General features: G+C 66.0%; 61 protein-coding genes and 1 tRNA gene (2 of these 62 running past the window's edge). 27 read left to right on the forward strand and 35 right to left on the reverse strand.

What is annotated here, in order from left to right; translation table 11 throughout:
- The 6 genes from CI41S_RS20060 to CI41S_RS20085 all read right to left on the reverse strand — a co-directional run.
- Positions 1-351, reverse strand: partial view of a DUF47 domain-containing protein gene (locus tag CI41S_RS20060; protein WP_139483014.1) — the 5' portion only. Its footprint begins 294 nt before the window's first position; only the first 351 of its 645 coding nucleotides appear in the window; the start codon lies at positions 349-351; its stop codon lies off the left edge, out of view.
- Between the two features lie 145 nt (positions 352-496).
- Complete coding sequence (locus CI41S_RS20065; protein WP_139483015.1) at positions 497-1,465, reverse strand: branched-chain amino acid ABC transporter permease; 969 nt, start codon at positions 1,463-1,465, stop codon at positions 497-499.
- A gap of 1 nt (position 1,466) precedes the next feature.
- On the reverse strand, positions 1,467-2,330 hold the full coding sequence (locus CI41S_RS20070) for a branched-chain amino acid ABC transporter permease (RefSeq protein WP_139483016.1): 864 nt from the start codon (positions 2,328-2,330) through the stop codon (positions 1,467-1,469).
- Positions 2,331-2,396: 66 nt separating this feature from the next.
- Entirely contained in the window at positions 2,397-3,617 is a 1,221-nt protein-coding gene (locus tag CI41S_RS20075) for an ABC transporter substrate-binding protein (protein ID WP_139861250.1), read from the reverse strand.
- Positions 3,618-3,660: 43 nt separating this feature from the next.
- A complete protein-coding gene (locus CI41S_RS20080; RefSeq protein WP_139861251.1) occupies positions 3,661-4,404 on the reverse strand; it encodes an ABC transporter ATP-binding protein in 744 nt (247 codons plus the stop codon).
- Positions 4,397-5,152 (reverse strand): ABC transporter ATP-binding protein, encoded by a 756-nt coding sequence (locus tag CI41S_RS20085; protein ID WP_139861252.1) that lies wholly within the window; start codon positions 5,150-5,152, stop codon positions 4,397-4,399. Before CI41S_RS20085 ends, CI41S_RS20080 begins: the two co-directional genes overlap by 8 nt.
- Positions 5,153-5,488: 336 nt before the next feature.
- Between CI41S_RS20085 and CI41S_RS20090 the strand changes: the two genes are divergently transcribed.
- Together CI41S_RS20090 and CI41S_RS20095 are read left to right on the forward strand one after the other, a co-directional pair.
- Positions 5,489-6,097 carry a PAS domain-containing protein gene (locus CI41S_RS20090; protein WP_172628113.1) on the forward strand — a complete coding sequence of 203 codons (609 nt, stop codon included), beginning with the start codon at positions 5,489-5,491 and terminating at the stop codon, positions 6,095-6,097.
- 6 nt (positions 6,098-6,103) lie between these two features.
- Positions 6,104-6,718, forward strand: coding sequence for a hypothetical protein (locus CI41S_RS20095; RefSeq protein ID WP_244626608.1), 615 nt, complete (start codon positions 6,104-6,106; stop codon positions 6,716-6,718).
- Between the two features lie 20 nt (positions 6,719-6,738).
- On the opposite strand, the gene CI41S_RS20100 is transcribed toward CI41S_RS20095, so the two are convergent.
- The 4 genes from CI41S_RS20100 to CI41S_RS20115 form a co-directional block, all read right to left on the reverse strand.
- Positions 6,739-7,587, reverse strand: coding sequence for an SDR family NAD(P)-dependent oxidoreductase (locus CI41S_RS20100; RefSeq protein ID WP_139861254.1), 849 nt, complete (start codon positions 7,585-7,587; stop codon positions 6,739-6,741).
- Positions 7,588-7,738: 151 nt separating this feature from the next.
- Positions 7,739-8,107, reverse strand: a complete 369-nt coding sequence (locus CI41S_RS20105; RefSeq protein ID WP_139861255.1) for an ArsC family reductase — start codon at positions 8,105-8,107, stop codon at positions 7,739-7,741.
- A gap of 101 nt (positions 8,108-8,208) precedes the next feature.
- Positions 8,209-8,718, reverse strand: a complete 510-nt coding sequence (locus CI41S_RS20110) for a cytochrome P460 family protein (protein ID WP_139861256.1) — start codon at positions 8,716-8,718, stop codon at positions 8,209-8,211.
- Between the two features lie 21 nt (positions 8,719-8,739).
- Positions 8,740-9,780, reverse strand: a complete 1,041-nt coding sequence (locus tag CI41S_RS20115) for an alpha/beta fold hydrolase (RefSeq protein ID WP_139861257.1) — start codon at positions 9,778-9,780, stop codon at positions 8,740-8,742.
- A 164-nt stretch (positions 9,781-9,944) separates the two neighbouring features.
- Here CI41S_RS20115 and CI41S_RS20120 point away from each other — a divergent pair, with 164 nt between their 5' ends.
- The gene (locus tag CI41S_RS20120; protein WP_139861258.1) at positions 9,945-11,489 is read left to right on the forward strand and encodes a winged helix-turn-helix domain-containing tetratricopeptide repeat protein; all 1,545 of its coding nucleotides are present in this window, start codon (positions 9,945-9,947) and stop codon (positions 11,487-11,489) included.
- Positions 11,490-11,495: 6 nt separating this feature from the next.
- On the opposite strand, the gene CI41S_RS20125 is transcribed toward CI41S_RS20120, so the two are convergent.
- Positions 11,496-12,824, reverse strand: coding sequence for a dicarboxylate/amino acid:cation symporter (locus CI41S_RS20125; RefSeq protein WP_139861259.1), 1,329 nt, complete (start codon positions 12,822-12,824; stop codon positions 11,496-11,498).
- 197 nt (positions 12,825-13,021) lie between these two features.
- On the opposite strand from CI41S_RS20125, the gene CI41S_RS43590 reads away from it, so the two are divergent.
- The gene (locus CI41S_RS43590; protein WP_172628114.1) at positions 13,022-13,180 is read left to right on the forward strand and encodes a DUF5993 family protein; all 159 of its coding nucleotides are present in this window, start codon (positions 13,022-13,024) and stop codon (positions 13,178-13,180) included.
- Positions 13,181-13,189: 9 nt separating this feature from the next.
- Positions 13,190-13,744: a disulfide bond formation protein B gene (locus CI41S_RS20130; RefSeq protein WP_139861260.1), complete on the forward strand. Its 555-nt coding sequence runs from the start codon at positions 13,190-13,192 to the stop codon at positions 13,742-13,744.
- Here CI41S_RS20130 and CI41S_RS20135 read toward each other — a convergent pair.
- The gene (locus CI41S_RS20135) at positions 13,728-14,435 is read right to left on the reverse strand and encodes a glutathione S-transferase family protein (protein WP_139861261.1); all 708 of its coding nucleotides are present in this window, start codon (positions 14,433-14,435) and stop codon (positions 13,728-13,730) included. The genes CI41S_RS20130 and CI41S_RS20135 overlap by 17 nt on opposite strands.
- Before the next feature lie 71 nt (positions 14,436-14,506).
- Here CI41S_RS20135 and CI41S_RS20140 point away from each other — a divergent pair, with 71 nt between their 5' ends.
- A complete protein-coding gene (locus CI41S_RS20140) occupies positions 14,507-15,370 on the forward strand; it encodes an SDR family oxidoreductase (protein ID WP_139861262.1) in 864 nt (287 codons plus the stop codon).
- A gap of 156 nt (positions 15,371-15,526) precedes the next feature.
- Here CI41S_RS20140 and CI41S_RS20145 read toward each other — a convergent pair whose 3' ends face one another.
- The 3 genes from CI41S_RS20145 to CI41S_RS45020 form a co-directional block, all read right to left on the reverse strand.
- On the reverse strand, positions 15,527-15,871 hold the full coding sequence (locus CI41S_RS20145) for a Lin0512 family protein (RefSeq protein WP_139861263.1): 345 nt from the start codon (positions 15,869-15,871) through the stop codon (positions 15,527-15,529).
- 63 nt (positions 15,872-15,934) lie between these two features.
- On the reverse strand, positions 15,935-17,158 hold the full coding sequence (locus CI41S_RS20150; RefSeq protein WP_139861264.1) for an MFS transporter: 1,224 nt from the start codon (positions 17,156-17,158) through the stop codon (positions 15,935-15,937).
- On the reverse strand, positions 17,155-17,280 hold the full coding sequence (locus CI41S_RS45020; protein ID WP_283813127.1) for a hypothetical protein: 126 nt from the start codon (positions 17,278-17,280) through the stop codon (positions 17,155-17,157). Before CI41S_RS45020 ends, CI41S_RS20150 begins: the two co-directional genes overlap by 4 nt.
- Here CI41S_RS45020 and CI41S_RS20155 point away from each other — a divergent pair.
- Positions 17,279-18,211, forward strand: coding sequence for a LysR family transcriptional regulator (locus tag CI41S_RS20155; RefSeq protein ID WP_139861265.1), 933 nt, complete (start codon positions 17,279-17,281; stop codon positions 18,209-18,211). The two genes, CI41S_RS45020 and CI41S_RS20155, sit on opposite strands and share 2 nt — an antisense overlap.
- 217 nt (positions 18,212-18,428) lie before the next feature.
- Here the strand turns inward: CI41S_RS20155 and CI41S_RS20160 are convergent, their stop codons facing one another.
- Positions 18,429-19,124: a GNAT family N-acetyltransferase gene (locus tag CI41S_RS20160; RefSeq protein ID WP_139861266.1), complete on the reverse strand. Its 696-nt coding sequence runs from the start codon at positions 19,122-19,124 to the stop codon at positions 18,429-18,431.
- 180 nt (positions 19,125-19,304) lie between these two features.
- Here CI41S_RS20160 and CI41S_RS20165 point away from each other — a divergent pair, with 180 nt between their 5' ends.
- The gene (locus tag CI41S_RS20165; RefSeq protein WP_139861267.1) at positions 19,305-19,667 is read left to right on the forward strand and encodes an MmcQ/YjbR family DNA-binding protein; all 363 of its coding nucleotides are present in this window, start codon (positions 19,305-19,307) and stop codon (positions 19,665-19,667) included.
- Positions 19,668-19,738: 71 nt separating this feature from the next.
- Here the strand turns inward: CI41S_RS20165 and CI41S_RS20170 are convergent, their stop codons facing one another.
- Together CI41S_RS20170 and CI41S_RS20175 are read right to left on the reverse strand one after the other, a co-directional pair.
- The gene (locus tag CI41S_RS20170; protein WP_139861268.1) at positions 19,739-20,293 is read right to left on the reverse strand and encodes a carboxymuconolactone decarboxylase family protein; all 555 of its coding nucleotides are present in this window, start codon (positions 20,291-20,293) and stop codon (positions 19,739-19,741) included.
- Positions 20,294-20,301: 8 nt separating this feature from the next.
- Complete coding sequence (locus CI41S_RS20175) at positions 20,302-20,859, reverse strand: carboxymuconolactone decarboxylase family protein (protein WP_139861269.1); 558 nt, start codon at positions 20,857-20,859, stop codon at positions 20,302-20,304.
- Positions 20,860-20,912: 53 nt separating this feature from the next.
- Here CI41S_RS20175 and CI41S_RS20180 point away from each other — a divergent pair, with 53 nt between their 5' ends.
- Positions 20,913-21,863 carry a LysR family transcriptional regulator gene (locus CI41S_RS20180; protein WP_244626609.1) on the forward strand — a complete coding sequence of 317 codons (951 nt, stop codon included), beginning with the start codon at positions 20,913-20,915 and terminating at the stop codon, positions 21,861-21,863.
- A 205-nt stretch (positions 21,864-22,068) separates the two neighbouring features.
- Here CI41S_RS20180 and CI41S_RS20185 read toward each other — a convergent pair whose 3' ends face one another.
- The 3 genes from CI41S_RS20185 to CI41S_RS20195 form a co-directional block, all read right to left on the reverse strand.
- Positions 22,069-22,308 (reverse strand): DUF1127 domain-containing protein, encoded by a 240-nt coding sequence (locus CI41S_RS20185; protein ID WP_139861270.1) that lies wholly within the window; start codon positions 22,306-22,308, stop codon positions 22,069-22,071.
- 144 nt (positions 22,309-22,452) lie between these two features.
- Positions 22,453-23,019, reverse strand: coding sequence for a histidine phosphatase family protein (locus tag CI41S_RS20190; protein WP_139861271.1), 567 nt, complete (start codon positions 23,017-23,019; stop codon positions 22,453-22,455).
- 90 nt (positions 23,020-23,109) lie between these two features.
- Complete coding sequence (locus CI41S_RS20195; RefSeq protein ID WP_139861272.1) at positions 23,110-24,075, reverse strand: GlxA family transcriptional regulator; 966 nt, start codon at positions 24,073-24,075, stop codon at positions 23,110-23,112.
- A 209-nt stretch (positions 24,076-24,284) separates the two neighbouring features.
- Between CI41S_RS20195 and CI41S_RS20200 the strand changes: the two genes are divergently transcribed.
- On the forward strand, positions 24,285-24,926 hold the full coding sequence (locus tag CI41S_RS20200) for an HD domain-containing protein (RefSeq protein ID WP_139861273.1): 642 nt from the start codon (positions 24,285-24,287) through the stop codon (positions 24,924-24,926).
- Between the two features lie 24 nt (positions 24,927-24,950).
- On the opposite strand, the gene CI41S_RS20205 is transcribed toward CI41S_RS20200, so the two are convergent.
- A complete protein-coding gene (locus tag CI41S_RS20205) occupies positions 24,951-25,406 on the reverse strand; it encodes an SRPBCC family protein (RefSeq protein WP_139483037.1) in 456 nt (151 codons plus the stop codon).
- Positions 25,407-25,483: 77 nt separating this feature from the next.
- Between CI41S_RS20205 and CI41S_RS20210 the strand changes: the two genes are divergently transcribed.
- Positions 25,484-26,572 (forward strand): adenylate/guanylate cyclase domain-containing protein, encoded by a 1,089-nt coding sequence (locus CI41S_RS20210; protein WP_139861274.1) that lies wholly within the window; start codon positions 25,484-25,486, stop codon positions 26,570-26,572.
- Positions 26,573-26,577: 5 nt separating this feature from the next.
- Here CI41S_RS20210 and CI41S_RS20215 read toward each other — a convergent pair whose 3' ends face one another.
- Positions 26,578-26,832, reverse strand: a complete 255-nt coding sequence (locus CI41S_RS20215; RefSeq protein ID WP_139483039.1) for a hypothetical protein — start codon at positions 26,830-26,832, stop codon at positions 26,578-26,580.
- A gap of 88 nt (positions 26,833-26,920) precedes the next feature.
- Here CI41S_RS20215 and CI41S_RS20220 point away from each other — a divergent pair, with 88 nt between their 5' ends.
- Both CI41S_RS20220 and CI41S_RS20225 read left to right on the forward strand, forming a co-directional pair.
- On the forward strand, positions 26,921-28,141 hold the full coding sequence (locus CI41S_RS20220; RefSeq protein WP_139861275.1) for a helix-turn-helix domain-containing protein: 1,221 nt from the start codon (positions 26,921-26,923) through the stop codon (positions 28,139-28,141).
- Between the two features lie 88 nt (positions 28,142-28,229).
- A complete protein-coding gene (locus CI41S_RS20225; RefSeq protein ID WP_139861276.1) occupies positions 28,230-28,880 on the forward strand; it encodes a Vgb family protein in 651 nt (216 codons plus the stop codon).
- A gap of 19 nt (positions 28,881-28,899) precedes the next feature.
- Here the strand turns inward: CI41S_RS20225 and CI41S_RS20230 are convergent, their stop codons facing one another.
- The 4 genes from CI41S_RS20230 to CI41S_RS20245 all read right to left on the reverse strand — a co-directional run bounded on the left by CI41S_RS20230 (position 28,900) and on the right by CI41S_RS20245 (position 33,227).
- Positions 28,900-30,117 (reverse strand): MFS transporter, encoded by a 1,218-nt coding sequence (locus CI41S_RS20230; protein ID WP_139861277.1) that lies wholly within the window; start codon positions 30,115-30,117, stop codon positions 28,900-28,902.
- A gap of 269 nt (positions 30,118-30,386) precedes the next feature.
- Complete coding sequence (locus CI41S_RS20235; RefSeq protein ID WP_172628115.1) at positions 30,387-31,526, reverse strand: ABC transporter substrate-binding protein; 1,140 nt, start codon at positions 31,524-31,526, stop codon at positions 30,387-30,389.
- 49 nt (positions 31,527-31,575) lie between these two features.
- Positions 31,576-32,301, reverse strand: coding sequence for a site-2 protease family protein (locus tag CI41S_RS20240; protein ID WP_139861279.1), 726 nt, complete (start codon positions 32,299-32,301; stop codon positions 31,576-31,578).
- On the reverse strand, positions 32,298-33,227 hold the full coding sequence (locus tag CI41S_RS20245) for a DUF2167 domain-containing protein (protein ID WP_139861280.1): 930 nt from the start codon (positions 33,225-33,227) through the stop codon (positions 32,298-32,300). Before CI41S_RS20245 ends, CI41S_RS20240 begins: the two co-directional genes overlap by 4 nt.
- 554 nt (positions 33,228-33,781) lie before the next feature.
- Between CI41S_RS20245 and CI41S_RS20250 the strand changes: the two genes are divergently transcribed.
- The 3 genes from CI41S_RS20250 to CI41S_RS20260 all read left to right on the forward strand — a co-directional run bounded on the left by CI41S_RS20250 (position 33,782) and on the right by CI41S_RS20260 (position 35,900).
- Positions 33,782-35,122, forward strand: coding sequence for an RtcB family protein (locus tag CI41S_RS20250; RefSeq protein WP_139483046.1), 1,341 nt, complete (start codon positions 33,782-33,784; stop codon positions 35,120-35,122).
- Between the two features lie 101 nt (positions 35,123-35,223).
- Positions 35,224-35,298, forward strand: a tRNA-Cys gene (locus CI41S_RS20255).
- Between the two features lie 50 nt (positions 35,299-35,348).
- Positions 35,349-35,900 (forward strand): AAA family ATPase, encoded by a 552-nt coding sequence (locus tag CI41S_RS20260; RefSeq protein ID WP_139483047.1) that lies wholly within the window; start codon positions 35,349-35,351, stop codon positions 35,898-35,900.
- A gap of 8 nt (positions 35,901-35,908) precedes the next feature.
- Here the strand turns inward: CI41S_RS20260 and CI41S_RS20265 are convergent, their stop codons facing one another.
- Both CI41S_RS20265 and CI41S_RS20270 read right to left on the reverse strand, forming a co-directional pair.
- Positions 35,909-36,460, reverse strand: a complete 552-nt coding sequence (locus tag CI41S_RS20265) for a carboxymuconolactone decarboxylase family protein (protein ID WP_139483048.1) — start codon at positions 36,458-36,460, stop codon at positions 35,909-35,911.
- Between the two features lie 75 nt (positions 36,461-36,535).
- Positions 36,536-36,997 (reverse strand): MarR family winged helix-turn-helix transcriptional regulator, encoded by a 462-nt coding sequence (locus CI41S_RS20270; protein WP_244622280.1) that lies wholly within the window; start codon positions 36,995-36,997, stop codon positions 36,536-36,538.
- 147 nt (positions 36,998-37,144) lie between these two features.
- On the opposite strand from CI41S_RS20270, the gene CI41S_RS20275 reads away from it, so the two are divergent.
- Both CI41S_RS20275 and CI41S_RS20280 read left to right on the forward strand, forming a co-directional pair.
- On the forward strand, positions 37,145-37,546 hold the full coding sequence (locus CI41S_RS20275; RefSeq protein WP_139861282.1) for an Ohr family peroxiredoxin: 402 nt from the start codon (positions 37,145-37,147) through the stop codon (positions 37,544-37,546).
- A 104-nt stretch (positions 37,547-37,650) separates the two neighbouring features.
- The gene (locus CI41S_RS20280; RefSeq protein WP_210242703.1) at positions 37,651-38,055 is read left to right on the forward strand and encodes a cupin domain-containing protein; all 405 of its coding nucleotides are present in this window, start codon (positions 37,651-37,653) and stop codon (positions 38,053-38,055) included.
- A 12-nt stretch (positions 38,056-38,067) separates the two neighbouring features.
- On the opposite strand, the gene CI41S_RS20285 is transcribed toward CI41S_RS20280, so the two are convergent.
- Positions 38,068-39,585: an MFS transporter gene (locus tag CI41S_RS20285; protein ID WP_139861284.1), complete on the reverse strand. Its 1,518-nt coding sequence runs from the start codon at positions 39,583-39,585 to the stop codon at positions 38,068-38,070.
- Between the two features lie 226 nt (positions 39,586-39,811).
- Here CI41S_RS20285 and CI41S_RS20290 point away from each other — a divergent pair, with 226 nt between their 5' ends.
- On the forward strand, positions 39,812-40,708 hold the full coding sequence (locus CI41S_RS20290; RefSeq protein WP_139861285.1) for a LysR family transcriptional regulator: 897 nt from the start codon (positions 39,812-39,814) through the stop codon (positions 40,706-40,708).
- A 204-nt stretch (positions 40,709-40,912) separates the two neighbouring features.
- On the opposite strand, the gene CI41S_RS20295 is transcribed toward CI41S_RS20290, so the two are convergent.
- Positions 40,913-41,818 (reverse strand): LysR family transcriptional regulator, encoded by a 906-nt coding sequence (locus CI41S_RS20295; RefSeq protein WP_139861286.1) that lies wholly within the window; start codon positions 41,816-41,818, stop codon positions 40,913-40,915.
- Positions 41,819-41,904: 86 nt separating this feature from the next.
- Between CI41S_RS20295 and CI41S_RS20300 the strand changes: the two genes are divergently transcribed.
- Positions 41,905-43,344: an MFS transporter gene (locus tag CI41S_RS20300; protein WP_139861287.1), complete on the forward strand. Its 1,440-nt coding sequence runs from the start codon at positions 41,905-41,907 to the stop codon at positions 43,342-43,344.
- A 1-nt stretch (position 43,345) separates the two neighbouring features.
- Here the strand turns inward: CI41S_RS20300 and CI41S_RS20305 are convergent, their stop codons facing one another.
- Both CI41S_RS20305 and CI41S_RS20310 read right to left on the reverse strand, forming a co-directional pair.
- Positions 43,346-44,539, reverse strand: coding sequence for an MFS transporter (locus CI41S_RS20305; RefSeq protein WP_139861288.1), 1,194 nt, complete (start codon positions 44,537-44,539; stop codon positions 43,346-43,348).
- Positions 44,536-45,093 carry a GNAT family N-acetyltransferase gene (locus tag CI41S_RS20310; protein ID WP_139861289.1) on the reverse strand — a complete coding sequence of 186 codons (558 nt, stop codon included), beginning with the start codon at positions 45,091-45,093 and terminating at the stop codon, positions 44,536-44,538. Before CI41S_RS20310 ends, CI41S_RS20305 begins: the two co-directional genes overlap by 4 nt.
- A gap of 125 nt (positions 45,094-45,218) precedes the next feature.
- Here CI41S_RS20310 and CI41S_RS20315 point away from each other — a divergent pair, with 125 nt between their 5' ends.
- The gene (locus CI41S_RS20315) at positions 45,219-46,109 is read left to right on the forward strand and encodes a LysR family transcriptional regulator (RefSeq protein WP_139861290.1); all 891 of its coding nucleotides are present in this window, start codon (positions 45,219-45,221) and stop codon (positions 46,107-46,109) included.
- Positions 46,110-46,158: 49 nt separating this feature from the next.
- Here the strand turns inward: CI41S_RS20315 and CI41S_RS20320 are convergent, their stop codons facing one another.
- Positions 46,159-46,947: a DUF899 domain-containing protein gene (locus tag CI41S_RS20320; protein WP_139861291.1), complete on the reverse strand. Its 789-nt coding sequence runs from the start codon at positions 46,945-46,947 to the stop codon at positions 46,159-46,161.
- A 274-nt stretch (positions 46,948-47,221) separates the two neighbouring features.
- On the opposite strand from CI41S_RS20320, the gene CI41S_RS20325 reads away from it, so the two are divergent.
- Together CI41S_RS20325 and CI41S_RS20330 are read left to right on the forward strand one after the other, a co-directional pair.
- Entirely contained in the window at positions 47,222-47,728 is a 507-nt protein-coding gene (locus CI41S_RS20325) for a MarR family winged helix-turn-helix transcriptional regulator (protein WP_139861292.1), read from the forward strand.
- Entirely contained in the window at positions 47,725-48,585 is an 861-nt protein-coding gene (locus CI41S_RS20330; RefSeq protein ID WP_139861293.1) for a DMT family transporter, read from the forward strand. Before CI41S_RS20325 ends, CI41S_RS20330 begins: the two co-directional genes overlap by 4 nt.
- 235 nt (positions 48,586-48,820) lie before the next feature.
- On the opposite strand, the gene CI41S_RS20335 is transcribed toward CI41S_RS20330, so the two are convergent.
- The gene (locus tag CI41S_RS20335) at positions 48,821-49,567 is read right to left on the reverse strand and encodes a GrpB family protein (RefSeq protein ID WP_244626610.1); all 747 of its coding nucleotides are present in this window, start codon (positions 49,565-49,567) and stop codon (positions 48,821-48,823) included.
- Between CI41S_RS20335 and CI41S_RS20340 the strand changes: the two genes are divergently transcribed.
- The 4 genes from CI41S_RS20340 to CI41S_RS20355 form a co-directional block, all read left to right on the forward strand.
- On the forward strand, positions 49,541-50,446 hold the full coding sequence (locus tag CI41S_RS20340; RefSeq protein ID WP_139861294.1) for a LysR family transcriptional regulator: 906 nt from the start codon (positions 49,541-49,543) through the stop codon (positions 50,444-50,446). The genes CI41S_RS20335 and CI41S_RS20340 overlap by 27 nt on opposite strands.
- A 123-nt stretch (positions 50,447-50,569) precedes the next feature.
- A complete protein-coding gene (locus tag CI41S_RS20345) occupies positions 50,570-51,634 on the forward strand; it encodes an alpha/beta fold hydrolase (protein ID WP_139861295.1) in 1,065 nt (354 codons plus the stop codon).
- Positions 51,635-51,752: 118 nt separating this feature from the next.
- Entirely contained in the window at positions 51,753-52,223 is a 471-nt protein-coding gene (locus CI41S_RS20350) for a carboxymuconolactone decarboxylase family protein (RefSeq protein WP_139861296.1), read from the forward strand.
- Between the two features lie 44 nt (positions 52,224-52,267).
- Positions 52,268-52,838 carry the 5' portion of a bifunctional helix-turn-helix transcriptional regulator/GNAT family N-acetyltransferase gene (locus tag CI41S_RS20355; protein WP_139861297.1) on the forward strand. Its footprint extends 302 nt past the window's final position, so only the first 571 of its 873 coding nucleotides appear in the window; the start codon lies at positions 52,268-52,270; its stop codon lies off the right edge, out of view.

A 52,838-nucleotide genomic window follows, 5' to 3' on the forward strand; every position in this document is an offset into this window, starting at 1 on the left:
GATCTCGCGCATCGGCGGCTCGAACGCGCGGACCTCGAACAGCACGACGGCCTTGGCGGTCTGCTGCATCTGGTCGACCGCGTCGTCCATCGAGGTGATCAGACTCTTGATGTCGCCGCGGTCGAACGGCGTGATGAAGGTGCGGCGGACGGCGGTGAGCACCTCGCGCGTGACGTTGTCAGCGTCGTTCTCGAATTGATTGACGCGCTGGCAGAAGACCAGGGTCTCCTCGCCGCCCTTCAGCATGTCCTGTAACGCCAGCGCGCACTGCACGGAGGTTTGGGCGTGCCGGGCGAACAGGTCGAAAAACCGCTCTTCCTTGGGCAGAAAGGCGCGAAACCAGCGCAACATGGGTCTATTCCATCGTTCCGGGACAGCCGGCAGCGACTGTCACAAAACTGTCATAGAACACATTGCGCAGAAAAAGCCACTGCTGACGGCCCCCCGAATGGGCGGCCGTCCACCGTTAAGTCAGCGAAAAATCCGGGTCCCTGCCCTACAGCGAACGCCGCAGCAGATGGGCGAGCTCGCCGACCAGGCCGCGGCGGAACAGCAGCACGCAGGAGACGAAGATCACACCCTGGATCACCGTCACCCACTGGCCGAAGCCGGCGAGATATTGCTGCATGGCGATGATCACGAAGGCGCCGACCACCGGTCCGAAAATGGTGCCGAGGCCGCCGACCAGCGTCATCAGCACGATTTCGCCGGACATCGACCAATGCACGTCGGTGAGCGAAGCGTTTTGGGCCACGAACACCTTCAGCGAGCCGGCGAAGCCCGCCAGCGTGCCCGACAGGATGTAGGCGAGCAGCTTGTACTGGTCGGTCTTGTAACCGAGCGAGATCGCACGCGGCTCGTTCTCGCGGATCGACTTCAGCACCTCGCCGAACGGCGAGTTGATGGTGCGGTAGATCAAGAGGAAGCCGGCGAGGAAACCGGCCAGCACGACGTAATAGAGCACGGTCGGCTTGGACAGATCGAGGATGCCGAGCAGATGACCCTGCGGAATGCCCTGGATGCCGTCCTCGCCATGGGTGAACGGCGCCTGCAGGTAGATGAAATACAGCAGCTGCGACAGCGCCAGCGTGATCATCGAGAAGTAGATGCCCTGCCGCTTGATCGAGACGTAGCCGGTTGCGAGGCCAAGCAGGGCCGCGGCCGCGGTGCCGATCAGGATGCCGAGTTCGGGCGGCAGCGCCCACACCTTCAACGCATGCGCGGTCACGTAGCCGGCGGTGCCGAGGAACATGGCGTGGCCGAACGACAGCAGGCCGCCATAGCCGATCAACAGGTTGAAGGCGCAGGCGAGCAGCGCGAAGCACAGCGCCTGCATGACGAAGAACGGATAGATCCCCGTAAACGGCACGATCGCCAGCAGCACCGCCAAGATGGCGAACACGATCATCTCGTCGCGCATCGCGCGCGGCGTCATCGGAAGTGTATCGTCGGTCAATGCTGACATATCAGGCCGCCCGTCCCGTCAATCCCGTCGGCTTCACCAGCAGCACCAGCACCATCAGAACAAACACCACGGTGTTGGAGGCCTCGGGATAATAATACTTGGTAAATCCTTCGATCACGCCGAGCGCGAAGCCGGTGATGATCGATCCCATGATCGAACCCATGCCGCCGATCACGACCACCGCGAACACCACGATGATGAGATCGGCGCCCATCAGCGGCCGAACCTGGTTGATCGGCGCCGACAGCACGCCGGCGAGCGCGGCAAGGCCGACGCCGAGCCCGTAGGTCAGCGTGATCATGCGCGGCACGTTGATGCCGAAGGCCCGCACCAGCGTCGGGTTTTCGGTAGCGGCGCGCAGGTAGGCGCCGAGCTGCGTCTTCTCGATCAGGAACCAGGTGGCGAGACACACCACGAGCGAGAAGATCACGACCCAGCCGCGATAGATCGGCAGGAACATGAAGCCGAGATTGACGCCGCCCTTGAGCTGATCGGGAATAGCGTAAGGCAGACCCGAGGAGCCGAAATAGTTCTGGAACACGCCCTGCACGATCAGCGCGATGCCGAAGGTCAAAAGCAGCCCGTAGAGGTGATCGAGCCCGGTCAGCCATTGCAGCATGGTGCGCTCGAGGATCATGCCGAAGATGCCGACCAGGATCGGCGCGATCAGCAGCGCCCACCAGTAGCTGATGCCGCCCAGATTGAGCAGGAAATACGCCACGAAGGCGCCCATCATGTAGAGCGCGCCATGCGCGAAATTGATGATGTTGAGCATGCCGAAGATCACGGCGAGCCCCAGACTGAGCAGCGCGTAGAACGAGCCGTTGATCAGTCCCACCAGTAGCTGTGCGTAGAGAGCCTGCATCGATCGAGCTTTCGCTTAACTGGATGACGCCCGCCGGTCACGCCTGCGCGCCGGCGGGCACGATCGTCACTTCTTCAACAGCGCGCAGCTGCTCTTGTCGAGCGGCGTGAAGGCCTGGTCGCCGGGCACCGTGCCGACCAGCTTGTAGAGGTCCCACGGGCTTTTCGACTCCGACGGCTTCTTCACCTCGAACAGATAGGCGTTGTGGATGACACGGCCGTTGGCCTGGACCTCGCCCTTGCCGAACAGCGGATCGTCGGCCGGGATCTCCTTCATCTTGGCGACGATCTTGGCCCCGTCATGCGGATTGCCGCCGAGCGCGTCCAGCGCCTTGAAGTAATGCATCAGGCCCGCATAGACGCCGGCCTGCACCATGGTCGGCGGCGCGCTGTTCTTCATCCGCTCCGAGAACCGCTTGGAGAAGGCCCGCGTCTGGTCGTTCAGATCCCAGTAGAACGTCTCGGTGAAGTTGAGGCCCTGCGCGGTGTCGAGGCCGATCGCCTTGACGTCGGTGAGGAACAGCAGAAGCCCCGCGAGCTTCTGGCCGCCCTTGCCGATGCCGAACTCGGCCGCCTGCTTGATCGAGTTGGTGGTGTCGCCGCCGGCATTGGCGAGGCCGATGATCTTGGCCTTGGAGGCCTGCGCCTGCAGCAGGAACGAGGAGAAGTCCGCGGTGTTGAGCGGATGCTTGACCCCGCCGACCACCTTGCCGCCATTGGCGGTGACGACGGCGGTGGTGTCGCGCTCCAGCGCCGCACCGAAGGCGTAGTCCGCGGTCAGGAAGAACCAGGTGTCGCCACCCGCCTTGACCAGCGCCTGTCCGGTGGCGTGGGCGAGCATGTAGGTGTCATAGGTCCAGTGCACCGTGTTCGGCGAGCACTGCGCATTGGTCAGGTCCGAGGTCGCGGCGCCCGAATTGATGTAGACGCCGTTCTTTTCCTTCACGACATTGTTGACCGCGAGCGCGACGCCGGAGTTCGGCACGTCGACGATCACGTCGACCTTGTCGACGTCGAACCACTGCCGGGCGATGGTGGTGCCGATGTCGGGCTTGTTCTGGTGATCGCCGGAGATGATGTCGATCTTCCAGCCCTTGTCCTTTAGCTTGGAGTCCTCGACCGCCATCTGCGCCGCCAGCGTCGAGCCGGGACCGGCGAGGTCGGCGTAGAGGCCGGATTGATCCGACAGCGCGCCGATCTTGACCGTCTTGTCCTGCGCCGAGGCAAGGCCCGCGGAAGCGAGCGTCAATGCGGTGCCGAGCAGCAGCGCCGAAATCATATTCTTCATGTCGTATTCCCTCAGTCCTGAAATTTTCTGGTTCTGGCGATCTTCAAACGCCAAGGTAGGTGTGGAGCTTGTCAATGTTGGCCGACAGCTCGGAATTGGCGAAACCGTCGATCACCTTGCCGTGCTCGACGATGTAGTAGCGGTCGGCGACGGTCGAGGCGAAGCGGAAATTCTGCTCGACCAGGAGGATGGTGAATCCCTCCGACTTCAGCCGCGCAATGGTGTGGCCGATCTGCTGGATGATGACCGGGGCAAGCCCCTCGGTCGGCTCGTCCAGCATCAGGAAGCGCGCGCCGGTGCGCAGGATGCGCGCGATCGCCAGCATCTGCTGCTCGCCGCCGGAGAGCTTGGTGCCCTGGCTGGTGAGACGCTCCTTCAGGTTCGGAAACAGCGTGAAGATCTGCTCGAGCGACAGGCCGCCCGGGCGCACCGTCGGCGGCAGCATCAGATTCTCGCGCACGTCGAGGCTCGAGAAGATGCCGCGCTCCTCGGGACAGAACGCGATGCCCTTCCGCGCGATGCGGTCGGAGGACGCGCGGATGATTTCTTCGTTGTTGAAGCGGATCGAGCCCGAGCGCTTGCCGATGATTCCCATCACCGACTTCAGCGTGGTGGTCTTGCCGGCGCCGTTGCGGCCGAGCAGCGTCACCACCTCGCCGGCCTTCACGCCGAAATTGATGCCGTGCAGGATGTGGGATTCGCCGTACCAGGCCTGCAGGTCCTTGACCGTCAGCACCTCGGCGCCGGTGGCCGCTGCGGGCCTTTCCACCAGTTTCGCCTCAGCCATGACCCGCTCCCAGATAGGCTTCCTTCACGCGCTCGTCCTTGGAGAGGTCGGCGTAGTGGCCCTCCGCCAGCACCTGGCCGCGCGTCAGCACGGTGATGATGTCGGAGAGGTTGGCAACCACCGAGAGGTTATGTTCGACCATCAGGATGGTGTATTTGGCCGAGATCCGCTTGATCAGCGCCGCGATCTTGTCGATGTCCTCGTGGCCCATGCCGGCCATCGGTTCGTCGAGCAGCATCATCTCGGGGTCGAGCGCCAGCGTCGTCGCAATCTCAAGTGCGCGCTTGCGGCCGTACGGCATCTCGACTGCCGGGGTATTGGCGAATTCGCTCAAGCCGACGTCGTTCAGAAGCTCATGGGCGCGCGGATTGAAGCGGTCGAGCACGCTCTTGGAGCGCCAGAAATCGAACGACGATCCGTGCTGGCGCTGCAGCGCGACGCGGACATTTTCCAGCGCGGTCAGATGCGGAAACACCGCCGAGATCTGGAACGAGCGGACCAGCCCGAGCCGCGCCACGTCGGCCGGCGCCATCGCGGTGATGTCCTTGCCCTTGTAGCGGATCTGGCCGCCTGTCGGCTTCAGGAATTTGGTCAGCAGGTTGAAGCAGGTCGTCTTGCCGGCGCCGTTGGGGCCGATCAACGCATGAATACTGCCGCGACGCACCTTCAGCGCGACGTCGCGAACGGCGAAGAAACCCGCGAATTCCTTGGTCAATCCGCTGGTTTCGAGAATGAACTCATCGGCCAAATAGAATCCCCCGTGCGCCATCGCTGCGAGGCCTCTCGCCCGCGTGGCCTGTTTTTCATGTTCGACGGAATGTCCGTTACGTCTTGGAAACCGTCCCGGAGCCCGCCGCCTCCGGGCCGGAATATGCCGTCATCCGCGGCGGTTACGCAAGGCTGAAAGCGCTGCACCGCGGTATCAGCCCTACCCTGTTCCGGTTGATCCTTAGTCGAATAGCCTCAGGCGGCGCTTTGCGCCTTGGAAAGCGGTCATTAACGGTGATTTGCTGCGCGCGCGGACCTTCACAGAATATTTCCGCCCTGTGGCCGAAGCTTTGAGCAATTTTCATGACGAGCGGCCATGGCCTTGCAATTCGAGAGCGCCAATCCTTCGGTGATCAAGTCGATCCGGCAGCGTGATTTCCTCAACACGTGGCTGCGGCTCTACGCCCGCGGCCAGACGATTCCGGGAATTGCGGAATTTGACCCCGGGAGGATCGAGGAGGATCTGCCAGATCTCGTGTACTTCACCGTCGACACGACAGCGCGGGTTCCGCAGCTGACGATCCAGAGCGACGGCACGCGGATGGCGATCGCTTTTGGCAACACCGGCAAGGGCCGGCTGCTCGACGACTATTTAGGACCGCGGCTCGCGCCGCTCGTGATACCAGTCTACTACGAATGCATCGCGCGCCGGTTGCCTGTCTACACCATCGCCCATATCGACGACATTTATGGTCGCGTGGTTGCCTATGAACGGCTGCTGCTGCCGTTCTCGGACGGCGGCCCGGTCAATCATCTGATCGCGTCGCTGAAGACGATCAGCGTGGACGGCAGCTTCGAAATCCGCAATCTGATGCGCGGCAACGACAAGCTCCCGGAATTCAAGCTCTGCGCCATCATCGATCGCGACCTGTTCCATCGCGCCCCTGGCCGCATCCCGCGCGGGGATGTGCTCGAGTTCGGCTAGCCGATCATGTTCCAGAGTGCCGATCCATCGGTGGTCAAATCGATCACGCAGCGGGTGCTGCTGAACGCCTGGCTGCGCGCGCTGCGCCAGCCGAATGCCCTGCCCTTGCCGCGCGATTTCCGCACCGACGGCTCCGCCGACGAGCGTGCCGACATGATGGAATTCGACGTGATCGGCAGCGGGGACTCCGCGCGCTTCCTGATCACGCAGGAAGGGACCAGGCTGGCGACGGCTTACGGCACCGAGCACATTGAGCCGGCGCAACGGGCCAACCGCTATCTGGATGATGCGATCGGCCCCGAGCGTTACGCGGGCGTGATCCTGTCCTATCGGGCCTGCCTGGCGCGCAAGCGCCCGACCTATACGGTCGCGACGGTGCAGGACGCCGACGGCAAGGACGTCTCGTATGAACGGCTGCTGCTGCCGTTCGGCCGCGGCGACAGCGTCGAGCACATCATCGGCTCCTACAAGGCGATCAGCATCGAGGGCGGCTTCCGGCTGCGCAATCTGATGGGCGTGACGGCGAAGACCGTGCCCGTCGTCACGGTGCGCGCGGTGATCGACCGCGCCTTCGTTCCGGCGGCGCGGCCGGCCGCACGCGATTCCATCGAGTTGATCTAAGACGCGGAACGGCTGCGCGCTCAACGTTTCGGGTCGCGCCCGCGGATGCGGTCAAAGCCTTGCTTGATTGCGGCGAAGCGCGCTTCGACGATCGGCTCAAATTCGAGATCGGTGAAGATATATGGCCAGTCGTTTTCGACGCCTTCGCGGACGAGTTCGCCGACATAGATGGGATCGATACCCTGAGAGACGCGTTCCCGGATCAGATTGATCCGCTCGGCAAGCGGGCCCGAAGTCGGCATGGCCCGGACCGCTCCCTCGAAGCGCTTGGGGAGATTTCGCCTTGAGTTCGTGATTTGGGTGCGGATGAACCCGGGACACAGCACCGATACGCCAATCCCGCGGGGAGCGAGTTCTTGCCGGAGTCCTTCGGACAGCGCGACCACGCCGTACTTCGAAACGTTGTATGCCGTGCTTCCGCCTGAAATCAGGCCAGCGATCGAGGCTGTGGATACAATGTGTCCACCCTCGCCATGCTGCTCGATCAACGGCCCGAAAATCTCGATCCCCCAAATGGTCGCCATCAGGTTGACGCCCAAGGTCCAATTCCACGACGCTTCGGTCCAGGTGCCATAGGGCCCACCGCCACCGACGCCCGCGTTGTTGACGAGGATATGCACCTTGCCGTAGCGGGCGGTCGTGGCTTCGGCGGCCGCCACCAGTTCGGCTTTGAGTGAGACGTCCGCTTTCACGCCGTCGACATCGACGTTGGTGCGCCTCAGTTGTTCGAGCGCTGCGGACAGAGCCGCTTCCTCAATGTCGCAAAGCATGACCTTCGCCCCCGCCTGGGCGAAGGCGGTAGCGATCCCGAGTCCAATGCCTGACGCTGCACCGGTCACGAACGCGGTCTTTCCAGCGAGCTCCTTCACGCGCATTCTCCCATGTGCAAGCGGACACCCTGACCCCAAGCGACGGATGTCACCGGACGCCATATCAGCGCACTTTCAGGCGATTGGGAAGCGTGCGGGATATCCGCGTCTGGCCGTTCCGGAATTTATGAGTGCGCGCGGGCTCTTCGACTTAATTCTTCTTGCGCGCCTTCGCCGGCACTTCCTTGCCGTAGAGATCCGGCTTGAAGCCGACCACACGTTTCGACCCGAGGTCGAGCACCGGACGCTTGATCATCGACGGCTGCTCGGCCATCAGCGCCAGCGCCTTGCGCTCGTTGAGGCCTTCCTTGTCGGCGTCGGGCAGCTTCTTGAAAGTGGTGCCGGCGCGGTTGAGCAGCGTTTCCCAGCCGACCTCGTCGCTCCACTGCTTCAGCTTGTCCTTGCCGATGCCGGCCGCCTTGTAGTCGTGAAACTCGTAGGCGACGCCGTGGTCGTCGAGCCAGGCCCGCGCCTTCTTCATGGTGTCGCAGTTCTTGATGCCGTAGATCGTGATGCTCACTGCCATTCCCCGCACGCGTTGCGAGCCGTGGAAGCTAGCCCCACGGCAGGCGCCGCGCCAGACCGGATGCAGCCGCTCTCCACACCGATCTTGGCGTTGCCTCAATGCGCATAATGCGTGAACACGAAGTCGAAGTCCTTGGCGTGCGCTTCGTGACAGGCAAAGCAGGTCTCGTGCTGGGCGGCATCGACCGGCTTGCCGTCGATGAAGCGGCCAAAGCCCCAGCCGCCGGTTGCGGCATATTTCACGGAGTCCTTGACCATGACCTGGACGGTGGTCGCCGGTCCCGTGACGAAGGCGCCGTTGAGGCCGTCAACCGGCTTGCGCTTCCAGGCCAGCTTAACCAGCGTGGTGCCATCGGGGAACGGCGTCTTGTTGTCCTGATAGGCCTTCACGGCGGTGGCATTGCCGACGACGCCGCGCAACTCGTCGAGCCCGGTCTCCTCGCCGACCGCAATCAGCTTCCAGTCGCGATAGCCGGCGGGAATTTTCACCCCGAAGATCGGTGCTGCCGACGCCGCATCGTCGGCATGTCCGACAGCGAACGGCAATGACGCGGTGATGCAGGCTGCCGCGATCGCGGCAGCTGCCCATTTCAAACTCAGTGTCATGGTTTCGTTGCCTGCGCCTGCTCAGAGCTTGCTGACGTCGATGATCGCCTGGGTGAATTCCTGCGGCGCTTCCTGCGGCAGGTTGTGGCCGATGCCGCCGGGCAGCTGGCGATGCTGATAGTGCCCGGAAAATTTCTTGGCATAGGCGGCGGGCTCCGGATGCGGCGCGCCGTTGGCATCGCCCTCCATCGTGATGGTCGGGATCGCGATGACGGGCGCCTGCGCCAGCGTCTTCTCGAACGCATCGTACTTCGCCTCACCCTCGGCGAGGCCGAGCCGCCAGCGGTAATTGTGGATCACGATGTCGACATGATCGGGATTGTCGAAGGCAACCGCGCTGCGGTCGTAGGTGGCGTCGTCGAACTTCCACTGCGGCGAGGCCAGCTGCCAGATCAGCTTGGCGAAATCGTGCCGGTTCTTGGCATAGCCTTCGCGGCCGCGCTCGGTCGCAAAATAGAACTGGTACCACCATTGCAGCTCGGCCTTCGGCGGCAGCGGCATCTTGCCGGCAGCCTGGCTGCCGATCAGGTAGCCGCTCACCGACACCATCGCCTTGCAGCGCTCGGGCCACAGCACGGCCATGATGTTGGCGGTGCGCGCGCCCCAATCATAGCCGCCGAGCACGGCCTTCTCGATCTTCAGCGCATCCATCAGTGCGATGATGTCGGCGGAGACCGCGACCGGCTGGCCGCTGCGCATGGTGTCGCCGGAGAGGAAGCGCGTCGGGCCATAGCCGCGCAGATGCGGCACGATCACCCGGTAGCCGGCCTCGGCCAGCGCCGGCGCGACGTCGGCGTAGCTGTGGATGTCATAGGGCCAGCCGTGCAGCAGGATCACGGCGGGACCTGAGGCCGGACCTATCTCGACATAGCCGACATCGAGCACGCCGGCGTTGATCTGCTTGACCGGACCGATCGAGGTGTGGGCGCCGGCCTTGATCGCAGGAAGCGCCGCCTTGGTCTGGGCGCGCGCCGATCCGAACAGGCCGAACTTGGCCGCAACGACGGTCCCCGCGGCGATGCCGAGGAAGTGACGGCGCTGTTGATTGATGGATGGCGACATGGCGATCTCCTTAAGTCTGGTGTCGCGGCAAGTTATGCCAGAGCCGGGACGGCTGCGCTTTGAGACGACGTGGACTTGGCCTTCAGGGCGTCGTGATTTTTGCTTGTCCGCGGCTGTGCTAGGTTCCGCCACCTGCCAAGCGACCGGCCGCCGGATCTTCTGATTTGCCCTATCGTTTCAACGACTTCACCCTTGATCCCGAGCGCCGGGAGCTGCGCCGCGGCGGCGCGCTGGTGGCGGTCGAGCCGCAGGTGTTCGATCTGCTCGAGTTCCTGATTGGCGCCCGCGACCGCGTGGTCAGCCGCGACGAGGTGCTGGCTGCCGTCTGGCAGGGCCGGATCGTCTCGGAAGCGACACTGAGCAGCCGGGTCAACGCCGCGCGGAGCGCGATCGGCGACAATGGCGAGGAGCAGCGGCTGATCCGCACCCTGCCGCGCAAGGGCCTCCGTTTTGTCGGCGAGGTCAGGGAGAACGCCGCGCCTGATCGTCCGATCGCGGAGAGCAAGCGGCCGAGCGAGGGTCCCTCGATCGCGGTGCTGCCCTTCACCAATATGAGCGGCGACCCCGAGCAGGACTATTTCGCCGATGGGATCGCCGAGGACATCACCACCGCGCTGGCCCGCTGCAGCCGGCTGACCGTGATCGCGCGCAACTCCGCTTTCACCTACAAGGGCAAGGCGGTCGATATCCGCCAGGTCGGCCGCGAGCTCGGCGTGTTCTATGTGCTGGAGGGCAGCGTCCGCCGCGGCGGCAATCGCTTGCGGATCACCGGACAGCTGATCGACGCGGTCTCCGGCGCGCATCTGTGGGCCGACCGCTTCGACGGCGCGGCGGATGATGTGTTCGAGCTGCAGGACCGCATCACCGAAAGCGTGGTCGGCGCGATCGAGCCGACGCTGCATGTGGCGGAGGCCGACCGGCGCCGTAGCGCGCCGCCCGAGACGCTCGATGCCTACGACCTGCTGCTGCGCGCCTACAGCCTGCGCTACGAATTCACGCCCGAGAGCATGGCTGCTGCGATCGACTGCCTCGATCAGGCGCTGGCGCTCGATGGCGCCTACGCACCTGCACTGGCGGCCTCGGCCTATTGCTATGCGATGCGCCACGTCCAGGGCTGGCTGGTGCCCGATGACGCCTATCGCGAGCGCGCGGTGGCGCAGGCCTGGCGCGCGGTCGAGCTCGCGCCCAGCGATGCGCAGGTGCTGTGGATGGCGGCGTTCGCGATCTGGAACATGGCCGACGAGATCGAGCCGGCGCGCGAATTGTTCGAGCGCTCGCTTGCGATCAACCCGAACTCGGCGATGGCGCTGACGCTGGGCGGCTGGATCGAGGCGATGCGCGGCAACCAGGCCACCGGCCGCGCCATGATCGAGCGCGCGCAGCGGCTGAACCCGCGCGACCCGCGCGGCTGGTTCGCCGCCGCGGCGCTGGCGATCTGCGCCGTGCTCGACGGCAACTTTGCCGAAGCGGTGAGCTGGGCGGACAAGGCGCTGGCACAGAACCGCCGCTTCGCGGTGGCGCTGCGCGTCCTGATCGTGGCGCTGGTCAAGACCGGCGACACCGAGCGCGCGACCCAGACCGCGCGCGAGCTGCTCAAGGTCGATCCGGAGTTTTCGATTGCCACGTTCCTGTCGCGGATTCCGTTCCCGGTCGAGGCGATGTCCAGGACCTATGTCGAGACGCTGAAGGCGGCCGGCGTCCCGGACTGATGCTGCTCAGCCGCCCCCACCCGGCTCCAGCGCCTCGCCGAGTTCGATCGGATGCGCCATGGTCTCGTGCAGCGCGTCCTTGTCGAGCTCGCCCTCGGACAGGCTGATCACGACGCAGGCAACGCCGTTGCCGATCAGATTGGTCAGCGCGCGGCACTCGCTCATGAACTTGTCGATGCCGACCAGGATCGCGATCGACTGGATCGGGATATCAGGCACGATCGACAGCGTCGCCGCCAGCGTGATGAAGCCCGCACCGGTGACGCCGGAGGCGCCCTTCGAGGTGATCATGGCGATGCCCAGAATGCCGAGCTCCTGCCAAATCGTCAGATGGGTGTTGGTGGCCTGCGCCAGGAACAGCGTCGCCAGCGTCATGTAGATGTTGGTGCCGTCGAGGTTGAAGCTGTAGCCGGTCGGGATCACGAGGCCGACCACCGAGCGCGAGGCGCCGAGATGCTCCATCTTCTGGATCATCTGCGGCAGCACCGTCTCCGACGACGAGGTGCCGAGCACGATCAAGAGCTCGTCCTTGATATAGGCGATGAAGCGGATGATCGAGAAGCCCGACAGCCGCGCGATCGCGCCGAGCACGATCAGCACGAACAGGACGCTGGTGAGATAGAAGGTGCCGATCAGCGCCGCCAGATTCACCAGCGAGCCGAGGCCGTAGGCGCCGACGGTGAAGGCCATGGCGCCGAATGCGCCGAGCGGCGCGAGGCGGACGATCATGCGGATAATGCCGAAGAACATCTTTGCGGCGGTGTCGACCGCCGCCGCGATCGGCTCGCCGACCTTGCCCATGAACACGATGGCAAAGCCCGACAGGATCGAGATCAGCAGCACCTGCAGCAGGTCGCCGCGCGCCACCGCGCCGAAATAGCTGTCCGGAATGATCGCCAGCAGATGGTGGACGATGCCCTGCTCCTTGGCCTGCGTCACGTAGGTGGAGACCGACTTCGGATCGATCGTGGCCGGATCGATGTTGAAGCCGTGGCCGGGCTGCAGCAATTCGCCGACCAGGAGGCCGATCGCCAGCGCCACTGTCGAGACCGTTTCGAAATAAATCAGCGCCTTCAATCCGACGCGGCCGACGCGCTTGAGGTCGCCCATCGAGGAGATGCCGTGCACCACGGTGCAGAAGATCACCGGCGCGATCATCATCTTGATCAGCGCGATGAAGCCGTCGCCGAGCGGCTTCAGCTCCTTGCCGAGGTCGGGGTAGAAGTAGCCGACCAGCACGCCCGCGAAGATCGCGATCAGCACCTGAATGTAGAGGATCTTGTACCAGGGCTGGTGTTGGTGATGGGCAACGGGCTTGATTGCGGCTGTGGTCATGAGGTGCCCCGGGCTGGCTCTAACTCGACTGGTGGTGTCATCTTGGCGGAGCGGCGCACAGGCGACAATGCCCATTCTTGCTCACTGCATGCCATTCTTGCTCACCGTCGCGCAAGGACGACAAGGCACTGGGTTCGCACCAGTGCGAGCACGAATCTGGCATATAGTGCGGGCAAGCTGGCATCGGGGGGCAATGGATGGAATTCACGATACTGTTTCTTGCCATTACGATCGTCATGCTGGTTGCGTGGCGAGGTCCGCGTCCGCTCGCAGTCGGCCTGTTCGCAGTGGTGCTGATCGGCTGTGTCGCGACCTTCCTGCACCACGCCACCGACCGGCTCAACCTGTCGTTCTAGGGGCCGGCCATGACCGACACGCAGGCCACGACGTTGAATGCGCTCGCGCTGTACGGCGTTGCGCTAGTGCTGGCTGCGGCCTTCGCCGCCCAGTTCCTGCTGCACGAGCTGCCCTGCCCGCTGTGTCTCTTGCAGCGCATCCTGTTCGCGATGCTGGCGGTCGGTCCGATCCTCAATGTTCGCTTCGGGCCGCGGCCGAGCCACTACGCGCTGTCGCTGCTGACGGCGGTCGCGGGCGCCGTCGTCTCGACACGGCAGGTGCTGCTGCACATCCTCCCTGGAGATGCCGGTTACGGATCGGCACTGCTCGGCTATCACTACTACAGTTGGGCGCTGATCGGCTTCGTCGCGGCCATCGTCCTGCTCGCGATCATGCTGCTGTTCGACCGCCAGTTCGATCACCGCGCGACGCAGGTGCAACCGCCCAGCCGCTTCGCGCAAGGCGCGGTGTGGCTCGTAACCGGACTGACGGCGCTGAACGTGATCTCCACTTTGCTCGAATGCGGCTTTGGCGCCTGCGCCGACAATCCCGTTGTCTATGAGCTGCTCAGGTCGGGCGCTTAGGAATATTCAGGCCGCGCTCCACGGCCGGCCGCTTGAGGGCGCGCTCGAGCCAGCCGGCGACATGCTTGAACTGATCGAACTCGACCAGCTCGCGTGCACCGTAGAAGCCGATCAGATTGCGCACCCAACCGATCATCGAGACGTCGGCGATCGAGTATTCGTCGTCCATGAACCACTGCCGCCCGGCGAGGTGCGTCTCCATCACGCCGAGCAGGCGCTTCGATTCGTCGACGTAGCGCTGCAGCGGCCGCTTGTCCTCAAAATCCTTGCCGGCGAATTTGTGGAAGAAGCCGACCTGGCCGAACATCGGGCCGATGCCGCCCATCTGGAAATGCACCCACTGGATGGCCTGATAGCGGCGCGCGGCATCTGATGGCAGCAGCTCGCCGGTCTTCTCGGCGAGATATTGCAGGATGGCGCCGGACTCGAACAGCGGCAGCGGCTGGCCGCCGGGACCATCGGGATCGATGATCGCGGGGATCCTGCCGTTCGGATTCAGCGATAGGAATTCCGGCGTCTTCTGGTCGTCCTTGCCGAAGTCGACCAGATGCACCTCGTAGGGCAGCCCGATCTCCTCCAGCATGATCGAGACCTTCACCCCGTTCGGCGTCGGCAGCGAATAGAGCTGCAGGCGATCCGGATGCCGGGCGGGCCAACGTTTGGTGATTGGAAAAGCCGAGAGGTCGGTCATGTCGATGTCTTTGCCTGATTGCGCTTGGGTGATTAGTGTAGGGGCCTCGATGCCAGCCGCAAGGGCCGCACATGAGCGATCAGCCGAAGCCGGAACGGCTTGGTCTTTCCGACGACGAACTGGCCACGCATCCGACCGTGTTCGCGGCGGATGCACTGGCCGGTCAGGTGGCGGTGGTCTCCGGCGGCGCCGGCGGCATCGGGCGGGCCATCGCCTGGCTGCTGGCGCGGCTCGGCGCCCATGTCGTGGTGACCGGCCGCAACGGTGACAAGCTCGCCGCACTCGCCGATCACCTCATGCGGCGCGGCCTGAAGGCCTCCGCGCACGTGGTCGACATCAAGGATGCGGATGCGGTCAACGCGATGTTCGATGCGCTGTGGGCGCAACACGGCCGCATCGATCATCTCGTCAACAGCGCCGGCGGCCAGTTCCCGCAGGCTGCGATCGACTTTTCGATCAAGGGCTGGAACGCGGTCATCAACACCAACCTCAACGGCACCTGGTACATGATGCAGGCCGCCGCGCAGCACTGGCGCCACCACGCACAGGCCGGCAGCATCGTCAACATCGTGGTGGTGACGAGCCACGGCCTCTACGGCATCGCGCACACCATCGCGGCGCGGTCCGGCGTGATCGGCCTGTCGCGTGCGCTCGCGGTCGAGTGGGCGCCGCTGAACATCCGCGTCAATTGCATCGCGCCCGGCGCGATCGAGACCGAGGGCTGGAACGTCTACAGCGAAGCGGCGCGCGCCGCCTATCCGCGCTCGAACCCGATGATGCGCCCCGGTTCGCCCTGGGACATCGCGGAAGCGGCCGTCTATCTCAGCGGCCCCTCCGGCAATTTCATCACCGGCGAGACGCTGACGGTCGATGGCGGCAGCCAGCATTGGGGCGAGACCTGGACCACCGGCAAGCCGGATTATTTTAGCGAGTGACGCCCGTCGTCCTGGCGAACTCTGTCGTCCTGGCGCAAGCCAGCACCCATTACCCCGAATGCTAGTTGCGGGGCGATGACTAGGCCCGTTCCTCTTCAACAACCCGATCCTGTGGTTATGGGTCCTGGCTATCGCCAGGCGACGCTGGTGGTGGCATCACTTCCCATCATCAAAACTGACGATGACCGCGGCGTTCGCGATCAGGATCGGGTCGTTGCCCTGATCGGACGGTATCTCCAGTCCGCCGGCGATCGCCTTCACCGTCTTGGTGCCGTAGGGCAATTCCTTGGCCACCGCCGCGGTATCGACCTCCTCCGGATTCGGCACCGCGATGGTGACGTCGACGAACATGTCCTTGGCGGTCTTGCCGAGCATGCGGAAGAAGCCGAGGCTGGAGTGGCGGATCGCATCGGAGACCGCGCGCTTGGCGGCCTTGGTGGCGTCGCGGCCGTGAACGTCGACGCCCATGCCCATTTCGGTGATACAGCGCACGCGTGTCATGCAAATGTCCTGTGGTCGTTGGCGGGAGAGAGCTTCCCTCCTTCGGCCGCCGCGCCCGCGCCGTCAAGCCGGGTCCCTCGCCTCGCCCACGCCATTGTGATCACGACCTGCGAGCATCCACACCGCGACGCCGGCGAGGATCGCCGCGGCAACCACCAAAACGCCGGCGGCGCTCCAGCCCCATGCCGAGACCACCGCGCCAACCGCGATCGGTCCGGTGACCTGGCCGAAATTGCTGCCGGTCATCAGCAGTCCCATCATGACCGGAACCATCGATGCGGATCGCGCCGCCATCGGTGCGGTCGCGAGCAGGGTCGCGGGGATCGCGCCGCCGACCGCGGAGAACAGCAGGCACAGTAGGAACGCGCCCGTCCCGCCGAGCACCGGCAGGAAGATTCCGAGCGCGGAGGCGCCCATCACGAACACGGCGAGCGCGATCAGCGCGGCGCGATGGACGCCGCGGGCCATCAGCTGACCGGCCGCCAGATTGCCGGTGACGTTGGCGGCGGCCGCGAGCGCGCTGAGCGCGCCGGCGCTCTGGCCGGATACGCCGAGGCGCTCGGTCAGCAGGATCGGCAGGAAGCTGAACAAGGCGAAGAACATCAGGCTGTAGAGCGCAAACAGCGCGGTCAGCAGCGCCGGACTGCGCCGGCGCGCCAGCGCCGCCGCTTCGCGCAGCAGGCCACCTCGCGCCGGTCCGCTCCGCGCTGCGGTGCCCGGCACGATCACGACCGCGAGCGCGAACAGCACCGCGACCATCAGCGCACTGGCCGACCAGATCGCGCGCCAGCTTTCGAACAGTGGGCCGGCCAGCAACGCCAGCGCGATGCCGAACGGCATCACGCAGCTCCACACCGCCATGGTGACGTCGCGGGCGCTGACCTCGACGATGCGGTCGAGCAGTGCCGGCGCGGCGACCATCGTCAGCAGGAAGCCGAGCCCCTCCAGCAGGCGCGAGGCCAGCAGCACCGCCAGCGACGGCGCGAGCGCGCCGATGCCGGCGCCGAGCGCAATGGCGGCGAGCCCGCACAGCAGCACCCTGCGGGCGCCGATCGCGGCGACGACGACGCCGGCCGGGATGCTGCCGGCCATTCCCAGCAGCGCGAAAATACCGGCGATGGTTCCGATCGCGGCGAGGTCGATGCCGAAACTGGTCTGCAGCATCGCCGCGGCGATCGGCACCTTGCCGACCTGCACGGCGGCGGCGATGCCGCAGCCGACGACCACGGCGACCGTCGCCCAGCGCTTCGCCTCGCCTCGCGGCCGCACCGCCGTCTCGATCGTCATGCGTTCACCCTGCCCTTGCCGTGCCCTTGCCTGGCACCGGTCGGATCGTGAGGAGATAGCGTTTCCCGGCCATCGACAGCAGTGATATGTTTTGCATCCAACTGATCGATTTCATAGATCATGCTCGACAACCTCACGCTCGACCAGATCCGCATCTTCGTCGCCATCGCCGAGAGCGGCAGTTTTCGCGCCGCCGCCGGCCGGCTGGCACGGGTGCAGTCCGCGGTCAGCCATGCCGTCGCCAATCTCGAGGCCGAGCTCGGCCTCACGCTGTTCGATCGCTCAAGCCATCGCCCCGAACTGACCGCCGAAGGCAAGGCGCTACTGAGCAATGCGCGCGACCTCTTGCTGCGCGTCGATGCGATGCGGGCACGGGCGCGCGGGCTCGGCGACGGGGTGGAATCCGAGCTCTCGGTAATCGTCGACACGCTGTTTCCGATCGCTGCCGTCGGTGCCGCGCTCACCGAGATGCGCGCCGCCTATCCGTCGGTCGGCGTGCGGCTTGCGGTCGAGCCGATGGGCGGACCGATCGAGGCCCTGACCGAGCGGCGCAGCGCGCTCGCAGTCACGGTCGGCGAGGATTTTCGCGATCCACGTCTTGCGCTCGATGCGATCTGTGCGGTGCAGATCGTGGCGGTCGCCGCCGCCAGTCATCCGCTGGCACGCCGCGGCCGCAAGACCGTCGCCGACCTCGCCGATCACCTGCAGATCGTGCTGTCCGACCCGACTTCGCTGTCGGAGGGCCGCAACTTCGGTGTGCTGTCGCCGCAGACCTGCCGGGTCAGCAATCAGGATACCAAGCACGCGATGATCCTCGCCGGCCTCGGCTGGGGCCGCCTGCCGCTCTGGCAAGTGGCGCGCGACCTGCGCGAGCGCCGCCTGGTGCGGGTCGAAACCCGCGCACTCGGCCGCAACACCGCGCTGGCGATGGAGGCGTATCTGGCGCATCGCCTCGACGAGCCGCTCGGTCCGGCAGCGCGCGCGTTTGCGGATGCGCTGACCCGGATTGCGGCGGGTGGCGGAAGGAAGACGAGAGCGCGAAGGCGGCGTTGAGTCGCTCGTCGTCGCAAGACCGGCTCCACAAGCGCGCCGTCATCAGCCGCGCATGCGCATGCGGGTGATCCAGTATTCCAGAGGCACTAGTTATTGAGCCGAGACGACGCGGCGTACTGGATCGCCCGGTCGAGCCGGGCGATGACAGTTTGGTTTGAGGAAGCGGCATCGCGATCTCGCGACGCGTTTCGTCCGCAGTCGTGATGCGGCACTTCGCCTACTCCGGCCTCTGCAGCACCGTCACATGCAGGCGGCGGCGGATCGCCATGCCTTGGCGGCGATAGAGCGCGATCGCGGATGCATTGCCGGTGAAGACGTGCAGGAAGGGGATTTCGCCGCGCGCCACGATCTGGCGTGCGACGGCCGACAGCAGCGCCTGCGCGTAGCCGCGACCACGATGATCCGGGTGCACGCAGACCGCGGTCATCTCGGTGTAGTTGCCCGGCCTCATCCGCTCGCCGGTCATCGCGACCAGCTCGCCATCGACGCGGATGCCCAGAAACGTACCGAGCTCGTGGGTCCGCGTACCGAACGGCCCCGGCTTGGTCAGCTCCACCAATCCCATCATCGCCGGGACGTCGGCCGCGCCGAGCGTCACGATGCCGACGCCGGACAGCGAACATTCCGCGGGCGTGCCGATCATCTGTTCGGCGGTTTCGGCCAGCAGCAGCTTGAAGTCCGCCGGCGCGGTCACGGCATCCGGCGTGAACAGCACCGCCATCTCGCTGCCCGACAACATGGCGCCAAGCGCCGCAAAGCTTTCCGGCGACAGATCGACCACGTCGGCGAACGGCGCGACCGCGACCGGATAGCGCAGCGCAACGCCGCCGCCCTCGGCGAGAGGCCGCTGCCGCGTGGTCAGCGCGCTCCAGATCGGGCGGTCGAGTGGATGAGATGGCGGAACGGCGGACATCGGGCGCTTTGCTCCCTGTTGTTTTCAGCAGCAGAGCAGCAAGCGCCGGCAAAATCCAGCATCGCTTGCGCCGTTTTGGCACCCGATCACGCCAGTCGCGGGCCGGATTTCGCGATCGGGCTTGCCGGCTTCCGCGCGGTTGGCCTATGGCTTTACGCGAGTTCACGGGTTCCACGACGCATGCGCCTCAAAACCTTCGAAGCCCATTGTCTGCGCCTTCCCGCGGCCACCAAGGTGGTGCAATGGGAGGGCACGTCGGTGTTCAAGGTCGGCGGCAAGATGTTCGCACTGGGCGGCGGCTTTTGCGAGCAGGCCGGTGGCGGCTACATGTTCAAGACCTCGAACATGGCCTACGAGATGCTGATCGAGCAAGGCGTGGCTCGCCCGGCGCCCTACCTCGCGCGCGCCAAATGGGTGCAGCTCGTTGGCAACAACGCCCTGCCCGACGCCGAGCTCAAGGCCTATCTCGGCCAGGCGCACGCCCTGATCGCCGCCAAGCTGACGCGAAAATTGCGCAAGGCGCTTGCGCTCGAGCCCGCGTGATCGGCGCGGCCGCCCTCATCCATCAGGCGGCTCGTCGGAACTGGCGCTGCACAAATCATCGGCCCGGTCTCCTACAGCGGGACCGGAAATGGGCGCTTGACCCGGGATTCCACGGGAACCCGCAGCCCCTTCGAGATGTAAGCATTGGTTCGATAGTGACCCGCCAGCAATATCAGCTGCAGGACCGCTTCATCGGTGAAGACGGGGCGCATGTCGTCCCAAAGTGCATCGCCGATCGTGGCGGTGTCATGCAGCTCATCAGCAAGGCGGATGAGGATGCGGTCACCGGATTCCCAACAGGCGTCGTCGGCACTGCCGTGGACCGAAGCGTGCAGCTGCGCTTCCGTCACCCCTGCATCGTCGGCAAAATAGTGAACGCGCAGGGTCCATTCGAAGCCATTCTGACAACGCCCTGTCACGCGCAGAAGAAACACCTCGCGCTGGCGCAGAGTGATGTGGCCTGGATCTAGATATGCGACCGACCCGAGACGGTACGCCCGAAGGAGCCGCGGATCGCGGCCGAGAAGGCCGTAGTGCTGGAACGGAGGCAGCCACGATTTCGGCAGCAGGTCGAGCTCGGCCTGAACGTGGGCGGAATATGGGGGGATCAGCGGCTCAACTCGCATGGCCGTTCTCAGCTTCTCGCCGCGGGGAATGGCTGCCCAACCGCAGGCTCGAGCGGAAGTTTCAGGCCGTTTGCGACGTACGCGACTGTGCGATAGTAGCCCGCCATCATCAAAAGCTGCATGATGGCCTCGTCGGAAAAGCTCTCTTTCAGATCAGCCCAGAGCTGGTCGCTGACGTCGACGGTATCGTGCAGTTCGTCGGCGAGGCGGATAAGCAATCGATCCGTCGCCGACCATCCCGGGTCCGAGTGATCGCCATAGACTGTCGCGTAGACCTGATCGTCGGTCAGACCTGCTTCCTTCGCGAAATAGTGGACGCGCATACCCCATTCATATGCGCATCGGCATCGACCGGTGACGCGCAGCAATAACACTTCACGCTGCCGTACCGTTACGTGACTAGGCTCGAGATAGCTCACCGCTGCGCGCGTCCAGCGCAGCAGCAATCGCTCATCGCGGGCAAGGACGGTGAAGAGCTTGAACGGAGGCAACCATGAGGCCGGCAGGCGATCGAACAACGCCTGCACGTCTGGTGCGTATGGTGGACCAATCGGCTCAATTCGCATGTTGTCGTACTCCTCTCGGAAACATAACCGGTGCAAATGAATGATTCCAATGAATGAGCTTGATGGATTACATTCGCCGCATGAATGTAGAGCGCTTCGACTTGAATCTGCTCAGGGTCCTGGATGCGCTGTTGACCGAGCGCGCAGTCGGGCACGCGGCGGCGCGGCTAGGTCTATCGCAGCCGGCCGCGAGCCATGCACTGCGACGGCTGCGTGCTCTGCTCAACGACCCCTTGCTGGTACGGGTTGGCTCCAGGATGGAATTGACACCTCGCGCGCTTGGGCTGCGCGAACCGGTCAGTGAGGCCCTGGCTGCCGCAAGGAAGCTGTTTGAAGGGATGGAGTTCGACCCCGCGACCAGCCGGCGCCGTTTCGTATTGATGGCACCGGACATCGTCGTCAGTCTGATGGCTCCGGCTCTAACCGAAGCGGTCCTGCGCGAGGCCCCGAACGTATGCGTCGAAATCACCCCGTGGCGCGGTCCGCACCTCATCACGGAAGATTTCCTGCGAAAGCTCGACGCGATCGTAACCAATCTCGGGGATTCCTTTCCGGGCTTTCATCGGTCGACGCTTTATCGCGATACGGATGTGCTTGTCGTCAGGCGCAATCATCCGGTGGGGAAGCGGCTTCGCACCGTGGACGCATTCCTCAAGGCGAGACATGTCGCGATCGTCGGTCGCGGCAGCTCTTCGGATCAGATCGACGATTGGCTCACGACATTGGGCATGCGCCGAAATAGCGCTATCGTTGCCCCGAGCTACCTTCAGGCCCTGCACATTGCGGCTGAAACCGATCTTGTAGCCTTTGTCCCGAGCAGGCTTGCCGAACTGCTAGCCGACCGTCTGAACTTGATGACGGTCAAACCGCCGTTCGATCCCGGAATTGATGAGCAGTTCCTATTCTATCCAGCTACGGCTCAGCATGATCAGGGCTCGCTCTGGTTTCGTTCCTTGCTGATGAAAATATCGAAACCAGGTCGCCCGGAGGGATCGCGACGTTAAGCTGTTAGCAAGTCACGGTGGCTCGCTGAACCTCACTATTTTGCCGGGGCCGCGCCGCCGGCATGCCGCGCTCGAAGTGCGCCGGCGCGCATCGCAAGAGGTCTGAACCGTCTTCGCCCGCTCCGACGCCGCGACGAACTGGACGCCGAGCAAGGTCTGAAAATCGATACCCTTACGACCCGTCAGAGTATTGCTGACACAGCCATTAGCCGGATCGCATGCCTCGCGGGTCAATGCCCTGGAGCGAGGCAATATAGTCGATCTCGCCGCGGGCCGTGCCGATATCCATCAGCTCCCTGTCGCTTAGATCGGACAAGGTGGCGCGCAATTTTTGGCGTTCGCGGCGCTCCTGAAAGGCATTCCAACATTTCAAAATGAAGCTGGAGGCATGCCGGGTCGATATGGATGTCCGTTCCAGCCGCGTTGTACCGTACGTCGTGCTCATTGCGGAGTTCTCCCTGGCACGGTGTCTGTTGCGCGACTCTAGCGTTCCCCTGTTGCCACCATGGTGTCAGCAGCTTTGCCCAGGCGCATGCGCTGGTCGCCGCCGCCGGTCGGGTTCGAGTAAGCGGTGTGGCGGCTGTCCGCCTCAGCCGTCCAGCGGCTTGTCGGAATCGCCGGACAGCAGTTTCGGAAACAGCTCCTTGAAGGCGAACTTGTCGTCGCCCTTGGCGCGGTCGAAGCGCAGCACGACGTCAAAACGGCTGCCATCCCATTTGGTCGGCGGCTTGCCCTTGCTGACCGGGATCCGCGGAAGGATGTCGGAAATGATCGCCTTGTGCTCCCAGCACACCAGCGCTGTGCCCTTCAATGCCAGCACCGCATCCATCAGATGTTTCTCGTCGCCTTTGCCAAAGCCCTCGTTCGGCGTCAGCGCAAGCCGCGCCGCCAGCGCCGAGATCGTCTCGGCGGGCCGGCTGCTCGGCGGCTGGTTGGTTTGCGTGCCGGGCGTCGCGGCAAAGATCGCGTCCGGCTTGGCATAGTCGCCGCTGGTGAGATCGGTGCCGAACAGAGCGGTCCAGGCGCCGGCGCGCTGCCAGCCGCGCAGCACCAGCGATTCGGTGTCGGAGAGGCCCTGCGCGGTGAAACCCGGCCCGGGCCAGGATTCACCGGGCTTCTCGGCATGACGGATGATGAAGAGGGTGAGCGCGTCCATGGCGAACCTCGCGGCAGAAGATCTGTTGCTGGAAACGGCGGCGACGATGGCGACGCTACCACAGATTGCGGGCGCGCTTCATGAACCGCATCACAATGTGCGGAAACTCGACCGGTACTGCGCCGGCGACACGCCGAGCCGCTCGGTGAACACGATACGCATCCGGTCGGCCGAGCCGAAGCCGCAGTCGAACGCCACCGCCTTGAGCGGCCGGTCGCTGCCCTCGAGCAGCCGGCGCGCGGCATCGATCCGCGCGCGCTCGACGAATTCATGCGGAGTGATGCCGGCCTCCTGCGCGAAGGCGCGGCCGAAATTGCGCACGCTCATGCCGACGGTCTCGGCCAGCGACTGCAGCGTGTGGCGCTCGCCGACATGCTGCATGACATGGGCCTGCGCCCGCGCGATCGGCGAGCCCTCGTCGATCGGCGCGGTGAGATAGGGACTGAACTGCGATTGGCCGCCCTGGCGCTGCGCCACCACGACCAGCCGTTTTGCCACCGCCACCGCGACCTGCGGCCCGTGGCGTTCGGCGACCAGCGCGAGGCCAAGGTCGATGCCTGCGGTCACGCCCGCCGAGGTCATCAGCCTGCCGTCGCGAATATGGATGCGATCGAACATCACCTCGGCCGCCGGGAAGCGCGCCGCGAGCCGCTGCGCGTTCTGCCAATGCGTCGTGACCTTGTGGCCGTCGAGCAATCCGGCATGGCCGAGCGCGAAGGCGCCGGTGCAGATCGAACCATAGAGTTCGGCGCGCTCTGGCGCCGCGCGCAGCCACTGCGTCAGTTCGGGATCGGGCTCGGCGTCGGGCAACTCCGGACCGCCGGCGACGAGCAGGATGTCGAAGCCGTCGCGCGCCTCATCGAAGCTGAGGTCGGCCGAGATCTTCATGCCGTTCGACGCGCGCAGCGGGTCACGGCTGGCGCCGACCAGCACGGTCTCATAGCCATCGCCGGCCGCGACGAAGCCGTTGGTTTCGGCAAAGACGTCGACGGGACCTGCGACATCGAGCGCCTGCACCCCTTCGTGAATCGCGATCGCGACTTTCTGAACCGCCATATCCCTTCCCTGTCCCGCTGGCGTGAAACGACGTGCCGTTGTCCCGATCCGGCGGCGCAGCATTGTTGCGGCCAGCGGCCAAAACCGGCGACAACATCGCGAGCGGATCGCGCCAAGCGGCAATCCGAACACACCGCAACGACGAGCGCTCGCGACCAGCGTGTTCGCACGCCACGGCACCGTCTTGCCACATCGAGGAGCGTCTTGAAATGACCGAGATCATCGCCGGCATTCGCATTCCCGACAGCGCCATGGCGCGTGCCGCCACCCAGCTGGTCCACGATACCGAGGACGACCTGCTCTACAATCACAGCCGCCGGGTATTTCTGTGGGGCGCGCTGACCGGCAACCGCCGTGGACTGAAATACGATTCCGAGCTGCTCTATATCGGCGCGATGTTTCACGACATGGGCCTGACCGCGGCGCATGCCAGCCCCGATTTGCGCTTCGAGGTCGACGGCGCCAACGCCGCGCGCGACTTCCTCAAGGGCTACGGCGTGGCGGAGCGCGACATCGAAGACGTCTGGACCGCGATCGCGCTGCACACCACGCCCGGCGTCCCCGAGCACATGCGCCCGACCATCGCGCTGGTGACCGCGGGTGTCGAGATGGACGTGCTCGGCATCGCCTATGACGACTTCTCGCGCGAGCACCGCGATCATGTCTGCGCGCATCATCCGCGCGAGGCGAACTTCAAGGAAAACATCATCGATCATTTCGCCGCCGGCATCATCAGGAAGCCGCAGACCACCTTCGGCAACGTCAAGGCCGACGTGCTGGCGCTGAAGGACCCGAGCTTCAAGCGCACCAATTTCTGCTCGATCATCCTCGGCTCGAAATGGCCGGGCTGAGACGGCAGTTCTACAACCGTGCCGTCAGCGGCGACCGGCGGGACCGAGATCCGGTCCCGGATCGCGGCCGGCGGCTACCAGTGCCAGCCGGTCGATATAGTGCGCCCATCCCTCGTTATGGCTGGCGCACTGCGCCGCATTGGGCAGGCCGCTATGGGTCATGCGCAGCAAGGTGCCGTTGTCCTTGTCGACCAGGTCGATCTCGATCAGGCTCGATCCGGGCGGCACCTCCTCGCTGCCCTCCCAGCCAAAGCTGTAGGCGAGGCGATGCACCGGCACGACCTCGCGGAACGTGCCGCGCGCAGCGCGCGTGCGTTCCTTGTTGAGGCTGAGAAAGTAGAGCCCGCCGGGCTGCGGCTCGGTCGCAGCCTCCAGCCCCATCCAGGCGATGATCTTCTGCGGATCGGTCAGGAACGCGAACACGGTCGCGGGCGGGGCTGCGATCTGCATCTCGCGTTGAACGACGAAGGCTTCGGTCATCGATCCATCCTCCATTGGCGGCGGGGTTGCAGGGATAGTGCGTGACAACGGCGGGGCGTCAACCCCATGATGGGACGATGCATCTGTCTTCGACGCTGAGCTGGCTGGTCGACGCCGCCGCCGAGACCGCGGGCGCCAACCGGCTGCTGGCGGAGCTCGGCGCACATCTGGTTGCGGACGGCCTGCCGATTGCCGGTGGCGCGTTGACGCTCGAGGTTCCGCACCCCCTGATCGCCCGCCGCACCTGGCTGTGGCGCGCCGGCGATGGCGAGGTGATCGAGGCGCTCGGCTTCGCGCCGGAGCAGCCGTTTGCCATGCCCGATTTGGTGGGATCCGCGGATGCCGGCCGGCGCTGGCTCAGCGGCCTTGCGCCCGGTCCCGTGCATGAGGACACGATCGGACCGCGGATCGACGGTCCGACGCTCGGCTGGATCGGAACCCGCCCTTTCACCGCGGATGAAGCCGATCAGCTGCGCCAGGCGGCGCGGTTCGCGGCCGCACCGCTGGCCGCGCTTGCTTCGCGCGCGACCTTGATGGCGGCGCTCGAGGCCTATCTCGGCCGCCGCAGCGCGGCACGCGTGCTGGCCTCGCCGCTGCGCCGCAACACCGGGGAGACCATCCGGGCGGCGCTGCTGTTCGCCGATTTGCGCGGCTTCACCGCGCTCTCCGAACACCATCCGCCGGCGGAGGTGATCGCGGCACTCGACGCCTGGTTCGACCGCATCGCCGGCGCGATCCACGCCTTCGGCGGCGAGGTGCTGAAATTCATCGGCGACGGTCTGCTCGCGATCTTCCCGGTCACGGCGGGTCCGCGCGCCGCCTGCGAGGCGGCGCTGCGGGCGGTGGCGGCGGCGCGGGTCGGCATGGCGCATCTCGACGCCGGGCGCCGCAAGCAGGGCCAGCCGCCGCTGGCGTTCGGCGCAGCCCTGCATCTCGGCGAGGTGCATTGGGGCAATATCGGCGCCGCCGACCGCCTCGACTTCACCGCGATCGGCGCGGCGGTCAATCTGGTCAGCCGGCTCGAAGGGCTGTGCAAGCCGCTGGAGCAGACAGTGCTGGTGTCCGGCGCGGTTGCCGCCGAAGTCGACATGCCGCTGGTCGCGCTCGGCAGCTACGAGCTGCGCGGCATCGCACAGCCCTGCGCGGTGTTCGCGCTGCCGGATTGAAATGGTCATCGGACCAGCCGCAGCCACGGCGCCAGATGGAAGGCGCTCATCAGCACGTACATCGGCACCATGCCGCCCAGCGAGAACGGCTCCGCCATGCCGATGCACAGCACGTCGGCCGGCGCGGCTGCCGCGATCACCGCCATCAGGGCGAAGGTCGGCGCCGCCGTCAGCGACAGATAGTGCGCCATCGCGCGGGCGAAGCCGCCGAACCCCGCGGAAAACTCCGGCTTGCTGGTTCCGATTGTCTCGCAGCTCATGATTCACTCTCCCATGCTGTTCCACTGTCATGTGCTAGGTTAGAACCGGACCTCGGAGGGCGAGAGTGACAAGTGTGTCGGGATTTGCATGGACTCGCTGATCACGGCAGCGGCGCTCGCGCTCGCGGCGGGTGATCCCCTCGGCGCACTGAAACGGGTGGCGCTGCGCGACGACGCGCCGGCGCTGGCGCTGCGCGGCATCGCGATGGCGCGGCTCGGCGATTTCGTCCGCGCCAAGGACCTGCTGCGCCGCGCCGGCCGCGCCTTCGGCCCGAAGGAAGCGGTCGCTCGGGCGCGCTGCGTCGTCGCCGAGGCCGAGATCGCGCTGGTGTCGCGCGATTTGTCGTTTCCCAAGCGCGCGCTCGCCGCGGCGCGGGCGACGCTCGACGCGCATGGCGATGCGCTCAACGCCGCGCATGCCGGCTACCTCGAGATCCGCCGCCTGCTCCTGATCGGAAGCCTGGATGAGGCCGAGCGCATGCTCGCCGGGCTCGACCCCTCGCCCTTGCCGCCGGCGCTGCGGGTCGGTCATGAGCTGGTCGTCGCCGGCATCGCGATGCGGCGGCTGCGGACCAAGCCGGCGCGCGAGGCGATTGCACGGGCCGGCGACGCCGCGCGCCGTACCGGCATCGCGGCGCTCGCAGCCGAGGTCGACAGCACCGCCCGCCTGCTGACGACACCTGCCGCCCGGCTGATCGCGCGCGGCAGCGAGCGTTCGTTGCTGCTCGAGGAGGTCGAGGCGCTGATGGGCTCGAAAGCGCTGGTGGTGGACGCCTGCCGCTACGTCGTGCGCGATGTCAGCACGACCATCGCGCTGACGACGCGGCCGGTGCTGTTCGCGCTCGCCCGGGCGCTGGGCGAAGCCTGGCCGAACGACGTCTCGCGCGGTGAATTAATCGCGCGGGCGTTTCGCGGCAAGCAGGCCGATGAATCGCACCGGGCGCGGCTGCGGGTCGAGATCGGCCGGCTGCGGCGAGCGCTGCGGCCACTCGCCGAGCTCAGCGCGACGCCTGACGGTTTCGTGCTCAAGCCGCATGGCCGGCGCGAGGTGGCGGTGCTGGCGCTGCCGGTCGACGAGGAGCACGCCGAGGTGCTGGCCTTTCTCGCCGATGGCGAGGCCTGGTCGAGCTCGGCGCTGTCGGTTGCGCTCGGCGCCAGCCAGCGCACCGTGCAGCGTGCGCTCGATGCGCTGGCCGCCTCGGGCAAGGTGCAATCGGTCGGCCGCGCCCGCGCGCGGCGCTGGATCACCCCGCCGGTACCGGGATTCACGACGACGTTGTTACTCCCTGCCCTGCTGCCGAACGGCTAGCATCGGGAAGCATTCAGAGCGTTTTCAAGCGAAGTGGATACCGGTTCGCGTGAAGAAAACGCGTCAAACAAAATTTCAGGAGCGGAGCATGAAGACGTCAGAAGCCGAGATCATCCGGGAGTACGGCCCGTTCGACGGCGTGGAGCGCGTCGGCGGCGTCACCTTCGACGGCACGCAGGTGTGGTTTGCGGCCGGCGACCGCCTGATCGCGTTCGATCCCGACAGCGGCAAGACCACGCGCACCATCGACGTCGCGGCCCATGCCGGCACCGCCTTCGACGGCAAGCATCTCTATCAGATCGCCGAGGACCGCATCCAGAAGATCGATCCAAACAGCGGTCGCGTGGTGTCGACGATCCCCGCCCCCGGCGGCGGACGCGATTCCGGCCTCGCCTGGGCCGAAGGTGCGCTGTGGGTCGGCGAGTATCGCGACCGCAAGATTTTGCAGATCGATCCCGAGACCGGCGCGATCCTGCGCACCATCGAGAGCAACCGCTTCGTCACCGGCGTCAGCTGGGTCGACGGCGAGCTCTGGCACGCCACCTGGGAAGACGACAAAAGCGACGTGCGGCGCATCGATCCGCAAACCGGCGACGTGCTCGAACGGCTCGAAATGCCGGAAGGCAAGTTCGTCTCCGGCCTCGAGTCCGACGGCGCCGACCGCTTCTTCTGCGGCACCGGGTCCACCGGCAACAAGGTGCGCGCGATCCGCCGGCCGAAGCGCGGCGCCCGCAAGTGACGCCGCGCCTCACCGAACTTTACGCCGCAGCGGGCACGGCCGTGGGCCGCGCCGCTGGCATCGGCCGGAACGTCATCATGATCAGGAAGGCGCCGATGCCGACCGCCCAGGAGCCGACATAGAGCCAAGTGTAGCTGGCAAAGGTGTCGTAGATCAGGCCGCCGGCCAACGGTCCGGTCGCCATGCCGAGGCTGCCGGCCATCGCGGTGCCGCCGATCACGGTCCCCATCATCCGCAGCGGAAAATTCTCGCGCACCAGCACAGAATAGAGCGGCATGGTCCCGGCATAGATGAAGCCGAACACCGCCGCCACCGCATAGAATGCGGCAAGTTCGCGCACGAAGGCGTAGCCGAGCGCACCGAACGCCTGCGCCAGCAGCCCGAACACCAGCACGCGCTTGGCGCCAAAGCGGTCACCGAGCAGGCCGAAGGCGATGCGGCCGCCCATGCCGGCGAGCCCCTCGACGCTGTAGATCGTGACCGCCGCGACCATCGGAATGCCGCAGGTGATGGCGTAGCTGACGGTGTGGATGATCGGACCCGAATGGGTGGCGCAGCAGAAGAAATTGGTCGCGATCAGGATGATGAATTGCGGCGAGCGCAGCGCCTGCGCCAGCGTCATCGCCGGCTCCCCGTTCTCGGACGCCACTGCGGCCTGCGCGTCCGCCAGCGCCGGCGGGCGGCGCACCAAGAGCGACACCGGGATCATGATCGCGCCGACGACGCCGGAGACGATCAGCATCGCGGTGCGCCAGTCGTGGTTTGAGATCAGCCAGGCGGCGAGCGGCGACATCGTCATCGGCGCCATGCCCATGCCGGCCGACACCAGCGAGACGGCAAGGCTGCGGTGGGTGTCGAACCAGCCGGTGACGCAGGCCATCATCGGGGCGAAGATCGCCGCCGTCGCGGCGCCGACCAGCCCGCCGAACACGAATTGAAAGGCCACCAGCGAGGTCGTCTGGCTCGCCAGCGCGAGACTCGCCGCCAGCACGACCGAGCCGGTCAGCACCACCGGCAGCGGCCCGAACCGGTCGGACAGCGTGCCCCAGATCATGCTGGTGAAGGCCATGGCGAGGAAACCGATCGTCATCGCACTGGAGATCCCGGTCACCGACCAGCCGGTCTCCTTGGCCATCGGCTGGAGGAACACCGGCAGCGAGAACATGCCGCCGATCGCGACGCAGCCGAGCAGGCCGCCCGCCGCGACGATCACCCAGCGATAGGTCGAATTGGTCATTTCCTACTCCCATGCAGTTCGTTCTGGGGAGAAGACGAGCGCGGTGAAGCGGAACCGACAGCCGATTTTGGTTTCCGCTCACTTTTTTGCGAGCACTGCCGCGGGCGTCGACAGCCGTCGCAGGGGCGCAAGGCCAAATGCCGAAAAACAACCCCATGCAAAGTAGCCCGCCGGCAACTCAGCGGTATTATTCTACTATCCCGAAATCACGCTACCCCTCTCTCCCCCGCAAGCGGGCGAAGTCCGCGGCCTGCCGGTCAGCCAAGAATCTAGCGATCGGCCAGCTTGCAGCCGGGCTGCGGCGCGATCGCGCCAAGCGCGCGGACCTGCACGAGGTCCGTGCCCTGCGTCTTCGCAATGAACATGCTCATCGCCACGTGATGATCGTGACCGATCGTCACCGGGCCGGTCGGCGACGGAATGGCGAGGCCCGCCATGGCGTCGATGATCGCCTCCTTGTCGAGCTTGCCGGCCTTCTCGGCCGCCGCCTTGAGCGCGATCAGGGTGTTGTAGTGCGTCATCACATAGTTCGACACCGCGACGCCGGGCCGCGCCGCGGCGCGGGCCTTTGCGACGAACGCCTTGACGGCGGGATCTTCGCTCGCCGCGACCGCCGGCACCACGGCGACCATGTTCTGGCCCTTGCCGCGGAAAATGCCGAGATCGACCTCCGACAATCCGAGGAAGGCGACCGTGATGTCCTTCAGCAGTCCCGCATCGTCGGCCTGGCGGATGAAATCCATGCCGTCGCCCTTCAGCGCGAACAGCAGCACCTTGGCCTTGCTCGCCGCGACGTCCTTGATGATCGGCGAGAAGTCGGTCTCGGTCCCCAGCGTATATTTGGTGCCCACCACCTTGCCGCCGAGCTGCTCGATCAGCGGCTGCGCGATGTCGAACATCTGATGCGGCCAGACCCGGTCGGCGCCGAGTTGGAAATAGCTGTTGCCGAAAGTCTGGGTCATGTAAGGCAAGAGCTGGCCGAGCTCCTGGTTCGGCACCGCGCCGAACGCGAACAAATAGCGGCTGCATTTGCCGCCCTCGTAATTGGTGGCGTAGAGCAGCGGCGTCTTGAAGCTTTCGGCGAGCGGCACCAGCGCGTTCAGATTGCGCGAGGTGATCGGACCGACGACCGCCAGCGCGCCGTCTTTCTCGACCAGCAACCGCATTGCGTCCGCCGCGGCATCGGGATTGGTCTTGTCATCGGCATAGATCAGCTTGACCGGCCGGCCCAAAATGCCGCCGGCGGCGTTGATCTCGGCCGCTGCGAGATCGAGCCCAAGTTTTGCCTGCTGGCCATAAAGCTCGACTCCGCCAGAGAACGGCAGCACCGCGCCGATGCGGATCGGATCGGCGGGTTCGGCCGCAGCCGAAGGGCGAACGGCCGCGAAACAGAGCAGCAACGCGAACATCAAACAGCAAATCGATCGGCGCCGCATGGCGCGTCTTCCTTTCGGCTCGTCAGGTCGGACGAACGGTATGGCCCAACATCTCGTGGACGTCGTAGCTCATGATCGCCAGCAGTGCCGCAAGCCCCAGATAGGCCGCACCATATTCGAGCTTGGTCTGCAGCGGCACGCCATAATAGGCGACGTTCTCGGGAGCGTGCGGATCGTACCGCCAGGCTTGAATGAGCTGCGGCACCGCCAGGACCGCCACGATCAGGAGCATCGGGCTCGGCCGGTACAGCATCAGGGCCAGCAGGATCGGCACACCGGCGAACCAGATCCGCGGACTGAGCACCGCCGTCACCCGGCCGCCGTCGAGCGGCGAGATCGGCAGCAGATTGAACAGATTGAGGAACAGGCCCGAATAGGCGATCGCGAGCAGGAGCCCGCTGTCCACCGACCTCGCCCACCAATACACCGCCAGCGCGGCGATCGTCCCGACCACCGGACCTGCGATCGCGACATAGGCCTCGGTCTCGACATCCGCCGGCCGCTCCTTCAGCGCGATGAAGGCGCCCATGAAGGGAATGAAGGCCGGCGCCCCGACATCGAGGCCGCGCTGCCGCGCCGCGACGTAGTGGCCCATCTCATGCGCAAACAGCAGCGCGATGAAACCCGCCGCGTAGCGCCAGCCCCATATCGTCGCGTAGAGCGCCAGCGACGGCAGCATGCTGCCGCCAGTGGTGGCGAGCTTGCCCCATTTCAGGCCGGAGAGCAGCAGAACCAGTAAGGCCTTCACGCCGGGCCACCACCGGGATCGACGCGCGGCTTGCGGCGAAAGAACTTCATCAGGCCGGCGCCGACCGCCGCCGCTCCGAGCAGGAACACCTTGGCGAACTTCAGCACGAAGGCGATCACGATCGCGAACAGGCCGAGCTTCTTGGCGGCAACGCCACCGATCAGCGCGGCAAGGCCGTAGGCGGCGACGCGATCCGTGCTGGCGCTGAAGTCCTCGTAGCGCTTGCCGCCGTTATAGGAGAGATCGCCAAGCAGCTCCTGCGCAACCGGCTTCTCAGCGGCAATGCGGTCGGACGCCGACAGCAGGTTCAGGCTGAAATAGCCGTCGCGTCCCAGCGCGTAGGTGTTGAAATTGACCACCCTGGGCTCGTTGTCCGGCCGGCCCTTGTTCTTGCCCAGCATCGACCAAACCAGGCGATGGTTTACAGCATCATAGGCCGGCGGCTGGATCCAACCGATCACCTCGAGCTCGGGAAAGCCGCGTGCAACACGATCCTTGTTGGCTTCTTCCATCCCCTCCTTGATGTTGCTCAGGAGCTCGTCGGCGTTCCAGTTCTTGGCGTCGTCATCCTTGATGTAGCCTTCCTTGACGTAGCGGATCACGACCATCCACTCGTCGTTCTGACGTGTTCCAACCACCAGGCCAATGAAGGTCGCATCGTGGACGACGTTGCCGAGCGCCCGCAACACGCGCGTTCCCTCCGCCTTCGGCACAAAGAAATAGTTCGCCGGCAGCTTGAGATGGGCCTGGTCGATCAGCGTGACGTCCGCAGGTCCCGCGGTGCCAGCCTGGCTGGCAGCCTGCCAGGCGGCCGTCAGCTCCGCCCTTCGCGCGGCTTCATTCGGCGGCGACGACTGCGCGAATCCCGATGGCCACACGAACAGGGCCGCCAGCAAGACGGCCGCAATGAAAAATGCTTTTCGCACCGGCGCCCTCGCAAAAACCGAAAAATGAATCGAACGATTCCCGTGACAACCCTAAATAGCAGTGTTGACCGATCAATTACACGGCATATCGCAGTTTTTCCCAAAGCATCAATCATGCGGAAACGTTGTTCCGAAGCCTGCGCGCCGGGCGGAATTGTCGTGCAGCCGGGCATTCCCCGGCGCGATCGCAAGAGCTGCTTGTTCATCCTGCTTGACATTCAGAGGTTGCAGGCGTATGTCGGCGGCCCTCGCGAACCCGATATTCGCGAATGAATGCGAGCGAACCGGTGAAACTGAAACCGCAACAGCACGGCTACGAACGGATCGGCGGACTATCGATTTGTCTGCGTCCGAATGTCCATGCACGCCCGGTTGATGGGAGCGGTCTCGCATAAGCGGATCGAACATCCGTATCCACGGACCTTCCCAAGCCCAGCCGCTTCGGAGGGTTTTTTGTTGCCCCCGCGCGGCCAGGTCGACTTGCGGCGAACACGATCTGGAACAGACTGCAGGGGCCACTGATTGCTCCTGCGGTTTCAGCAGGAAACAAGACGATGCGAAGACCTGATCCCTACCAGGAGCGCGCCCGCGAACTCTGCCTCGCCGCGGGCATCGATCCGGATTCCCGGGTCGGCGAAGGCCGCGGCCAGCCGGCCTGGTGTCTGTATCGCGATGCCGCCCGCAAGGAGCAGCTGGCGCGCGAGACCGAGGCGGCCTCAGCCGAGATCGCGATGCTGCGTCCGCAGCAAGAACGCTTCAAGAACGCGCCGCTGAAGGTGTTCGGCGAACATGACGATGCGACCATCGCGCAGATGCGTAACTGCATGGCGGTCGGCAACGTCGTGTCCGGCGTGATCTGCGCGGACGGCCATCTCGGCTATGCGCAGCCGGTCGGCGGCGTGATCGCCTATGAGAAGCAGGTCAGCATCTCCGGCGTCGGCTTCGACATCGGCTGCGGCAACATGGCGGCGCGGCTCGACGTGCGCTTCGACGACATCGCGGCGACGGTTCCGACCATCATCCGCGACGTTGCCAAGGTGATCTCGTTCGGCATTGGCCGAAAGAATGTCGAGAAGGTCGAGCACACGCTGTTCGACGATGGCGATGCCTGGCGCGAAAGCGACATGGAGGCGTACCGGCAGAAGGCGGTCGGCCAGCTCGGCACTGTCGGCTCCGGCAACCACTATGTCGACCTGATGCGCGACGAGGCCGGCTTCGTCTGGATCGGCGTCCACTTCGGCAGCCGCGGGCTCGGCCACACCAGCGCGACCCGCTACCTCAAGGCGGCCGGGGGCAAGGACGGCATGAACGTCCCGCCCGCGATCGTCGACGAGGACTCCGAGCTCGGGCGCCGCTACATCGCCGCGATGCAGCTCGCCGGGCGCTATGCCTATGCGGGCCGCGAGTGGGTCGTGGAGCGGGTGCGCCAGATCATCGGCGGCAAGCTCACCGACGCCGTGCACAACCACCACAACTACGCCTGGCGTGAAACCCATGGCGGGAAGGATCTGTGGGTGGTGCGCAAGGGCGCGACGCCGGCCTTCCCCGGTCAGCGGGGATTTGTCGGCGGGTCGATGGGCGACGATGCCGTCATCCTCGAGGGCGTCGACAGTCCTGAGGCCAAGGCCTCGCTGTACTCGACGGTGCACGGCGCCGGGCGGCTGTTCGGCCGCAAGGAAGCCAAGCGCCGCTTCACGCGCGAGGAGATGGACCGCTGGCTGAACGAGCGCGGCGTCACGCTGGTCGGCGCCGATCTCGATGAAAGCCCGATGGCCTATCGGCGCCTGCCCGACGTGCTCGCCCGGCATGCCGGCACGGTGAAGGTGCTGCACACGCTGCGGCCGTTCGCCGTGGCGATGGCAGGTGAAGGCGAGTTCGATCCGTTCAAGGACTAGGCGAGGCGCACGCGCCTCGCCGCTTCTTCTCTCAACCTGATCGATGGAGCGCCCGGCTCTGGGCCGGGCGCTCTGCAGTTCGAGCCGCGACGAGAGCCTACGGTACGGTGGCGAAAGGGGAACGCTGCGGTCTGCAAAACCGCCATGAGCCGGTTCGATACCGGCCCGTACCTCCAACATCAAGGTGGACAGCTCTGCGCCTCCTCCTCCAAGAAAGGAGATTTCATTGCAAAACCGCTTTGTCCTGATCTCGGGCTGCTCCGGCGGCGGCAAGTCGACGCTGCTGGTCGAACTGCGCGCACGCGGCTATCGCGTTGTGGAGGAGCCGGGCCGGCGCATCATCGCCGATGAACTGGCGTCGGGTGGCAAGGCCCTGCCTTGGATCGATCCTGCGGCCTTTCTGCGCCGCGCCATCGAGGTCGCGTTGGGCGACATGGGCTTGGCCAAGGCGCACTCCGGATGGGTGTTCTTCGATCGCGGCCTGGTCGATGCGGCCTCCGCGCTGCAGGCGTTGACGGGCGAGCCGGTGCTGCGGCCGCTGTGCGCGACGCATCGCTACCACAGGCGCGTGTTCATGGCGCCGCCATGGCCCGAGATCTATGTCACGGATCCGGAGCGCCGGCACGATTTCGAGGCTGCGGCCGCCGAGCATCAGCGGCTGATCGAGACGCTGCCGGCGCTCGGCTACGATGTCATCAGCCTGCCGAAGACGTCGCCCTCAGCGCGCGCAGACTTCGTGCTGGCCACGCTTGCCGCCGACCCCTCGCCGGCGCCCTGATCGAACCATCACTCCGCGGCCTCGCGATGCGGGACACCCGCTTCGACGTCGAGCTGCAGGATGTCGTTGAAACGGTTGAAGGCGCCGCACAGCGCGATCCGCCAGGTCAGCTCGACGATCTGCGCTTCCGAAAAATGCTCGCGCAGCCGCGCAAAAATTTCGTCGCGCGTCTTGTTCCAGTTGTTGGTGACGGCGATCGCATATTCGACCACGAGCTTGTCGAGCGCATCGAGCTCGGGGTGATCCTTGTAGTCGAGCAGGCGCTCGGCACCCTCCTCCGAGACGCCCTGCACCGCGAGTTTCGGCGCATGGTGCGACACGCAGTAATCACATTTGTTGAGCAGCGACACCGTCACCAGCGCGAGCTCGAGATGCCGTTTCGACAGCACGGCCTCGTCCGCGAGATCGACCAGCAGCGACCACATGTGCTTGAAGATCGGCGGACGCTGCGCCATCACGCCGGCCTGGTTCTCGAATGCGCCATAGGTCGTCATCTTGTCCCACAGCGGCTGCAGGTCGGATGGCAGGTCGGCTCTCGTCTTGATGGACACGCGTGACATTGATTTCACCTCGGAACGGAATTGAGCTGACCGAGCCTGCCCTCGTCCGCGATCCGGAGCAAGCAACCTGCGGTCCTACTTTGTTGCGCCCTGCGTGTTGCGCAAGAGATTGTCGCGCAGCCTGGCGACGCTCTTCTGCACCACCGGAAACTCGTCGCCGAGCCCGGTGGCGTCCCGCAGGGAGCCGCCGAGATCCTGCTCGAGCAGGCGCCGCCCGGCCGGCGTCAGCGAGACCCGCACCTGCCGCTCGTCGGCGGGATCGCGGGCGCGGCGGATGTAGCCCGACTGCTCCAGCTTCTTGAGGATCGGCGTCAGCGTGTTGGATTCCAGGAACAGTTTTTCGCCGAGTTCGCTGACGGTCTGGTCGTCGGCCTCCGACAGCGCGATCATTGCGATGTACTGGGTGTAGGTCAGTCCGACCTTGTCCAGGATCGGCTTGTAGGCGCGGCCGAACGCCAGATTGGCGGAATAGACCGCAAAGCACAGGAAATTCGAGAGTTTTCGGCCCTTTGGCTCGGTCTTCTGGGGGCGGGTCACGGGCGTCTCCGGAGTTTGTGAAGTCTGGGGCAATATAAATCGTATCCGATTAAATCGGAAGTGCTTGACAGCACCTGTCGACCGGATTATTTCACACCGTATCCGATTAGATCGGACACGATCTATATTCATCTAAAGGAGCTCGCCATGACCGCCACCGCAAAAGTCCTCGTCACCGGAAAGACCCACGTCACCGCCGGCCCGAACGGCGCCGCCCGTTCGCAAGACGGCTTCATCGACGTCAAGCTGGCGCAGCCGCACCCGGCCGCCGAAAACCTGTTCGGCGCCGCCTGGTCGGCCTGCTACATCGGCGCGATCCAGCTCGCCGCCGGCCAGCGCAAGGTGAAGCTGCCGAGCGAGCCCGAGGTCGACGCCGAGATCGATCTGAACCAGGCCGGCAGCGCCTACTTCCTGAGCGCGCGCCTCAACGTCCGCGTCCCCGACGTCGACCGCGCGGTGGCGCAGGAGCTGATCGAGGCCGCGCACGGCATCTGCCCTTACTCCAAGGCAGTCCACGGCAACATCGACGTCACGACCACTCTCGTCTGAACCACGCGACGACTGACGAACCCAGCCTCCGACGCAGACTGGCCGCATCCCGGCCCGGTCCGCGATCGGAACAACCGAGGACATTCGAGATGACCAGTACAATGATGAAGGCCACGCGCGTCCTCGCAAGGGCGGGTGTAATTGTCGCAAGCCTCCTCACCATCCCCACCGCCGAGGCGCAGCAGCCGGCAGGCATCACGCGCACCGACCTGCAGCGTCACGATCTCAGCGCGCCTGGCCGCGAGGCGGTGCAGGTGCGTGTCGACATCGCGCCGGGCAAGGCGTTCGGCCGGCACAGCCATCCGGGCGAGGAGATCATCTATGTGCTCGCCGGCACCTTCGAATACGACATCGAAGGCAGGCCGCCGGCGACGCTGAAGGCCGGCGACGTGCTGTTCATTCCCGCCGGGACGATCCATGCCGCGAAGAATGTCGGCGACGTCACCGCGAGCGAGCTTGCGACCTATATCGTCGAGAAGGGCACGCCGCTGCTGACCCTGGCGAAGTGAAGCGCCCGCGCCTCACTTCGTGCACTGCACCTCGGCCTGCCGCACCGGCCGCGCGTTGAAGATCGCAAAGCTGAGCGCGGCCATGATCCAGACGCCGACCCCGCCATAGAGCATCACCCAGCCGAAGCCGCTCGCCAGCGCCTGATGCATAGTCGATGCCGGCAGTTCCGGCGCGGCGGCGACGTCGCCGGCCGCGACCCGCTCGGCGATCAGGCGGAGTTGCGCAAGGTCGAAGCCCGGCAGCACCGATTTGAGGTGCGCCAGCACGCCGCTCGCCAGGATGAAGCCCATCAGCGCGATGTTGACCGCGAGTGAGACCATCCGCGTGCTCATGTCGATGCCCGACGCCATGCCGGCGCGGTCGCTGGAGACCGAGCCGGTCGTGGTGTTGGTCACCGGCGTGTTGGTGATGCCAAGACCGATGCCGGCAATCAGGCAGCCCGGCAGCATGGTCGCCCAATCCGGCTGTGCCGTGGCGCTGCCGAACTTCATCAACAGAAAGCCGGCGCCGATCGTGAACAGTCCGGCCGGAATGATGAGCCCCGGCTGGTAGCGCAGCGACAGCCGCTCGGCGAACGGCGGCATCACCAGGGTCGGCAGCGTGTAGGCGAGCAGCGCCAGCCCGGCGGAGACGCTGTCATAGCCGAGGCCGGCGTGAAACCAGATCGGCAGATAGATCATGAACGGCCAGTAGCTGAGGTTCATCGCGGCCGAACCGACGATCGAGCCGGAGAAGGCGGAGATCCGGAACACCGAGAAATCGAACATCGGCCGCCGGCTGACCTTCTCGGCCACCAGGAAGGCGACAAAACTCGCGGCGGAGACGCCGAGGATCGCAAGCCCCCTCACGCTGGCAAAGCCGAGATCCGGTCCCTGCGTGATGTAGAAGGCGAGGCAGAACACCGCGAGCGACATCGTCACGATGCCGGCGACGTCGAGCGTGCTCGCCTTCGGGTCGCTGGATTCGTGCACGCCGCCGATCGTCAGCACGAACGCCACCGCTGCGAACAGCACATGGACCAGGAACACCCACTCCCAGCTCGCGACCGCGGCCATCGCGCCGCCGATGATCGGTCCGAACCCGAGGCCGATGCCGAAGATCACGCCCCACCAGCCCCAGGCTGTGGCGCGCAGCCGCCCGCCCTGGAATTCGTGCGACAGCACGGCAATCTGGCAGATCAGCAGCGCGCCGCCGCTCAGGCCCTGCAGGAAGCGGGCGATGATCAGCATCTCGACATTGCGCGCGACGCCGCACAAGAGCGAGGTGATCCCGAATGCCGCAATGGCGACCAGGAAGACGCGCTTGCGGCCAAAGCGGTCCGCCAGCGTTCCGATCGCCATCAGCACCGTGGTGACGGCGATGGTGTAGGCGTTCATGATCCACTGCAATTCCTTGAAGTCGGCATGTAATACCCGCTCCAGCGTCGGCAGGATCGCGGGAATGCTCGAGATCTCCAACCCAAACATCAGACACGCAAGACAGACGGCGGACAGCACGACGGCGCCGCGACGGCTCAGTTCAGTGGACATGGTTCGGCCTTTTGCTGTTGCGAGCCGACGGCATACCGCACGCTGTTGCCAGGGTGCTGGCAGCAGCGTCGAGCCGATCGACTCACGATGTATTGAGCCGCGATGCCGGAAATCGGGTGGACCGATCGGATGGCCGCAGCGCTTCACCAGAGAAGCTAGTCGCGGCTTGAGCATTGGTGAATTGGATGACTAGATATTTCAGAGACAACAAATCCGGATCAATGCCATGACCCTCGACGTCGATGCCGTGAAGGCCTTCGTGACCATCGCCGATCTCAAGAGCTTTACCCGCGCCGCCGAAGCGCTCGGCAGCACGCAAGGGGCGATCAGCGTCAAGCTGAAGCGGCTGGAAAACCAGATCGGCCAACGCCTGCTCGAGCGGACGCCGCGACTGGTCCGCCTCTCGGCGCAAGGCGCCGAATTCCTTGCGCCGGCGCGCGAGCTGCTCGCCGCGCATGACCGGGCGATCGCCGGACTATCCGCGGCGCGCCGCCGCTTCGCGCTCGGCATCGCCAACCATGTCGGCGGCGCCGAGCTGCCGACCCTGCTGACGCGGCTGCACGCGCACGATCCGGCGCTCACCATCGAGGTGCGGCTGGAGGACTCCCGCGATCTGCTCGCCGGTTTTGACCGCGGCGACATCGATGCCGCGATCATCCGCCGTGAGGACGATCGCCGCGACGGCGAAGTGCTGGCGACCGACCATTACGGCTGGTTCGCCACGCCGGACTTTTTGCATCGTCCCGGCGAGCCGCTGCGGCTCGCCGCCTCCTCGCCGTCCTGCGGCGTGCTCAACATCGCAACGCGCGCGCTCGCCGCGGCGGGAATTCCCTGGACCGAGGCGTTTCTGGGCTGCGCGTCCTTTGCCGTGGCCGACGCAGTCGCCGCCGGCCTTGCCACCTCGGTGTTTTCGCGCCGGCTCGCCCCCGCAGGCACGATCGAAGTCAGCAAGCGGTTCGGCCTGCCCGCTTTGCCGCCATCCGAGATGGTGCTGCTGTCCGCGCTGTCGGATGCAAGATCCCGCGCAACGCTGAAGACGTTGATCAGCGCCTTTCGCGAGCATCATCGCAGGCCGGCGAATGCGGCAAGCAGCGTGCCCGCCGCTGCGGTTCTCGGGTCCTGAAAGGATGGGAAATCTTGTTCTCACCCACCGCTGTCATCGCCCGGCCTGTGCGCAATTGCGCACATGGACCGGGCGATCCAGTACGCCGCGGCCTCTCGGTTCATTCACCACCGCCTTGGAATACTGGATCACCCGCATGCGCGGGTGATGACACCGAGCAAGTTGAGCAAACCAACCCATCATCCTAAGCGGTGCATCGCGCACCTAGCGCTGCGCGGACCGCTTTCCCTCGAACAGTGCGCGCTCCGACGCCAGCGCCTTGGCGAGAAAGTCGAGCGTGGCGCGGATGCGCGCGGTGCGCTTGAGGTCGTCATGGGTCAAGAGCCACAGCGCCGATCGCGGTTCGGCCAGCGGCTTGGGCGTAACGCGGCGCAGCCCGGGCGCGAGGTCGCCGACATAGCAGGGCAGCAGCGCCAGCCCGAGCCCGGCAGCCGCCGCATCGCGCAGCGCCGGCAGCGCATCGACCCGGCAAGTAACGCGTACGTTGCGCAAATTCTCGCGCATCCAGCCGGCGATCACCGTCCCCGCCAGCGCATCGTCGAGGCCGATCCAGTCGTGCGCGGAAAAGTCCTTGTCGTCGTGCCGCGCGAGATAGGTGCGCGATCCGTAGACCGCGTGGGTGATGTCGGCGACGCGCCGCCCGACCAGCAATTCGGACGGCGACGGCGTCGGCCGGATCGCAATCTCGGCCTCGCGGCGCGTCAGGTTGGCCATCGCGTTCGCGATCACGATCTCGGGATGAATGTCCGGATGCGCGGCGCGCAGCGCCGGCAGATGCCGCATCAGCACCGTGCCGAGCGTGTCGGTCGTCGTGATCCGGACCGGGCCTGACGGCTTCAGATCCTGCCCCGCCAATTTTCGCTCGAGCGCCAGCACCTCGTCCTCGAGACGGGCGGCGGATGCCGCCGCGCTCTCGCCGGCCGGGGTCGGCGCATAGCCATCGCGAAAACGTTCGAACAGCCGTGTTCCGATCGCCTTTTCGATCGCGCCGAGGCGGCGAAACACCGTCGAATGCGTCACACCAAGCCGGCGCGCGGCGCCCGACAGGCTGGCCTCGCGGGCGATCGCCAGCACGAGACGAAGATCATTCCAGTCGAGAAAACTTTGCATTTTTGCAAACTCGCTTGGCAATATTGGATAATATCTTATCACAGATCGACAGGCCATCTTTCTCCTATTAGCGGAGGAAGCGGCAAGTGACGAGCGAGACCACCGAGACATTGCAATTCCGCGACGCCGGCCACGCCGCGGCGGATCCGCGGCGCTGGCTGGCGCTACCGGTGCTGCTCACCGGCGCCTTCCTGCCGATCCTCGACTTCAATGTCGTCAACCTCGCCCTCCCGGCGATCCGCGAAAATCTCGGCGCCAGCGCCAGCGAGGTGCAGTTCGTGATCTCGGCCTATGCCGCGACCTACGCGGTGTTCCTGATCACCGGCGGCCGGCTCGGCGATCTCCTCGGACGGCGGCGCATGTTTTTGACCGGCGTCGCCGGCTTCACGGTCGCCTCCGTGCTGTGCGGCATCGCGTGGTCGCCGACGGTCCTCGTCGCTGGGCGCATCCTGCAGGGACTTACCGCGACGGTGATGGCGCCGCAGGTGCTCGCCTCGATCCGCGTGCTGTTTCCAGTGGCCGAGCAAGGCCGCGCGCTCGGCTTCTACGGCGCGACTTTTGGTCTCGCCAATATCTGCGGCCAGTTGCTCGGCGGCGCGCTGGTGTCGGCGCATCCGTTCGGCCTCGCCTGGCAGGCGATCTTCCTGATCAATGTGCCGATCGGCCTCGCCGCGCTCGTCGGCGGCATGCTGTTCCTGACCGAGACGCGCGCCGCGCATGCGCAGCGGCTCGATGTCGGCGGCGTCATCCTGCTGTCGCTGACGCTCGGCTTGCTGGTCTATCCGTTGATCGAGGGCCGCGAATCCGGCTGGCCGGCGTGGATCGTCGCAATGCTGCTGGCCTCGCCGCTGATGCTCGCGGCCTTCGTCCGCATCGAGGCGCGCTTGTCGGCGCGGGGCGGCGACCCGCTGGTCGCGCTGCATCTGCTGCGCAACAGCGATTTCGTGATCGGGCTGGTAATGGCGCTCGGCTTCTACATGCTGTCGTCGTTCTATCTGACATTCGCGGTGTACCTGCAAAGCGGCCTGCATCAGACCCCGCTCGCCGCCGGCCTCGCCACCCTGCCCTTCGCCACCGGCTTCTTTCTGGCGTCGCTGGCCTCGTCCTACGTCATGCAGTGGCTCGGCGTGCGTGCGCTGACGCTGGGCTTTGCGCTCCAGGTGATCGGCTTCGGCACCGTGATGTGTGCTGTCGGCGGCGCGCTGCCGCAAGGCCTCGAGCTCGGCCTCGTCTGCGGCGGCCTGGGCTTTGGCACCGTGATGCCCTCGGTGATCAAGGCGGTGATCGGCAGCATCGATCCGCGCCATGCCGGGCTGGCATCGGGGATGATGATCTCGACCTTCCAGATCGGCGCCGCGCTCGGCGTCGCCATCATCGGCGGCGTGTTCTACAGCCTGCTCGGGCCGCGGCCGGACGCCGGCGATTACGCGCTCGCCTTCACGATCGCGCTCGGCTGCAACGTCGCGCTGCTGGCGCTCGGCGGCTGGCTGTCGCTGTGGCTGCCGCGCGAGCCGGCGGCAGCGTGAACTACTGCTTCGCCACCTCGCGGGGCGGCGGGAACATCAGCTTCAGCAGCACCGCCGCCGCGAGCGTCATCGTGGCGAGGCCGGTGGACAGATAGAGCGCGCCCGCATTGCCGAAGCGGTCGATGACGACGGCATAGATCAGCGGCGCCGCCGCCGGCAGGATGAAGCTCGGCACGATCAGCCGGCCGACGATGGTGCCATAGCTGCGGGGATCGAACAGGATCAGCGGCAGCGTGCCCCGCGTGATGGTCAGAATGCCGTTGCAGGCGCCGTAGAGCAGCGCGAAGGCGATCGCCATCGCCGTCGACGATCCGGCAAACAGCCCGGCGATGAAGGACAACGGCATGATCAGGCAGGCCGCCAGGTTGAGCGTGACCGGATCGATCCGTCCACCGAACAGCACCTCGCAGAGACGGGCGGCGGACTGGCCGATACCTCGCAGCGTCGCGATCCAGACCGCGATCGTTGCACCCAGCCCGAGACCGGAAAGGACCGCGATCATGTGCGCGGACATTCCCGCGTTGAGGAAATTGGCGCCGGTCATGGTCACGGCGTAGAGCCCGCCCGCCACCGCAAGCTGCCGTCGGCCGACCGCGCGCGGCTGCCGCGGCGCCGCCGCGCCGGCGCTCGGCGCGCCCGCGAACCGCCCGTTTGGAATGAAGAGATGCAGCGGGATCGTGAGCAGCGCAAAGCCCGCATAGACCGCTAGCGCGATGCGCCAGCCAAAATGCTCCGAGAGAATATGGCCGAGCGGCCAGAACACGGTGGCGGCAAGGCCGCCGAGCAGCGTGATTTCAGACATCGCGCGCCGCGCTTCCGGCCCGCCGATCCGCGCCAGCGCCGCGAAGGCGGCATCGTACAGCGTCAGCCGCATCCCGAGACCCAGCACGATCCACCAGGCATAGTAGGTCCAGACCTGATGCGAGAGCGCGAGACCGGCGCAGCCGGCGGCGTTGACAATCGCGCCGGCGACCATGACGTCACGGCCGCCGCGGCGATCCACCCATTTGCCCGCGAGCGGTGATGCTACCCCCATCACCAGCAGCGCGACGGCAAAGCCGCCATAGACGATGTCGCGACTCCAGCCGAGCTCGGCGCCGATCTGCTCGCCGAAGCCGCCGATCAGATAGTAAGTGGCGCCCCAGGAAATCAGCTGGCCGAGCCCGACGGCGCCGACGACCCGGCGTTCGATCACCGCGACACTTCCTTCCCAGCCGGCAGCGCGGCGTCACCCGGCCCGAGCGGCCGCTGCATCAGCACGGTATCGACCCATTGGCCGAACTTGAAGCCGACCGACTTCAACGTCCCGACCGGCTGGAAACCCATCCGGCGATGCAGGGCGATCGAGCCTGCGTTGCCGCTGTTGCCGATCACCGCCAGCATCTGCCGCCACGGTCCCGCCTCGGTGCGCGCGATCAACATGTCGAGCAGTGCGACGCCGATGCGCCGTCCGCGCAGCGATTCCAGCACATAGACCGAGTCCTCGATGGTGTGGCGATAGGCCGGCCGCGGCCGATACGCCGTCGCGTAGCAATAGCCGGCGACGCGCCCGTCGACGTCGGCGACAAGATACGGCAACCCCGCCGCCAGCACGGCCTCGCGGCGGCCGAGCATCTCGTCCACCGTCGGCGGCACTTCTTCAAACGTCGCAAGGCCGGTCTCGACGTGATGCGCGTAGATGCGCTGCACGTCCGCCATGTCGACCTCGGTCGCGTCGCGAACCACGACGCCGTTGATGCCTGCCGCCATTCTGCTCTCTCTGCTTAAATCCCCATTGCGCCAGCATGCGCCTCAATCCCCATTGCGCCAGCATGCGCCTCGGCGTTATATAAGTGAAGCTTTTGCAATTTATGCAGAGCATAAGAGTTGCTTTGATGAAGAACCTCAATCTCGACTACCTCGAGAGTTTTCGCGTGGTGATCGCCAGCGGCAGCTTCTCGGCCGCCGCCGAGCGGCTGCAGCTGACGCAGCCCGCGGTCAGCCTGCAGGTGCGCCAGCTCGAGAAGAGCCTCAACGCAACCCTGATCGAGCGCGTCGGGCGCAAGGCGAGGCCTACCGCCGCCGGTAGCGCGCTGCTGTCGCATGCCGAGCAGATCAATGCGGCCGTCACGTCGGCGGTCGACGCCGTCGCGCAACAGACCAATGGAACCGCGGGGCGCGTGCGGCTCGGCACCGGCGCCACCGCCTGCATCTTCCTGCTGCCGCCGATCCTGAGGGCGCTGCGCACCGCGCTGCCTTCGCTGGAGATCACGGTCACCACCGGCAACACGGCTGAGATCGCCAAGGCGGTCGAGGACAACACGATCGACATCGCGCTGGTCACGCTGCCGGTGTCGGGGCGCAGTTTCGAGATCACGCCCGTCATGGACGACGAGTTCGTGCTGATCGCGCCGCGGGCCATGGCGCTGCCGGCGCGGATCACGCCGGCGGTGCTGGCGAGCAAGCCGGTGCTGCTGTTCGAGCCCGGCGGCAACACCCGGCGCACCGCCGACGAGTGGCTGGCGCGCGGTGGCGTGTCATTGAAGCCCTTGATGTCGCTCGGCAGTGTCGAGGCGATCAAGGAAATGGTGCGCGCCGGCCTCGGCTGCGCGATCCTGCCCGGCATGGCTGTCCCGGCCAAGGCGACGCCGCGCGACCTGGTGGTGCGGTCGCTGTCGCCAAAGCTGCACCGCCGGCTTGCCGTCGTGATCCGCCGCGACAAGCGGCTCGATCGCGGATTGCGGCAAACGCTGGCTGCGCTGAAGGCGCTGTCGGCAAAGCATTAAGGGAGGACGCGGCGCGTCCTCCCTGCGGCACCCTCAACTAGCCTCTCGCTCAGGTCGCCTTGCGCTCTTCCTCCGCGGCCTTGCGGAACGCCTTGACGCCGGCATCGGTGACCTGGTCCCACTTCGAATTCGTCGTGGCTTCGGCATCATAATTGTCGTGCCAGTTCCACCATTTGTAGGGCGGGGTCTGCGGATAGCCTGCCGGCGAATCTTCCCAGACCTCCTGGCGGCCGAGCGGCGTGATGTCGAGATAGCTCCAGATCGTGCCGAACGCCTCGTCGCCGCGGCTGTTGACGAAATAGGTGCGGAAGATCTTGTCGCCGTCGCGGAAGAACACGTTGTGGCCGTGCCACTCGGCGACGCTGAAGTCGGCATCAAAGCTGTCGGTGATGGTGTACCAGGGCATCTCCCAGCCCATCCGCGCCTTCAGCCTGGCGATGTCGGGCTGCGGCGCCCGCGAGGCGTAGACCAGCGTGGTGTCGCGCTGATTGAGATGCGAGAGATGGCTGACCTGGTCGGCACCGAGCGAGCAGCCGCGGCAGGCGTGATCCGGCCAGCCGAACACGCCGGGCTCAAAGAAGGCGCGATAGACGATCAGCTGCCGGCGGCCCTCGAACAGATCGCGCAGGCCGACCTTGCCGTTCGGTCCCTCGAACACATAGGGCTTGTCGACCGCCATCCACGGCATCCGCCGGCGCTCGGCAGCGAGCGCATCGCGCGCCCGCACCTGCGCCTTCTCCTTCACCAACATTTGCAGGCGCGCCTGTTCCCACGCTGCCGGCGTGACGACCGGCGGGGTCTGCATCGCGGCCTGATCGGTTTCGGATGATTTTGTCATGATGGTTCAACCTCCTGAAAGCACGAACGCCGGGGCCGAAATGCGGTTCCGCGCGTGGTCCGCCGCTCGTCATTGCTGATGGCGCAGCATCGCGCGGTTGCGGTGCACGGTGGGAGTGACAAGTGTGTCGGGATTCCCGGCTATCGCGGTTGCGGCAGGGACGCAACGATCCAAGTGGTGCGTGACCCCAACAGCATCGCGTCGCTCGCATCCGGTGTCATTATTTATTGCAATATACTTGCATCGTGCAATTACCTATGCAAGCCTTGGCGGCATGAGACAAGCCGCAACTGTTCCCGACGACGTCCTGAAGCTCAGCGCCTGGCTGCCCTACCGCCTGTTCCTGGTCGCAGCGCAGGTGGCGCGCCCGCTCGAGGGCTTTTACGGCGAAGCCTTTGGGTTGAGCCAGGCCGGCTGGCGCATCCTCGCCGTGATTGCCGAGCGGGATAGCGCCAACGCCGCCGAGATCGGCCGCGCCTGCGCGCTCGATCCGTTTGCGGTCAGCCGCGGCATCGGCCAGCTCGTCGAGCTCGGCTTTGCGGTGCGGCGATCAGGCAAGCTCGATCGGCGCACCGCGGCTGTCAGCATCACGCGGAGCGGCCGCAACGCCTTCAACCGGATCGCCGCGCTGGGCAACGCGATCGAGGCGCGGCTGCTGTCGCGCCTCACGGAGGCCGAGCAGGCGACGCTCGGCTCCGCCCTCACCCGGCTGGAGGCGGAAAGCGCGCGGATCGACGCCGGCGGCTGGCGCGCGCTGCTCGACGATCGCGGCGGCTCATGACGGGGTTGCTGTTCGCGCTGACCGCACTGCTCTGGGGTGGCGGCGCGCTGGCGACCGCGATGCAGGCCGGCGTGACGCCCGCGCCGTGGTCGGTGGCGCTGCGCATGGTGCTAGCCGGCTTCATCCTGCTCGGCTACGGGCTGATCCGCGGCGTGCCGCTCGCGATTCCCCGGCAACACCGGGCCGCCGTGGCGTTGCAGGGCTTGCTGTTCTTTGCCGTCGCCTTCATCGCCTTCTATGAGGCGACCGCACGGATGCCGAGCGGACTTGCGGCGCTGGTGCTGTCGACCTCGTCGCTGTTTGCCGCCGTGATCGCGCGCGCCGCGCTCGGCGTCCCGATCTCCTCCGGCCTGGTCTGGGGCGCGCTGTGCGGCATCATCGGACTGGCCATCATCTTCCTGCCCGGCGTCACCGTGCCGGGAGCATCGCCGCTTGCGGGGTTTGCCTGGGCGCTGGTCGCGGCGGTGGCAACCGGCGCCGGCACGACGGTCGGCGCGCGAAATCAGCGCGCAGGCCTGCCGATCGTCGCCGTGCTCGGCTGGGGCGCATTCGTCGGCGCTGCAGCGAGCGCGCTCTGGGCCGTCGTGACGAACACCTCTTTCGCGGTCGATGTGTCGTTCTCTTATGTGGCAAGTTTCCTCTATCTTGCGGTCGCCGCGTCCTGCATCACCTTCATGCTCTTTTTCGAGTTAGTGCGCCGGCTGGGTCCGGGCCGCGCCGCCTATACGCTCGCCGTGGTGCCGCTGGTTGCGCTTCTGCTGTCGGCGCTGTTCGAGCACCTTGCCCTGGGCTGGCCGGTGCTCGCCGGAGCCGCCGCGATCCTCGGCGGCAATGTGCTGGTGCTGTCACGCGCCTAAAGCGCGATGGCATGTGCTCCCTCCTGCCACGCTGGTCGCGCGCACCTCAGGGCGACGGGTTGGTTTGCTCAACTTGCTCGGTGTCATCACCCGCGCAGGCGGGTGATCCAGTATTCCAGAGGCAGTGGTGAATGAACCGAGAGGCCGCGGCGTACTGGATTGCCCGGTCCATGTACGCAATTGCGCACAGGCCGGGCGATGACAGCGGTGGGTGAGGACAAAGCTTCACACCTTCTCAGGAACGCTGTGACTGCGACGCGCGCCATTGGGCGGCCTTTGTCAAGATGTCCTGCACGAATGCGTCCTTGCCGTTCCGGTAGGCGGCGATGTCGTCCTTGAACGTGGTGGCCAGCGTCCGCTTGAGATCAACATAGGCCTCGACGGCGTCCGGATGCGCGCGCAGATAGTCGCGAAACAGCAGACGGCGCTGCCAGGCCGGAGCGGAAGGCTCCATGACGTGGACATGATGGGTCCAGGGTCCTGCCGCGCCCTTCCGGAAGAACAGTTCATCGGGCAGCCAGGACCGGTACTCCGGCATGTAGCTGTAGCCAAGCGCCGGAAGCGCCGCGATGCATCGTCCCTCCGCCTCGTTCAAGTCGTTCACGCCGAGCGCAAGATCGATGATCGGCTTCGCCGCCAAACCAGGCACCGCCGTGCTTCCGACATGCTCGATGCCGACGACGAGGGCGCCAAGCACTTCCTCCAGCTTCGCTCGTTCCTGCTCGAACATCCGCGGCCATGCCGAATCGTAGTCCGCAACAATGATCGCTCCGCCTCCGTATCGCTCCATGCTCCGGCTCTCCGGCAATGCTGTTCGACAAATCTCGGGAACACTCTCGGCGACAGCCATTAAATCACGGCCAGCGAGGAAAGCGAGATCGCAATCCGCTGATGCATGGCACGCAATTTGCCGAACAGGATTGATCTTGCGTCGCGATACGGCGAATGTGCCGCGATGCTCAGCCTGCGCCAGCTCCAGCAATTTCTCGCCGTCGCCGATTCCATGAGCTTTCGGCAAGCCGCCGACCGTCTCAACATGGCGCAGCCGCCGCTCACCGCCGCGATCCGGCAGATGGAAGAGCAGCTCGGCGTGCGGCTGCTCGAGCGCACCAACCGCATCACCGGCCTGACCGCCGCGGGCCAGGTGCTGCGCGACGAGGCGCGGCGCACCATTGCGCAGGCGGAGCGCACGATCGCGCTGACGCGCCGCGCCGGTGCGGGCCTGACCGGCTCGCTCCGGATCGGCTTTGTCGCGACCGCAGTTCGCCACATCGTTCCGACGCTGATCGCGAATTTCCGCGACACCCATCCGGACGTGGCGCTGGAGCTGATGGAAGCGCCGAGCGCCCGGCAGGTGGCGGCGTTGCTGGACGATCGGCTCGATCTCGGCATCGTGGCGCTGCCGCTGCCGACCGGCGCGGAGCGGGAAATCGCAACCCGGACCGTGCTGCGCAGCGAGCTGGTCGCGGCACTGCCGGAGCGGCACGCGCTGGCGCGAGAGCCGACGGCACCGCTTGCGCTCGCAGCGCTGGCGCATGAGCCGTGGATACTATTCCCCGCCAACGAAGGACCCGGGCTGCACGATCGGATCGTTGGCGCCTGCGCCGCGGCGGGGTTTGCGCCTGAGGTCGCGCAGCGCGCCGTGCAGATGGAGACCATCGTCGGCCTGGTCGCGGCAGGGCTCGGCGTGGCGCTGGTGCCGGCGCTGTTCAAGACGACGGGCTGGAGCTCCGTCGTGTTCCGCGCGATCGACGGCACGCCAGTCCCCTATGAGGTCGCGCTGGCCTGGCGGCGGAACGATGGCTCCGCTGCCCTGGCGGCGCTGCTCGCATCGTATGCCGCGCGCAATCCGGGCGAGTGATCGCGCGGCACCGCGGGCGCGATACGTCCGCTATATCGCGTCTTGAGCCAAACGGTATTGGATCGAACGCCGCAGCCTCCCTAGATTCCGATCGCGTGCAAATCTGGATCGGTTGCAGACCTCATGAAACACTTTGTCCTGACCCTGGCGGCGCTCGCAGCAGGAACCATCGACACCGCTGGCGCCGTCGAAGCCGCCGTCGCGCGGCACGACTTTCACGTCACCACCGAGGACGGCATGCGCCTCTGCGTCCGTGAGCTGCATACTGCCGGCGGCGATCAGCATGCGCAGCCCGTGATCCTGATCCACGGCGCCCGCGTGCCGGGCATCGCCAGCTTCGACCTAATGGTGCCCGATGGCTCGCTCGCCGCGGACCTCGCGCTGCGCACCGGCCGGCCGATCTATGTCATGGACGCCAGGGGCTACGGATGCTCGCAGCGTCCCGCCGAGTTCGATCAGCCGCCGGCGGCGAACCGCCCCGTCGTGCACGCCCATGAAGTCGCGCGCGACATCGCCGCCGTCGTCGCGGCCGTCACGCAGCGATCGGACACGCAGCAGGTCGCTCTGCTCGGCTGGGCCACCGGCGGGATGTGGGCCGCCTACTACGCCGCGCAGCATCCGGAACGCGTCGGTCATCTGGTGACGCTCAATGCGATCTATGGCGGCTCGGACCGTCATCCCCAGCTCGGGCCCGGCTCGCCGAACAGCGACCCCGGCCATCCGGACCGCGTCAATCCGAAGATCGGCGCCTATGCCCGCAACGATGCCGGCTCGCTGCTGCCGGGCTGGGACAGGTCGATCCCGATCGCGGACAAGGCGGCGTGGCGCGATCCCGCGCTGGTCGCGGCCTACCAGAAGGCCGCGCTGGACAGCGATGCGCAGTCCGGCAGCCAGGCTCCGCCGGCGTTCCGCGCGCCGATGGGCGCGATCGAGGACAGTTTTTATCAGGCCAGCGGCCGGCGCCTGTTCGACGCGGCATCGATCACCGCCCGTGTGCTGGCGATCCGCTGCGAGCATGATTTCTGGAGCCGGCCCGAGGATGTGCAAGCCTTCGCACACGACGCCGTGCGCGCCGCATCGCTCCGCGTCGTCGCGCTCGAGGACGCCACGCATTATGTGCATCTCGACCGGCCGGAGCGCGGACGCGACGCGCTGCTGCGCGAGGTGGTCGCGTTCCTGGCGGAGTGAGGCCACCGCCGGCGCGGCGAACGCAATCCGCCTATCCGTTGAAAAAAATTTGTCCGAATTGTCACATTGGCCGTTCCTGGTTCGTCTTGGTGTCATCAGCAACACAGGACTTCAGCCAATGACTGTCAGACTTGATCCCCTCGCCGCCGCCCCCAAGATCATGAAAATCTGGTTCGACGCCTCCGTCACGATCGCCTCCAGCCTCGACCAGACCATCGCCGAACTGGTCAAGATCCGCGCCTCCCAGATCAACGGCTGCGCCAACTGCATCAATCTGCACACGACCTTCGCGCGCGAAGCGGGCGAGACCGAGCAACGCCTCTATCTGCTGTCGGCCTGGCGCGAAGCTCCCTGCTACAGCGACCGCGAACGCGCAGCGCTCGGCTGGACCGAGGCGCTGACGCGGCTCTGCGAGGAGCATACGCATGATGCCGCCTACGAGGCGCTGAAGGCACACTTTTCCAAGGAGGAGCAGGTCAAGCTGACGCTGCTGATCAACGTCATCAACGGCTGGAACCGGATCGCGGTCGGCTTCGGCGGCTTCATCGATCCGCAGGTCGTCAAGGCCAGCATGGCGAACGCCGCGTAAGCGGCCGATTGACGGGGAGCATATATCTGACTAAAGTCAGATATATGCTCGACCCTGTTTCCCGCGTCCGTCGCTTCAACCGTGCCGTGACCTCCGCCGTCGGCGCGCTCGATAGCTCGTTTCTCGGGCGCGGCCGGCCGCTCGGGGCGGCGCGCGTGCTCAACGCGATCGGGCATGGACGCACTGACGTCGCCGACATCAGGGATTATCTCGGCCTCGATTCCGGCCTGATGAGCCGTCTGCTGCGGAGCCTCGAAGACGAAGGCCTGATCGAGACGATGGTGCATGACGGCGACGCCCGCCGCCGCATCGCCCACCTGACGCCGGCCGGCCAGCGCGAGTTCAACGCCTATGAAGCGATCTCCAACCGGCAGGCCGAGGGCTTGCTGGCCCGCAACGCGCAACGCGACGCATTGCTGGCGGCGATGGACCTGATTGCCTCGGCGCTCGGCCGCGACGGCACCGCCTTGCAGGAGACCAGCCCGCGCAGCGACGCGGCGCGCTATTGTCTGGCGGCGTACTACGCCGAGCTCGCGCAGCGCTTCAGCCAAGGGTTTGACGTCAAGCTGTCGCGCGATCCCGACGCGAAGGACATGGTGCGGCCGCGCGGCGCCT

Source organism: Bradyrhizobium ivorense (assembly GCF_900696085.1).
In the GTDB taxonomy this organism is placed as follows: domain Bacteria; phylum Pseudomonadota; class Alphaproteobacteria; order Rhizobiales; family Xanthobacteraceae; genus Bradyrhizobium; species Bradyrhizobium ivorense.

Excerpts from the sequence above, each read along its gene's own strand:
- CI41S_RS20065 (WP_139483015.1), bottom strand. The coding sequence starts at position 1,465 with ATGTCAGCATTGACCGACGATACACTTCCGATGACGCCGCGCGCGATG.
- CI41S_RS20070 (WP_139483016.1), bottom strand. The coding sequence starts at position 2,330 with ATGCAGGCTCTCTACGCACAGCTACTGGTGGGACTGATCAACGGCTCG.
- CI41S_RS20075 (WP_139861250.1), bottom strand. The coding sequence starts at position 3,617 with ATGAAGAATATGATTTCGGCGCTGCTGCTCGGCACCGCATTGACGCTC.
- CI41S_RS20080 (WP_139861251.1), bottom strand. The coding sequence starts at position 4,404 with ATGGCTGAGGCGAAACTGGTGGAAAGGCCCGCAGCGGCCACCGGCGCC.
- CI41S_RS20090 (WP_172628113.1), top strand. The coding sequence starts at position 5,489 with ATGGCCTTGCAATTCGAGAGCGCCAATCCTTCGGTGATCAAGTCGATC.
- CI41S_RS20095 (WP_244626608.1), top strand. The coding sequence starts at position 6,104 with ATGTTCCAGAGTGCCGATCCATCGGTGGTCAAATCGATCACGCAGCGG.
- CI41S_RS20110 (WP_139861256.1), bottom strand. The coding sequence starts at position 8,718 with ATGACACTGAGTTTGAAATGGGCAGCTGCCGCGATCGCGGCAGCCTGC.
- CI41S_RS20115 (WP_139861257.1), bottom strand. The coding sequence starts at position 9,780 with ATGTCGCCATCCATCAATCAACAGCGCCGTCACTTCCTCGGCATCGCC.
- CI41S_RS20125 (WP_139861259.1), bottom strand. The coding sequence starts at position 12,824 with ATGACCACAGCCGCAATCAAGCCCGTTGCCCATCACCAACACCAGCCC.
- CI41S_RS43590 (WP_172628114.1), top strand. The coding sequence starts at position 13,022 with ATGGAATTCACGATACTGTTTCTTGCCATTACGATCGTCATGCTGGTT.
- CI41S_RS20130 (WP_139861260.1), top strand. The coding sequence starts at position 13,190 with ATGACCGACACGCAGGCCACGACGTTGAATGCGCTCGCGCTGTACGGC.
- CI41S_RS20135 (WP_139861261.1), bottom strand. The coding sequence starts at position 14,435 with ATGACCGACCTCTCGGCTTTTCCAATCACCAAACGTTGGCCCGCCCGG.
- CI41S_RS20140 (WP_139861262.1), top strand. The coding sequence starts at position 14,507 with ATGAGCGATCAGCCGAAGCCGGAACGGCTTGGTCTTTCCGACGACGAA.
- CI41S_RS20145 (WP_139861263.1), bottom strand. The coding sequence starts at position 15,871 with ATGACACGCGTGCGCTGTATCACCGAAATGGGCATGGGCGTCGACGTT.
- CI41S_RS20150 (WP_139861264.1), bottom strand. The coding sequence starts at position 17,158 with ATGACGATCGAGACGGCGGTGCGGCCGCGAGGCGAGGCGAAGCGCTGG.
- CI41S_RS20155 (WP_139861265.1), top strand. The coding sequence starts at position 17,279 with ATGCTCGACAACCTCACGCTCGACCAGATCCGCATCTTCGTCGCCATC.
- CI41S_RS45020 (WP_283813127.1), bottom strand. The coding sequence starts at position 17,280 with ATGATCTATGAAATCGATCAGTTGGATGCAAAACATATCACTGCTGTC.
- CI41S_RS20160 (WP_139861266.1), bottom strand. The coding sequence starts at position 19,124 with ATGTCCGCCGTTCCGCCATCTCATCCACTCGACCGCCCGATCTGGAGC.
- CI41S_RS20165 (WP_139861267.1), top strand. The coding sequence starts at position 19,305 with ATGCGCCTCAAAACCTTCGAAGCCCATTGTCTGCGCCTTCCCGCGGCC.
- CI41S_RS20170 (WP_139861268.1), bottom strand. The coding sequence starts at position 20,293 with ATGCGAGTTGAGCCGCTGATCCCCCCATATTCCGCCCACGTTCAGGCC.
- CI41S_RS20175 (WP_139861269.1), bottom strand. The coding sequence starts at position 20,859 with ATGCGAATTGAGCCGATTGGTCCACCATACGCACCAGACGTGCAGGCG.
- CI41S_RS20180 (WP_244626609.1), top strand. The coding sequence starts at position 20,913 with ATGAGCTTGATGGATTACATTCGCCGCATGAATGTAGAGCGCTTCGAC.
- CI41S_RS20185 (WP_139861270.1), bottom strand. The coding sequence starts at position 22,308 with ATGAGCACGACGTACGGTACAACGCGGCTGGAACGGACATCCATATCG.
- CI41S_RS20190 (WP_139861271.1), bottom strand. The coding sequence starts at position 23,019 with ATGGACGCGCTCACCCTCTTCATCATCCGTCATGCCGAGAAGCCCGGT.
- CI41S_RS20195 (WP_139861272.1), bottom strand. The coding sequence starts at position 24,075 with ATGGCGGTTCAGAAAGTCGCGATCGCGATTCACGAAGGGGTGCAGGCG.
- CI41S_RS20200 (WP_139861273.1), top strand. The coding sequence starts at position 24,285 with ATGACCGAGATCATCGCCGGCATTCGCATTCCCGACAGCGCCATGGCG.
- CI41S_RS20205 (WP_139483037.1), bottom strand. The coding sequence starts at position 25,406 with ATGACCGAAGCCTTCGTCGTTCAACGCGAGATGCAGATCGCAGCCCCG.
- CI41S_RS20210 (WP_139861274.1), top strand. The coding sequence starts at position 25,484 with ATGCATCTGTCTTCGACGCTGAGCTGGCTGGTCGACGCCGCCGCCGAG.
- CI41S_RS20215 (WP_139483039.1), bottom strand. The coding sequence starts at position 26,832 with ATGAGCTGCGAGACAATCGGAACCAGCAAGCCGGAGTTTTCCGCGGGG.
- CI41S_RS20220 (WP_139861275.1), top strand. The coding sequence starts at position 26,921 with ATGGACTCGCTGATCACGGCAGCGGCGCTCGCGCTCGCGGCGGGTGAT.
- CI41S_RS20225 (WP_139861276.1), top strand. The coding sequence starts at position 28,230 with ATGAAGACGTCAGAAGCCGAGATCATCCGGGAGTACGGCCCGTTCGAC.
- CI41S_RS20230 (WP_139861277.1), bottom strand. The coding sequence starts at position 30,117 with ATGACCAATTCGACCTATCGCTGGGTGATCGTCGCGGCGGGCGGCCTG.
- CI41S_RS20235 (WP_172628115.1), bottom strand. The coding sequence starts at position 31,526 with ATGTTCGCGTTGCTGCTCTGTTTCGCGGCCGTTCGCCCTTCGGCTGCG.
- CI41S_RS20250 (WP_139483046.1), top strand. The coding sequence starts at position 33,782 with ATGCGAAGACCTGATCCCTACCAGGAGCGCGCCCGCGAACTCTGCCTC.
- CI41S_RS20265 (WP_139483048.1), bottom strand. The coding sequence starts at position 36,460 with ATGTCACGCGTGTCCATCAAGACGAGAGCCGACCTGCCATCCGACCTG.
- CI41S_RS20275 (WP_139861282.1), top strand. The coding sequence starts at position 37,145 with ATGACCGCCACCGCAAAAGTCCTCGTCACCGGAAAGACCCACGTCACC.
- CI41S_RS20280 (WP_210242703.1), top strand. The coding sequence starts at position 37,651 with ATGAAGGCCACGCGCGTCCTCGCAAGGGCGGGTGTAATTGTCGCAAGC.
- CI41S_RS20285 (WP_139861284.1), bottom strand. The coding sequence starts at position 39,585 with ATGTCCACTGAACTGAGCCGTCGCGGCGCCGTCGTGCTGTCCGCCGTC.
- CI41S_RS20290 (WP_139861285.1), top strand. The coding sequence starts at position 39,812 with ATGACCCTCGACGTCGATGCCGTGAAGGCCTTCGTGACCATCGCCGAT.
- CI41S_RS20295 (WP_139861286.1), bottom strand. The coding sequence starts at position 41,818 with ATGCAAAGTTTTCTCGACTGGAATGATCTTCGTCTCGTGCTGGCGATC.
- CI41S_RS20310 (WP_139861289.1), bottom strand. The coding sequence starts at position 45,093 with ATGGCGGCAGGCATCAACGGCGTCGTGGTTCGCGACGCGACCGAGGTC.
- CI41S_RS20315 (WP_139861290.1), top strand. The coding sequence starts at position 45,219 with ATGAAGAACCTCAATCTCGACTACCTCGAGAGTTTTCGCGTGGTGATC.
- CI41S_RS20320 (WP_139861291.1), bottom strand. The coding sequence starts at position 46,947 with ATGACAAAATCATCCGAAACCGATCAGGCCGCGATGCAGACCCCGCCG.
- CI41S_RS20325 (WP_139861292.1), top strand. The coding sequence starts at position 47,222 with ATGAGACAAGCCGCAACTGTTCCCGACGACGTCCTGAAGCTCAGCGCC.
- CI41S_RS20330 (WP_139861293.1), top strand. The coding sequence starts at position 47,725 with ATGACGGGGTTGCTGTTCGCGCTGACCGCACTGCTCTGGGGTGGCGGC.
- CI41S_RS20340 (WP_139861294.1), top strand. The coding sequence starts at position 49,541 with ATGCTCAGCCTGCGCCAGCTCCAGCAATTTCTCGCCGTCGCCGATTCC.
- CI41S_RS20345 (WP_139861295.1), top strand. The coding sequence starts at position 50,570 with ATGAAACACTTTGTCCTGACCCTGGCGGCGCTCGCAGCAGGAACCATC.
- CI41S_RS20350 (WP_139861296.1), top strand. The coding sequence starts at position 51,753 with ATGACTGTCAGACTTGATCCCCTCGCCGCCGCCCCCAAGATCATGAAA.